Origin of the sequence: Imperialibacter sp., from assembly GCF_040222385.1 — a bacterium.
Taxonomy (GTDB): domain Bacteria; phylum Bacteroidota; class Bacteroidia; order Cytophagales; family Cyclobacteriaceae; genus Imperialibacter.
Genome location: NZ_JAVKDF010000014.1, coordinates 56,448 through 114,118, shown reverse-complemented (window position 1 = coordinate 114,118; position 57,671 = coordinate 56,448). Strand labels below are relative to the sequence as shown.

Here is a 57,671-nt window from a genome sequence, read left to right as displayed (position 1 = left end):
GTAACTATGAATATTCAAGAGAATATATATGGGGCATCAATAAAAACACAAACAGCGGACTCATCGGTGGCATCGTTCTGAAGTACTCTCAGGCCATGGATGAAAAGACCTTCCGAACTTTTGGAATGGAGCTGATCAACGTGAAGCACCCAAAAGAGTATAGGTATATTTCCCAATACGGCAATCCATTTGTCTGGGCTAAGAAAAACTACCTTTATGCTGTTCGCTTGCAGTATGGCAAGGACTATTTGATGTTTCGAAAAGCACCTCAGCAGGGCGTTCAGATCAATGCTAGCTGGGCCGCTGGCCCTACCTTGGGCATTGTTGCTCCTTACTACGTAAAATACGCCACCGGGCCCAGTACTTTTACAGTCGAGCAATTTGATCCAGCTCGGCATAGTTTTGGCGGTATTTTAGGAACCGGAAGACTTTTTCAGGGCCTTGGTCAGTCGAAAATACAGCCTGGTTTAAATGCCAAAGCAGCAATCAACTTCGAATTTGGCACTTTCAAGAGTAATGTCACTGGTTTTGAAATAGGTGTGCTGGCAGAAGCTTTCACAAAAGAGATTATTATCATACCGGCTGCCACAAACACTGCATTTTTCACTTCAGCCTTTTTCACACTCTATTACGGCGCCCGCCGGTAACCTTTCCATTTTCCATTTGTTTGTGAACCATGGAGGGTATTATTTTGTAATAATTCAATTGGAAGAAGAAAGCTAACAATGATAGAGTTACCAGTAATTTCTCAGGATGCCACACAGAGGGTGAAAAAGCCCAACTGGCTAAGAGTAAAGCTGCCAGTGGGAAAGGAATACGCCAAGGTTCGCCAGCTTGTCGACACACACAAACTGCATACGATTTGTGAGAGTGGCAACTGTCCAAATATGGGGGAATGCTGGGGAGCAGGTACCGCCACCTTCATGATCCTGGGTAATGTTTGCACACGTAGTTGCACTTTTTGTGCCGTGGCCACTGGCAGGCCGCCTGAATATGATGAAGACGAGCCCAGGAGAGTGGCCGAAGCCATTAAGTTGATGGGAGTGAAGCATGCTGTGATTACTTCAGTTAACCGTGACGAACTTAAAGATAAAGGCGCTGAGGTGTGGTACCAAACCGTAGTGCAAACCAAACTAGCCAGCCCCGAAACAACTATAGAAACGCTTATTCCCGACGTGAAGGCCAATTGGGATGCCCTTTATAGGATGGTGGAAGGCGGGCAGGAGGTGGTTTCCCATAACATGGAAACTGTGGAAAGCCTTTACCGCAGGGTACGCCCACAGGCTAAATACGAAAGAAGCCTGGAGCAGACCAGAAGAACCAAGGAGCTGGGAAAACGCACAAAGTCGGGTATTATGCTTGGCTTAGGAGAAACACAGGATCAGGTGTTCAAAGCCATCGATGACCTGGTGGCCAACGGGCTCGATATTCTGACGCTGGGTCAGTACCTCCAGCCGACCAAAATGCATATTGAGGTGGCTGAGTTTATCCACCCGGAAACCTTTGACATGTACAGAGAAGAGGGTTTGAAGAGGGGCTTGAAGTATGTGGAATCCGGCCCACTGGTCAGGTCAAGCTACCACGCCGAGAGGCATGTGAACGTGCCGATTTGACAAGAAGAAGCTTCAGAAAAAATGAAGGCATGGATTCCACAATCCATGCCTTCATTTTTTTAACTGATCCGTGAACTTATATAACAGATACAGATAGAGAAGCGTAGGTATTGGTAGCACAAGAGCCAGCACATAGATAATTGCCTTCTTCCCCTCGTATTTTCTCTTGTTGACCCAAATGACAATTCCAGCACCGGCTATCAGGTTAACGATGAGCAGCAGCTGGTATTCATTCATTTTTTCGGGAAGTCCACCTGAATGATCTCCTTTACATTCCTCTTGATATTCATTGAGATACGTTCCACGGGTAGGTCATTAATATCCTTTCCAAACGGATCTTCAATTTCCTCAGCGATGAGCTCAATACTCACTAAAATGTAGAAGATTAACCCAACGAGTACCACTGTCCAATAACCAAATTCAACAACGAAAGCCAATGGGAGGGTCATTGTGTAGATAAAGAGAAACTTCTTGATATACATGCTGTAGGAGTAGGGAATAGGGGTCGTTTTGATCCTTTCGCAGGCTCCCATGATGTCAGCAAAATTTTTAATTTCTTTGTCAAAAATAATGAGCTGTTCACCAGTGATTTCGCCCTTTTTAAAGATGGCGTTTATCCTTTGGAAAAGCATGGCGTTGATTTTGTTCGGTTTGTGGTCGCATGCCTTTACTTTCTGTTCATCATATTCGTTTTCAAACTCCAACTCTTCCATTTTCGTGCCGTGCCTGAGGTGCTCTTTCATGGCATATACAAAATTTGGAATCATGTGCTCAAAGTAAGAGCGGTCATCTCTGGATTTCTCAGGCAGATAGGCGTTGACCTTCATGGAAAGGCTCCGGGTATCATTCACGAGCTGTCCCCACAATTTTCGGCCTTCCCACCAGCGGTCGTAGGCTGTGTTGGTTCTCAGTACCAGGAAAAGACCGAGCACTACTCCTAATAGTGAGTGAAATACAATAGCTCCTTCGAAAAAAGTATGAATTTCAAATATATCAACGAGTACATAAGTCAAGAATGTGGAATACACCATCATAAATGCCAGCAGCGGGAAAAGCGATTTGATAACATATCGGCTGTAGACATCAAAAATTAGGGAAACCCAGGATTTGGGGTTGTACTCAATCATAGGATCAGAATTTAGGGTAGGTTTTGCTAAAAACAGCTCAAAAGATAGGTAACGAATAATAAACTCCCTAGCTCAAATGGCATCATTTTAAAGCCCTTGTGAAAAAAGCTTTCTAACTTACTGAGAATTCAGTCGCTATGAAAATTCTTTCTCCTCAACAAATCCGTGAAGCTGACGCCTATACTATAGAAAATGAGCCTATAGCCTCTATTGACCTAATGGAAAGGGCTAGTAATGCCTTTGTTGAAGAATTTGAGGAGCACTTTTTTAGTGACCACGTCGTATGGGTTTTTTGTGGAACAGGTAACAACGGAGGAGATGGTCTTGCCGTAGCTCGCCTGCTGAAAGATCTAAAATATGAGGTAAAGGTGTGGCTGGCGGGATCGGCAGAAAAAGGAACTGAAGACTTCAGGGTCAACCTTAACCGCCTTACAGGCGCTGTCAGCGTGGCCAAAGCGTCGGAGATATACGCTGCGGATATCCCAGACAAGCTGGTTATAGTTGATGCCTTGTTTGGCTCAGGTCTGAACAGGCCGGTTGATGGGGACTATGCGAAACTAATAGACTTTTTGAATGGCATTGAAGTCAGAAAAGTGGCCATTGACATCCCCTCGGGACTTTTTTGCGATCAACCCCAGAATGGCGCAATAGCGTTCCATTCGGATATTACAATCACATTTCAGGCACCTAAACTAGCCTTTCTTTTGCCTGAGAACTACCTGTATGTGGGTGAATGGAAATCTGTTGACATTGGCCTTTCAGCCCAGTTTATGATGGAATTGGAGTGTTCCTACTATTACCAACAGGTGGGGGATGAGGATCTGAGACTGCCCAACCGAGCCAGGTTTGCTCACAAAGGTGATGCAGGACGTACGCTGCTGATTGCCGGAAGCAAGGGTAAAGTAGGTGCTGCTATTCTTTCCTCAAAGGCTTGCATGCGGGCTGGTGCGGGTCTGCTAACGGTCCATGCGCCGGGCTGTGCCGTAACGCCCATGCACACCGCTGTGCCAGAGGCCATGGTCAGCGAGGATGCCAATAATGACCATATTGCCCGAATGCCGAACGATTTGTCAAACTTTGATTGTGTCGCTATAGGGCCAGGTCTTGGCACGCATAATGTGACCGTTAAGGCCTTTGAAAGCGTTCTGAAGATTGTTTCAAAACCTATGGTCATTGACGCCGACGGACTCAATATTTTGAGCCAAAATCCACAGCTTTTCAAGCAAGTTCCAGCCAATAGCATATTAACACCCCACCCCGGGGAGTTCAGGCGACTGGTAGGCGACTGGAGCAACGACTACGAAAGGTTGAACAAACAAATTGAGTTTTCAAAAAAACACCAGTTGATTGTGGTTCTAAAAGGAGCGTACAGCAGCATCAGCACTCCAGGCGGAGAGGCCTATTTTAACAGCACAGGAAACCCGGGCATGGCTACTGCGGGGAGCGGCGATGTACTTACTGGCATTGCGGGTGGACTACTATCCCAGGGATTTTCTCCGACGAAAAGTGCTCGTTTAGCGGTCTTACTCCACGGGATTTCAGGCGACTTGGCCGTTCAATCAAGGGGAGAATATGGTTTAATCGCCTCTGACATTATTGATTTTCTTCCAGCGGCGTTTACAAAATTGTAATATTCGAGCCGAATTTTGAGTCTGGTCTAATTTCACCGTTCATTTCACCTCCATTTTTGAGGAAACCGCATATAACGAAAAAGGCATTCAAAAATTTCAATTAGGCATTAGAACATTACTATTTTTTTTTCGTACTTTGTTACATAGCCATTTTGGCTCCAGATATGTAGATTATGCGCTTCATTAAATTTGTCATCGGATTGCTACTTGCCACCCTTCTCGGGGTGAATGGGTATGCACAATCTACGGAAGACAAGGAGCAAGTGACTGCTGAAAGTGCCTTCAGACAGACTCCCACACTGGAGTTGAAAAATCAAATTGAAGTATATCCTAACCCGGCCGTCGAGTTTATTGTGGTGGAGATAAAAGATTCGAACTTGAAGAAAGTGGAATTTGAGATGCACAGCATCATTGGGAACACTATTAGGATAGAACCTGAAGAAGTGGCGAAGGACACCTACAAGATTCCTGTGAAAACTTTCAATTCCGGGTATTACTTCCTGATCATCAAGGATGACTATACCAGGTACAAAAAGGCAATCAAGTTTCTTAAGAACTAACTATACAACCTTACTGTGAAATAAAAGAGGCAGCTCCAACTCGTTGGGGCTGCCTCTTTTGTGTGTACGGGATTAAAACTCTGCGTTCCCCGGCGTTCTTGGGAAGGGTATCACATCTCTGATGTTGCTCATGCCTGTAACAAACAGCATCAGCCTTTCGAACCCAAGGCCAAAGCCACTATGGGGCACGGTTCCAAACCTTCTGGTGTCCAGAAACCACCACATGCTTTCTGCATCCATATCAAGCTCCTTCATTCTGTTGGTGAGCTTGTCATAATTTTCCTCTCTTTGAGAGCCTCCCACAATTTCGCCGATGCCAGGAAACAGAATGTCCATGGCTGCGACAGTTTTTCCATCGTCGTTTTGCTTCATGTAGAACGACTTGATCTCTTTTGGGTAGTCGATCAAAATCACTGGCTTTTTGAAGTGTTTCTCAACCAGGTAGCGTTCATGCTCCGACTGTAAATCTGCTCCCCAGGCGTCAATCAGGTATTGGAACTTCTTTTTCTTGTTGTAGTTGCTATTTCTAAGGATATCGATGGCTTCCGTATAAGTGAGGCGCACAAACTCATTGTCAGCCACAAAGCGCAACCTTTCTAAAAGGCTGAGTTCGCTTCTTTCTTCCTGCTTTTTAGTGCTCTCTTCATCTTTGGCTCGCTGCTCAAGAAAGGCAAGGTCTTCCTGGCAGTTTTCGAGCGCATAAGTAACGAGATATTTGAGCATCTCCTCAGCCAGATCCATGTTGTCTTCCAGGTCATAAAATGCCATTTCAGGCTCTATCATCCAGAATTCCGCCAGGTGACGGGTGGTGTTGGAGTTTTCAGCCCTGAAAGTGGGCCCAAAAGTATAAATCTCGGAAAGAGCCAATGCGGTCAGCTCACCTTCGAGCTGCCCCGATACAGTGAGGTTTGCCTCTCTTTCAAAAAAGTCTTCTTTATAGTCCACCTTCCCGTCTTCCGTTTTTGGCAGCTTCTCGAGGTCAAGCGTGGTCACCCTAAACATTTCGCCCGCTCCTTCGGCATCGGAGGCGGTAATAATTGGGGTGTGAATATTGAAAAAGCCTTTTTCGTGGAAGAACTTATGCACGGCAAAAATCATGGAGTGCCTCACCCGCAGGATGGCGCTGAAAGTATTGGTGCGGGGCCGGAGGTGGGCAATTTCACGCAGAAACTCCAGGGAATGCTTTTTTGGCTGCAAAGGAAACTTCTCAGGGTCAGCCACACCGAGCACGTCGATCGTTTCAGCCTGCAGTTCGTACTTTTGTCCGGAACCTTGTGAAGCCACAAGCGAACCAGTAACAGACAAGGAGGCTCCTGTAGTTATTTTCTTGATAGTCGCCTCATCGAATCTGGAGGGATCGCCGACAATTTGAAGGTTATTGATAGTTGAGCCGTCGTTGAGGTTGATAAAGACAACATTCTTGTTTTCACGCTTTGTCCTTACCCAGCCTTTCACTGTCACTACAACATTCGCTTCAGCTAACTGAAGAATGTCCTTAATTTTAGTCCTTTTTTTCTGGCTCACCTTATTTCTCGTTAATTAAAAAAGTACTCGGTTCTCTTTTTTCGCAAGGTAGCAGTATTTTTACCAAACCTATTTGTTCATCTCGATTGAGAACTCTAAAATTGCCGCAAAAAAACTATATTGAGGACTTTTATCAAAGGTGAAAGGCATTAAAAATCAACCGGATGCAGCCTTTCCTCTGTTTCTACATTGTCGACTCAACCTATAGATTCGAATTGCGTAATGAAGTTGGCAGGAAGAATGGCCAAATACCTTATATTTCTTATTTTACAGCACTAAAAGGCTAAACTAATCGAAGTATGCAAAAGCTGGGCTTAACCCAATCTCTGAGTCAAAAGCTGTCGCCGCAGCAGATTCAGTTCATTAAGCTCCTGCAAGTACCGACGGCGGAACTGGAGACCAGGATCGAAGAGGAATTGGAGATCAATCCTGCCTTGGAGGAAGGTAAGGAGGAGGAGCCCAAAGAGGCAGATGATTTTGATGATATAGACAATTCGGCAAGCGACGAACTGAACATTGATGAGTACCTGCCAGATGATGACTACGCCGGGTATAAGATGCAAGGGGATGGCCCTGGAGGAGATGAAGAGGAGCGTGAAGTGCCATTTAGTGAAAGCTCCACGCTTTCAGAGCAGCTAATTTCTCAACTCGGGTTTCTCAAGCTGGACGAGCGTCAGTACGCCATTGGGCGGCAGCTGATAGGCAGTATTGAGGCGGATGGATATATTAGGAGAGACCTGGATGCCATAGTGAACGATATGGCCTTCTCTCAAAACATTGAATGTGAAGCCGACGAAGTGGAAGAAATTCTTCACCTTATCCAGGAATTTGATCCTGCTGGCATAGGAGCCCGCTCTTTGCAGGAGTGTCTGCAGTTGCAAATCGACCGGAAAATAGAAACTGGAGGGGAAGTAGCGCAGCTGGCACATCATGTAGTCACCGACTGTTTTGATGAGTTTACTAAAAAGCACTACGACAAAATTTCAAAGAAACTTGAACTTGAAGATGATGAACTGCTGAAGGAGGCGATCAAGCTCATTACCCACCTCAATCCAAAACCCGGTGGCGTAGGGTCTGGCCTTGTTAAAACGCAGTACCTTATTCCAGACTTTATGCTCTTTAACAATCATGGAAACCTGGAACTCTCTTTGAATTCCAGAAATGCTCCTGAGTTGAAGGTAAGCCGGGACTATTCGGAAATGCTTCAGGCCTACGATAAGAGCAACAAGAAGGACAAGAAACTCAAGGAGACCGTCACTTTTGTGAAGCAAAAGCTTGATTCGGCCAAGTGGTTCATCGACGCCATCAAGCAACGCCAGCAGACGTTGCTCAATACAATGAACTCAATCATTAAGTATCAGTACGACTTTTTCCTTGAAGGAGATGAGAGCAAGCTGCGGCCGATGATTTTGAAGGATATTGCAGAAGAGATAGGAATGGATATTTCCACGGTGTCGAGAGTGGCCAACTCCAAAACTATTCAAACGGAATTCGGGATATATCCATTGAAATATTTCTTTTCGGAGGGGATTTCTACTGACTCCGGCGACGATGTAAGTAGCAGAGAGGTGAAGCATTTCCTGAAAGAAATGATTGACGCCGAAGAAAAGCGCAAGCCGCTTTCGGACGATAAACTTGAAAAATTGCTTAAAAAGAAGGGGTATCAAATCGCCAGGCGAACTGTAGCCAAATACCGGGAACAACTAAATATTCCTGTGGCCAGATTAAGGAAGGAGCTCTAGTGCTAAGGTTTTTTATGCAGGCATTATCGGTGGTCTTTCACCCGCTTCTTCTGCCGACGATCATGTTTTTTGTTATTTTTCGGTACGTGCCACAGGCTTTCAGGCCACTGGCCGACGAAAATGTACCCTATATTCTGCTGGCGCTTTCCACTACCACTCTGATTATTCCAGTGCTGAGTCTTTTGGCCCTTCGCCTCACCTCTACCATAAGGAGCCTTCAAATGCACGACAAAAATGACAGGCTGGTTCCTTTTGTTTTTATCGCCACTTTTTATGGTGTAACCACCTATATGTTTTATAGTAAGCTTACCCTAAATCCTGTGTTGGTGCTACTAATGCTCACCACCACTTTGCTGATTGTGCTGCTTACAGGAATCACGTTCTTTTGGAAAATAAGTATTCATAGTGCCGGCATCGGAGGTGTAGTGGGCTTTATTTTGGCCCTGGTTCATATTTTTCCGGGAAGCGAGTTGCTTATGCCTTTTGTGGCAGCCATCGTTGTGCTGGGGTGGGTAATGACAGCCCGTTTGGTGTTACAAGCCCATAGTTTTTTGCAAGTGGCAGCTGGCGCTGTTCTCGGAGGAGGATTTTGTTACCTGATGATGATGGTATTTTCCTAACCTTAGAAGCCGTTAAACGAAATGCCAATTGTATTGGCAGTGACGTTGATTCCGTTTGGGCCTTTGCCACTTTGGAAAACGTCGCTCAATCCCATTTTGTAGTAGACAGAGAATCCGCCAATGCCCAGCCTGGCATGTACACTGTATCTTATTTTGTTAAGATTCCAGTCTTCTCTCTGCTTGGTCATTTTCTTGCCTCCATCGTCCTCGTATTTGAACTTGGTATGTGCCTCGAACAAATAACCTATGGAGCCACCGACGCCAACAAACACACTGCGTTCTTTGTTTTCCAAGTTTGGGACAAACCGCAGCTCCAATGGAACGTCTATGTAGTTAGTGATTAACTTACTCCTCAATACTTTTACATCGGCAATGGAATCAAGCACAAGGTTGGTTTCACCTCCCGTTGTTTCGTAGTCGAAGCCGACAGCTTTCTTAAAGCTATATCTATCAAAGCCAAAGCCGATGCCTGGCACGAAGGAAAGCTTCAAGCTGGGGATATCGAAGTGATAGGTATAATATAAATCCAACGGACGTGATTCAAATACTTTCGTTTTCATTCCTTCCGGAGCATCCACAAAATAGCTTGAGCCTAAATTGATCAGCAGCTTGCCAGGCAGGTCGGGCCTTGGCCCATGTACTTGTTGCGTTTCTTTGTTGTCGTTAGGCTCCGTGCCGGCATTGCCAGACGCAGTAAAAGTGAATGTTAATACCGATAGAGCTAATAAAATGAATCGCTGCATGAATAGAAACGTTGCTTTTTTGAATAATAGAGCGCAAAGATAACTTAAAATTACTAACTAAGAATGTCAAAGTCTTTTTTAATGAATCAAGATATATTAACTTTGCACCCCGTAATTAATGATGAGGTGTAAGTTCAGTGCCTGATCAGTAATTCAACCGGAAAGCCTTGCCTCTCGTTTAACATGACAAGAAAGCTGGTGGGATGGTTGGGGAATAGCCGAAAATAAATAACTGGACCTGTAGCTTAACTGGATAGAGCATTTGACTACGGATCAGAAGGTTGGGGGTTCGACTCCCTCCAGGTTCACGAATCGGCTTTAGGAAAGCTTCTCAGCAATGGGAAGCTTTCCTTTTTTTGTGCTGTTCCGGTCAAAGACTTGCTTCGCTATAACCGAAATTAACTGCCTCTGTCCCTTTGAACCCGCAATTTTCTACCACAAAAAGTGACCCCGCCAGTGGCTGCTCTTCGAGCTGTTCGTTAGTGAGCCCCACTCTGGCCGATGTGATATAGAGGTCTCGTAGGTCATCCCCTCCGAAAGTGCAGGAAGTAATGCGGGCAGCTGGCATAGGTATACTAAGCAGCTTTTGGCCTGTTGCCGGATTCCAGCGGGCAACTTGCCAGCCGTCCCAGTGGCCGATCCATAGCATGCCTTCGCTATCGATGGTCATGCCGTCGGGCGAGCCTTCTTCCTCTGGAATGGAAATAGCTACTCGCTGATTGGATATACCACCGGTTGCCTGGTTGTAATCATAAGCGACCACCTTTCGGGTGGGTGAATCAATATAGTACATTGTTTTTTGGTCGGAAGTCCACGCCAGGCCGTTGGAGATGCTGACACCGGGTATTTTTAACGTGCATGTGCCATCAGTGTCGAGCATGTAAAGATTACCGGCTCCTTCCGCTTCCGATAGTGCCATGGTGCCCGCCCAGAAGCGACCCGCCGGATCACATTTTCCTTCATTGAAGCGGTTGCCTGGCAGGTGACTTTCCGGATCAACCAGCGGCTTTACAGCTCCATTGTTCCGTTCAACTATGGCCAGTCCGCTTTTCATGGCGGCGATGAAGTCACCATTTTTACACAAAGCCATAGCGCCGATCATATCATTGACCGGTACCTGGCGATGGTTGTTTTTAGCGGGGCTAAACTCGTGGATGATCCCATTCAGGATATCGAGCCAATAGATTTCCCGTCGTTGGCTGTCCCACACAGGGCCTTCGCCCAGTAGGCAGCGGTTGGAAGTGACTACTTTGTAGGGTTGTGCCAGGGGTTTGGTCATGGTATCAGGGTTTCAACAATTTAGCCAGACTCTGCCAGAATGGGATCGTTTTGGTCAGCCATCTGCTCTTAAATATGTAAGAGTTAATTGGATTGTGCAATAGCGAACTTTTGAAATTACGCTGTCCATTTCAATTACATACCACGCAACAAGAACATCGGGTCGGCAGGTGCCTTGATCCTGATAAATAGGATTCTTTTTCCTATTTTTCGCAAAATATCCGTTCCCTTCTACTCGTTGAAGTGTCAATGGCAATAAAATATCAAATAACCTCCGTTTTTATATTGCTGCTTGTGGCCAGTGGGCCTCTCCAGGCGCAGGAGGAAGAATTTTCGTTTGAGCCCAAATATGATTCCCCCCTTACCATCGACCTGGATGCGCTTGACGAGGAGAATGAGAAAATTGACGTCAAGAAGAAAAAGCCGAAGAGGAACGTGTACTATGGAGTGAAGACGAAGAAGGGTTTCACCAGAACGGGCTTTGGAGAGAATACGGTACTGGAATTGTTTAGCTACCTGAAAGTGTATCAGGAGCCGGATGAATATGTGAGAGATATTTATTGGTACAATTTCAAAAGAAAGAAAATTGTAGCCAGCAGAAATATCGACAAGGAGTATGCCGGAATTTTGCACGGCCCCTACCGCAAAGTATTGGGGGATCAGGTGCTGGAAGAAGGGTTTTTCTACAAGGGTACGAAACACGGTCGATGGGTAGAACTCAATAAATCCGACATTCTCCTCAACAAGGAAAAGTACTACAAGGGTTGGCCAAGGGAGTCAAAAATTGCTTATTGGGACGTTGAACGAACCAAAATGAAGGAAGTAATTCCGATTGAGTATGGGGAGAAGGAAGGCTACTACTATGCTTTTCATGCCAACGGACAGATAGCCGTAATGGGCGAGTATAAGTTTGACCACAAAGTTGGCGTTTGGCGGGAGTATTACCCTATCAGGAACAGGAGAAAGCGTGAGGTCGAGTATTCAAAAGATCCTTTCGACGAAAGCTTTAGTCCAGTCATTCTGAGGGAATGGAATGACAAAGGAGAGTTGATATATGACAGGGAGCGCTTAATGGTGCAGCTAAAGTAAATCATTTAGTGAAAGGCATCTTCAAAGTGGGTTATTTCGGCACTGCGCTGCAAGTCGACGGAAATAATATCGAACCTAATGTTGCCCTCCCAGTTAACTTCTTCCATATACGCCTGGGCTGTTTCTATTAGTTTGTCAGCTTTTTTTTGAGTTACAGCTTCCTCCGGATAGCCAAATTTTCCATTGGATCGGGTTTTCACTTCAACAAATATCAGGGTGGCCGCAAGTTTTGCGATTATGTCAATTTCACCCCGACCAGCCCTGTAGTTTTTTGCAATTATTTCATAACCTGCTTTTCGCAAATGATCTGTGGCAATTATTTCTCCTTTTTTCCCTACGCTTTGGTTATGTGACTTGGCAGGCATTTATATATTTGCGGATTAGATTCGATAAACGTGATACAACTAAAATTATATCCTTTAAAGTTTAAAACCATCTTCAAAGACAAAATTTGGGGTGGACAGAAAATTAAGACCATACTTGGCAAAGACTTTGGCAAGTTGCCCAATTGCGGAGAAACCTGGGAAATCTCAGGCGTTGAGGGCAATATCTCCGAGGTGGCAGAGGGACATTTGGAGGGCATGAACCTCAAGGAGCTGATCCAGAAGTTTGAGGCTGCGCTGGTTGGTGAAAAAATCTATGAGAAGTTTGGCGACGAATTCCCTTTGCTGGTGAAGTTTATCGATGCCAATGATGATCTCAGCATACAGGTGCACCCAAATGATGAACTGGCCAAGGCTCGTCACAATGGACATGGTAAGACGGAGATGTGGTATATTTTCCAGGCCGACCATGGTGCGGAGCTCATCACGGGGTTTAACCGCAAAATGTCTAAGGAGAAATTCCTGGACTACTTCGAAAGAGGACGAATAATGGACGTATTGAACCATGAGAAAGTATTCAACGACGACGTGTTTTATTTGCCAGCTGGCCGGGTGCACACCATTGGCAAGGGGTTGTTGCTGGCCGAGATTCAGCAAACATCTGACACTACCTACCGCATTTACGACTTTGACAGAGTAGACGACAAAGGCAACAAGAGGGAGTTGCATGTGGATGAGTCGCTGGATGCGATTGACTACACCTACCATGAGCATTACAAGACAATGTATCAGAACAAGTTGAATGAGCCGGTGAAGCTTGTGAAGAGCCCATATTTCATCACAAATAAGCTTGAGTGCACCAAAGATATTGAGCGTGACTATCACTACCTGGATTCGTTCATTATTTACGTATGCATGAGCGGTGAGCTAAACATAGCTTATGACGGCGGAAGCATAGAGGTGAAAATGGGAGATTGTGTACTGCTACCTGCTGAGTTGAAGAAAGTAACGCTTGAAACTACTTCGGGATTCAAAATGTTGGAGTCCTATATCAGCTAAAAATGCAGGCTACAGCTGCCATCAAAAACACTAGTACTCAAGTTATCTCTCTTGGTTTGATTGACTACCAGGAAGCGTGGGACTACCAGGAGAAGCTATTTGCAGAGACTGTGACGCTGAAGATTAAAAACAGGGATGCGCCTGTTGAACTTCAGAAGCCCACTTCCAACTATCTTTTGTTCTGCCAACACCCACACGTGTTTACGCTGGGGAAAAGCGGGAAAGAGGAAAATCTGCTGGTAAGTGATGATGAGCTCAAGCAGATACACGCTACTTATTACAAGATCAACAGAGGCGGCGACATTACGTATCATGGACCGGGCCAGCTGGTGGTGTATCCAATAATCGACCTTGATAATTTCTTTACCGACATCCACAAATACCTTCGACTACTGGAGGAGGCTGTAATAATGACCTTAGCCGAATACGGGGTGAAGGCCGGAAGAATTGCCGGGCTTACGGGCGTATGGCTTGACTTTGAGGAACAGAAGGACCCACGAAAGATCTGTGCCCTTGGAGTGAAGTCAAGCAGGTGGGTCACCATGCATGGGCTGGCGTTCAATGTGAATACCAATCTCGATTATTTCAAGCACATCGTGCCATGTGGGATAGATGATAAAGCGGTGACTTCCCTACAGCAAGAGCTTGGGATTGAAGTGAGTATGGAAGAGGTACAACAGAGGCTTTTGAAGAACATTGCTTCTCTATTTGAAATGAACCTCGTCACTGCATGAAAAAAGACATTCCCTTTTTACCTGTAAAAGATGTTACCCTGGCTGTGGTTAAAAAGCCGACAGTTGACGAAGAAGCAGAATGGGTGGTGTACCTCATTAACAGAAATGATCGGCCTTTGGAAAATGTGATGGTTACCTCCAAGGGGTATGGCGAACTAGATGGCGAGAAGCAAAAGACTTCTACACTTCGGCACATGTTCCCACTAGTTGACGGAGGAGGAGCGACGCAGGTGGAGTCCATCCATCCCCAGGTTTTTGGCCTTAACAATGAATACTGGGTCAGTTTTTTTATTGGCAACCAGGTGTATGACAAGAAATATATTTTTGTCCCTGATACCATTTTAGAAGATAATTTGAGCTATATCGAAGAGATAGGGCTTGAAGGTGTCTTGCATCCGTAAATATTTTTCTATTTTAATAGAAAAAATATTGTGGCATGGCAGACAGCACTCCAAAGAAGATCCTTTTTATAGACATTGAAACCGTAGCAGGAAGCCAGAAATTTGACGAACTCGACCCAATTTGGCAAAAACTCTGGAGCAAAAAGGCTGTTAGCCTCTCAGGGGGAAATGATGAGGTCGATGCGGCTGAAATGTATGAAAACCGGGCAGCAATTTACTCTGAGTTTGGAAAGGTAATCGTTATTGGGCTGGGTTACTTTGCTTTCAATGAGGATAAAAGTGTGGAGTTGAGGGTGACATCGTTGAGCAACGACGATGAACATCAGTTGCTTACAAGCTTCCAAAAGCTGATGGAGCAAAAGTTTAATCAGGGCTACTTCCTCTGTGCCCACAACGGAAAGGAATTTGACTACCCCTATCTATGCAGAAGAATGACTATTCACGGAATCCCGTTGCCCGATATTCTACGACTTGAAGGCAAGAAACCATGGGAGGTGCCACACCTTGACACCATGGAAATGTGGAAGTACGGAGACAGAAAGAGCTTTACCTCCTTGCAACTTCTCACAGCTGTTTTGGGAATTCCATCTCCAAAGGATGATATTGATGGAAGCATGGTAAATGAAGTTTACTATGGCACCGGAGACATTGACAGAATTGCCCGCTACTGTAAAAACGATGTAGTAGCTACTGCCCAGGTTTTCCTTCGGCTGCATCAGCAACCGACTATTCCGAAGGATAAAATATTGTTTGTAGACGTTAACGAATGACTGCCGATCCACTTAGCCTGCTGAAAATTTCCGAACTCACTATTCGCTTTGGTCAGCAAAATTTGCTTGAGAATGTTTCACTGTCCCTGGCGCACGGCGAATCGCTAGGTATACTGGGGGAAAGTGGGGCAGGAAAGTCGTTGCTGGCACATAGCGTCCTACATTTGCTCGACGAAGGGCTTCACTCCTCTGGCAGCATCGGTTGGGAGGGTCAACCGCTCAAAGACCAAATCGCCAAACTGAGAGGCCATTCCATCGCTTACATTCCCCAGTCGCCGCTGGATGCGAGTTTTCCGGTAACTACTCTCCTCAGACAATGGCAGGATCAGTGCCAGGCTTTGGGAATCAAGTTTCAAATGGAAGAAGCGTACGCATTGGTTCAAAAAACAGGCATTGACGACCCCGAAAGATTGCTGGGTAGCCTGCCTCACCAGCTGTCTGGAGGGCAGTTGCAGCGTATTCTTATCGCTATGGCTATGATGGCCAAACCGAGCCTTATTATAGCCGACGAGCCTACAACGGCACTCGATACAGTGAACCAGGCGGCCATTTTGAAGCTCCTCAAAGATTTTTGCAAAAAGGAAAAGGCAGCGCTCATATTTATTACCCATGACTTGTCGATTGTGGCACCCATGTGCGACAAACTGATGGTGCTAAACACTGGAAGAGTGGTTGAGTATGGGCTCACCAAAGAAATAATGAACCAGCCCAGGGCAACCTACACCAGCAGTTTAATTCAAGCGCATAAGCGGCTATTGTCACGAAAAGAAAGACCTGAGAAGCATTCCGACAGGGGTGTACCCGTTTTAACTGTGCGGAACCTGGACTTTATTTACCAGCCAACTGGATTTTTCTGGCGCAGAAGTAAGGCCGTCAAGGCAGTTCAGTCTGTGACGTTGGAGCTTTACCAGGGAGCGATAAGTGGGTTGGCGGGTATTTCCGGGTCTGGGAAAACAACATTAATGCGGACGCTGGCAGGTATGTACCCGGCTCACTTCAATAAGTTGCACTACCAGGGCAAGCCTGTCGACAGCCTGACTGCCGAAGAGCTGGTAGCATTCCGAAGAGCGGTTCAGGTTATTTATCAAAACCCTTCCAGCGCTTTCGATCCTCGTCAAAACATGGAGCAAGTACTCAATGAAGCCATTGCTGAAAACCAAAATGAAACTAAAATCACCATAAATGAATTATTAGACTGGGTGAAGCTGCCGACTGGTCTTTTGAAAAGCAATACCAGACAGCTTTCTGGTGGCGAAAAACAACGCCTGGCTATTGCCAGGTCACTGGCGCTGCGACCCAAGATTTTGCTTTGCGACGAGCCCACCTCCTCGTTGGATCAATCCATACAGGCTGAAATTCTCGATCTTTTCCTTTACTTGAAAAAAGAGCGTAACTTGGGCGTTCTGCTGGTATCGCACAATCTTGCAGCTCTCCGCCACACGTGCGATTACCTGACAGTGATGGCAGACGGTGAAATAAAGGAAGCGGGAGAGATTGAAAAAGTGTTGGCAAACCCAACATCAGACTACACCCAACAGTTAATTGATGCAGAACCTGCATTGACCCATAATTTTTTGTAAGAAAACTCCTACATGAGTAAAAAGAATAATAAGAAGAAAAAAAACAGCGGAGAATCACCAGGAAGAAAGACAATATCTGCAGGACAGATCAAAGAATCAGTTCTACATCTGTTCAGACAACAATCGGGCAAGCCCTGGTCTATCAGGCAAATGATTCAAACGCTCGGTGTTCGTGATAAGAAATCTAAAAACCTTGTTTCTGAAGTTGCCTTTCGTCTGGAAGACGAAGGGATTATAAGCCGAAATAGAGACGGCCGGTTCGTTAGCCAGCAAATGCCATCGGCTTTGGTAGGCGTTGTTGACCACGTTAACTCACGGTTTGCCTATATTATTTGCGCCGAACTGGATGATGACGTGTATGTGAAAACGGATGATCTTGAGTTTGCCGTTGATGGTGATACGGTAAAATTCGAGCTTTCGGGCAAGTTCCATGGCAAGAAGCATAGAGAAGGACGGGTAACGGAAATCGTCCAGCGCAAAAAGGATGAATTTGTTGGAAAGCTTCAGCTATCCAAAAGGTTTGCCTTTGTCATCCCGGACAACAGAAAGATTCATAACGATATTTTTGTTTACCCAGAGCATATCAATAACGCAACGACCAATGACAAGGTCATTGTAAAAATAGACCGATGGCACGATAGAACTAACAAGAGCCCGGTAGGCAAAGTGGTACGTGTATTGGGTAAGGCCGGTGAAAATGAAGCCGAGATTCACTCAATTATGGCTGAGTTTGACCTGCCCTTTACATTCCCCGAGGAGGTGATTTCGGAGTCGGATAAGATTTCGGAGACTATTCCCGAGAAGGAAATAGCAGCCAGAAAGGACTTCAGAGGCGTAACTACCTTCACCATCGACCCGGAGGACGCCAAAGACTTTGATGACGCACTCTCCATCAAGTTTCTTGAAAATGGAAACTACGAAATTGGTGTGCACATTGCTGACGTCACACATTATGTGAAGGAAGAGACCATTCTTGAAAAAGAAGCCTACACCCGAGCAACGTCTGTTTATCTGGTCGATCGCACCGTGCCTATGCTACCTGAGAAGCTCTCCAATGCTCTTTGTTCACTGCGTCCCAATGAGGATAAGTTGACATTCTCAGCAGTTTTTGAGATGGAGAACAGCGGCAAAATTGTCAATGAGTGGTTTGGCAGAACAGTGATCCATTCAGATCGCCGCTTTAGCTACGAAGAGGCCCAGGCGGTCATCGAAGCCGGTGTTGGCGATTATTGCAAAGAGCTGAAAATTTTCAACGACCTGGCCAAGCTGCTTAAAAACAAGCGGTATAAAAATGGGGCGATCAACTTCGAAACCATTGAAGTAAAGTTCAAGCTCGATGAACAGGGGAAGCCGCTTGGTATTGTACCCAAAATCAGGAAAGATGCGCACAAGCTCATCGAAGAGTTCATGCTTTTGGCCAATAAGAGAGTCGCCGAATTCATATTCGGACAAAAAACTGAGAGCGTAAGAAAGACATTTGTGTATCGTACACACGATTCGCCTAACGAGGAGAAGCTTCACAACTTCACGTTGTTCGCCAAGAAGTTTGGCCATAGGATCGACCTGACAGATGAAAACCTTTCGTCAACGCTTAACAAACTGATTGACGAGATTGAAGGAAAACCTGAGCAAAATGTCCTGACATCGCTGGCCATTAGAAGTATGGCCAAAGCCAAGTATACGACTGCTGCCAATGGGCACTTTGGTCTGGCCTTTCCACACTATTCCCACTTCACCTCACCTATCAGGCGTTACCCCGACATGATGGTACACAGGCTGCTGGCCCATTACCTGAAAGGCGGCAAGTCGGTAGAGCAAGACAAATACGAGCCCATGTGCGTGCACAGTTCCGACATGGAGAAAAGGGCAGCCGATGCCGAGAGAGCTTCCATTAAATACAAGCAGGTGGAATTCATGTCAATGGCAGCCGACAAAGTGTTTGACGGCATTGTGGCCGGCGTTACTGAGTGGGGCATTTATGTTGAAATCATAGAAACCAAGTGTGAGGGCATGGTGAGACTAGCCGACCTTAACGACGATTATTACGAATTTGATGAACAAAATTACCGGATCATTGGTCGTAACAATAAGCGGATGATCACGCTGGGCGACGAGGTAAAAGTGAAGGTCACCAATACAGACATTGATCGCCGGACAATCGATTTGGAATTTGCTAACGAAAAATGACAGAGCTGCTGCGTCAGTACACAGAACTACTCAACAAGGAACTGACCAAATTTGAATTTGGTAAACACCCCAGAGAATTATACGAGCCGATCAGGTACATCATGGATTTGGGCGGCAAGAGAATGCGGCCGATTCTTGCCCTTCTTGCTTACAAGCTTTTCAGAGACGATGTAGAAACAATTCTTCGCCCCGCTTTGGCTGTGGAGGTGTTCCATAACTTTACGCTCATGCACGACGACATCATGGACAATGCGCCGTTGCGGAGAGGTCAGGCCACTGTTCACGAAAAATGGAACAACAATGTAGCCATCCTTTCGGGCGATACTATGCTGGTGAAGGCTTATGATCTGCTGCTGGAGGTGCCCGGTGAAAAACTACCAGGCATCATCCGTTCTTTTAATCAATGTGCGGTTGAGGTGTGTGAGGGCCAGCAAATCGACATGAATTTTGAAAAGGTGGACGCCGTGACTGAGGCTGATTACATCGAAATGATTCGGCTCAAAACGGCTGTACTTCTGGGCTTTAGCCTCGAGTTAGGTGCGGTACTAGGCAACGCCAGTGCCCATGACGCTCAACTTTTGAAGAGCTTTGGTGAGAACATAGGCATCGGGTTTCAACTGAAGGACGACCTGTTGGATGTATATGGCGATCAGGCGAAGTTCGGAAAACAGGTGGGTGGAGATATTATTGCCAACAAAAAAACGTTTTTGTTGATACAGGCCCTTCGGACGTCTACAGGAGATGACAAACGCCAGCTCGAAAATTGGCTGATGATCAAGGACTTTGATACGAACGAGAAGGTGGAGGCGGTTAGGGGAATATATGATCGAAATGGGATCAGGGAGCTGACGGATCAAAAAATGAATGATTATTTTGATCTTGCATTGAAGCAGCTTTCCGACCTTTCTTTGCCGGACAGTAGAAAACAAACAATGAAGGATTTCGCTGACTACCTCATTGCCCGAGAGAACTAAAAATTGATGTTCCAAAATAGCTATTTACCTGAACTATGAGCCCCACACTGATTATCCTGGTTGTTACAGTCGTTATTTCAATCATGGGGTTGAACAACCCAAATTTACTTTACAAGCTCACCATGAGTCCCTATGCCATTAGGGAGAAAAAAGAGTACTGGCGATTTCTGACGTCTGGCTTTGTGCACAACAGCTGGATGCACCTGGGCTTCAACATGTTCACCTTCTTTTTCTTTGGGCAGGCAGCTGAGCAGATTATTGGCTATTACTCTGGGGGAAGCAGCATTCAGTTCATTGTGTTTTATTTGGTAGCGATCGGCTTGTCGGATGTGCCGAGCTACTTCAAAAATAGAAATAGCATTCACTATCAATCACTGGGTGCCTCAGGGGGTGTGACTGCTGTAGTTTTTTGCAGCATTCTATTCAATCCTTTGAACAAAATCTACCTTTTTGGCTTGATTGGGTTGCCCGGCTTTATTTTGGGGGTTCTTTATCTGATCTACACGATCAATCAGTCACGTCAAATGAGCGATAATATCAATCACATGGCGCATTTGACAGGAGCTATTGTGGGCATCGTTTACAGCATTTTTATTCACCCTGGTGTGGTGGGTGACTTCTTCGAGAAGGTGGCGAGCTACAAATTATTCGGCTGACCTAGTTAGTGCCGTTGGCGTCGGGGTCAAGCAGAGAGTCGGCATTTTTGTTCCTGGTGCTTGCGGCAAATAAGAAAGCAAGGCCAACTACTGCAACAGCCGGCACTACCAGAAACAATACGTTTTGCCCTATACCGCTATTTTTCTTTTGTTTACCGAAGATGCCTTTTTGAGAAAGCTTCTCACCAAGATTTTGGTGTCCGCCCATTCTTTTCTTCTTCTCTTTATGTCTTTTCTTTTTTCTGTTGCCTGGACCAAAAAGTCCCAAAGCTTCTTCTTCCAGCTTTTCAGCCATCTCGGTTTCCATCGCAAGTCCATTTTCCGACAACGGGCTTGTTTCAAAAGTCCTGGAGACTTGTGCGTGCATTTGGCTGGCAACACTAGCGGAAAGATGCAGTGGCATACAGAAAAGCAGAAGATAGGCGCACCCTACAAAAGAAAATTTGCGCATCGAGCTAAATGGTTTGGTGCAAATTAACGATAAAAACGGAACTGTTGTATAAGTTAATCAATTTTAGCTTCTAAAAAATGTACAGTTTAATATTGGGAAAGTTATGAATGATAGACAACAAGCCATTATTTAAACCGGCGCCATATACCGAGTAGAGCTCTAGAATAACGAAAGCCCTGTCGATTACTCAACAGGGCTTCAATTTCAAATTTCTATTCTAATTACTTCACTGGCTCAACAGATACAAATGATCTGTCTTTGTAGCCTTTCTTGAAGTTAACAGTGCCTTCCACTAGTGCAAACAGGGTGTGGTCTTTGCCCAAACCTACATTTTCACCTGGGTGATGAGTAGTACCCCTCTGGCGAACAAGAATATTTCCTGCTTTTGCCAACTGGCCACCAAATATTTTCACGCCTAGTCTTTTGCTATGCGATTCACGGCCGTTTCTGGAACTACCTGCGCCTTTCTTGTGTGCCATGGTTTTTTCTTATTTAATGTTCTCGATTAAAACCTTTGTAAACTGCTGACGGTGACCGTTCTTCTTCTTGTAGCTCTTACGACGCTTCTTTTTGAAGACAATCACTTTGTCACCTTTAACGTGTCCAAGGATTTTACCTGACACTTTTACTCCTTTTACGGTAGGAGTACCAACCGCTACTTTGCCGTCATTGTCGACAAGTAGTACATTTTCAAATTCGACGGAAGCGCCTTCTTCGCCAGCCATTTTAGGGGCATAAACGAATTGGTCTTTTGTTACTTTGAACTGCTTTCCGGCGATGTCTACGATAGCGTACATATCCGTTGTTCTTAAAACTTTTGTTGTAAAAAGGACTGCAAAGGTATAACTATAATATATATTTTACAAGCGTCTTGTCAAGAGATACTACCCATTGTTGATGCTAAAATAATTTAACTTTTTTTCGACTGCGAATACAGCGAAAATGAAATGAAGTAGAAGTTTCGATATAAAGTCATAAGCTTTTAGTTTTCAGCGTGTTATGAATGTTTTTGTACTATTTTAATAACGTAACTTTGTGTGCCAAACCACTTTTGATTTTTTCAACCGTTTTCACATATTTGTACTGCTTGTTTTTTGAGGGGGTTTCACTCTCATCAGGCCAATCCAGTCGGGCCGTTCGTTTTTAAATACATTATAGCACTATTCCAAGATATCACCTGCTCAGTATGGAATGGTGGCTCTAAGTCATTGTATTTAACGAGACCGACGTACAGAAGGAAGAAAGTAAGACCAGGAGAAATAAGATTTTGAATTAGTAACAAGTAGTTAATATGTCGACAAAAGCAATTGAGGAGCCAATACTGAAGGAAGACAATAGCAGGTTCGTTCTATTCCCCATCAAGCACCACGATATCTGGGAGTTTTATAAAAAAGCGGAAGCGAGTTTTTGGACAGCGGAAGAAATTGACCTTAGCCATGACCTAAAGGACTGGGCCAATATGAACGAAGGGGAGCAGCACTTTATTAAACACGTCCTTGCTTTCTTTGCTGCCAGCGATGGTATAGTGAATGAGAACCTTGCAGAGAATTTTGTTTCGGAAGTGCAGTACACTGAAGCAAAGTTTTTTTACGGCTTTCAAATTGCGATTGAAAACATTCACTCCGAGACATATTCATTGTTGATTGACACCTATGTAAGAGATGCTAAAGAGAAGGATCTTCTTTTTAATGCAATCGATACCATGGATTGTGTGAAGAAAAAAGCAGACTGGGCGCTTCGCTGGATCGATGAGGGATCGTTTCAGGAAAGGCTTGTGGCTTTTGCTGCTGTTGAGGGCATTTTCTTTTCAGGAAGTTTCTGCTCAATCTTCTGGTTAAAAAAGCGTGGTTTGATGCCAGGCCTTAGCTTCTCTAATGAACTAATTTCCAGAGACGAAGGATTGCACTGTGATTTTGCTTGTTTGCTTTATAACAACCACGTAAAGAACAAACTGCCGGTTGAAACACTCCAGAAAATCATATCGGATGCTGTAGAGATTGAAAAAGAGTTTGTTACCGATGCACTTCCTGTGAAGCTTATTGGTATGAATTCAGACCTGATGTGCCAGTACATAGAGTTTGTAGCTGACAGATTGCTGGATGAGCTTCATTGCCCTAAGTTGTATAACTCAACCAATCCGTTCGACTTCATGGAAATGATCTCGCTTCAGGGAAAAACCAACTTTTTTGAGAAGAGAGTCGCTGAATACCAGAAAGCGGGCGTTATGAACAATAATGACAAGGACTCTCACAAGTTCTCACTAGACGAAGAATTTTAATCACCACCACCAATACCTGATAAACCATAGATATGTTAGTAATTAAAAGAGATGGTCACAGAGAGTCAGTGAAATTTGACAAAATCACTGCCAGAATCGAGAAACTCTGCTACGCACTCAATGCAGATTATATTAGCCCTGTTGAAGTTGCCATGAAGGTAATTAACGGTCTGTATGATGGGGTGTCGACCCAGCAGCTAGACAACCTTGCTGCTGAAACGGCAGCGAGCATGGCAACCAAGCACCCGGACTACGCCATTCTGGCCGCCCGTATTGCTGTGAGCAACCTGCACAAGGTTACCAGCAAGTCGTTCTCCAACACGATGAAGAGGCTCTACACCTACGTAGATCCTAAAACTGGCGAAAACGCTCCCTTGATCTCAAAGGAAGCATGGAAGGTAATAAAAGAGAACGCCGCTCACCTCGACTCTTCAATTATATATGACCGTGACTTTGGTTATGACTACTTCGGCTTTAAAACGCTGGAGCGCTCATACCTGATCAGACTTGATGGACAAGTGGTGGAACGTCCGCAGCATATGTTGATGAGAGTGGCAGTGGGTATTCACATGGATGACATCGATTCTGTGATTGAAACCTATAATCTGCTGTCAGAAAAATGGTTTACTCATGCGACGCCTACATTGTTTAATGCAGGAACGCCCAAGCCGCAGCTTTCGTCTTGTTTCCTTCTTCAAATGAAGGACGACAGCATCGACGGTATTTATGATACTTTAAAGCAATGTGCCAAAATTTCTCAGTCTGCTGGTGGTATCGGACTGAGCATTCACAATGTTAGGGCAACGGGTTCTTATATCAGGGGAACCAACGGTGTTTCTAACGGCATCATTCCAATGCTTCGCAATTTTGATATGACGGCTCGTTATGTTGACCAGGGCGGTGGAAAGCGCAAAGGAAGCTTTGCTATTTACATAGAACCATGGCATGCTGATATTTTCGATTTTCTTCAGTTGAAGAAAAACCATGGTAAAGAAGAGCTCCGTGCCCGTGACCTGTTTTATGCACTTTGGATTCCAGACCTTTTCATGAAAAGGGTAGAATCGAACAGTGAGTGGTCGTTGTTGGATCCTAACGAGTGCCCGGGCCTTTCCGACTGCTGGGGAGAGGAATTTGAGCGCCTTTACGAGAAATATGAAAAGGAAGGCAAAGGTCGTCGTTCTGTGAAGGCGCAGGAGCTTTGGTTCGAAATACTGGAAGCACAGATAGAGACTGGTGTGCCTTATATGCTTTTCAAAGATGCGGCCAACAGAAAGTCGAACCAGAAAAACCTTGGCACTATCAAGTCATCTAACTTGTGTACAGAGATCATCGAGTACACTGCGCCAGATGAGGTAGCTGTTTGTAACCTTGCCTCTTTGTCGCTGCCTAAATATGTGAGTGAGGACGGCACATTCGACCATCAGAAACTATATGAGATCACGAAAGTAGCCACCAAAAACCTCAACAAGGTGATTGATGTAAACTACTATCCGGTGCCTGAAGCCCGTAAGTCAAACATGCGTCACCGCCCTATTGGTCTAGGTGTGCAGGGGCTGGCCGATGCATTTATTTTGATGCGCTACCCATTTGAGTCGCCTGAAGCAAAGCAGCTAAACAAAGACATATTTGAGACGATGTACTTTGCTGCCATGGAAGCATCTATGGAAATAGCCAAAGTGGAAGGGCCTTATGAAACGTTCAAAGGTTCGCCTACCTCAAAAGGTATTTTCCAATTCGATATGTGGGGCGTTACGCCAGATAGTGGCCGCTGGGATTGGGAAAAACTGAAGCAGGATGTTAAGAAAAATGGTGTGCGTAACTCTCTATTGGTTGCCCCTATGCCAACTGCTTCTACCTCACAGATTTTGGGCAACAACGAATGTTTCGAACCATACACTTCAAATATCTATACCCGTCGTGTATTGTCAGGAGAGTTCATTGTGGTGAACAAGCATTTGCTGAAAGACCTGATTAAGCTGAACCTCTGGAGTGAGGACATGAAGAACCAGCTAATGGGCGAAAACGGCTCAATTCAGAATATTGCTGGAATTCCAGACGATATCAAAGAGTTGTATAAAACCGTTTGGGAGATTTCTCAGAAAACTATTCTGGAAATGGCAGGGGATCGTGGCCCATATATCTGCCAGAGCCAAAGCCTCAACATCCACATGCTGAACCCTAACTTTGGTAAGCTTACTTCGATGCACTTTACGGCATGGAAACTAGGTTTGAAGACAGGTATGTACTACCTGAGGACCAAGGCGGCCACTGATGCGATTAAGTTCACCGTGGAAAAACAAAAGAATAAAGTACCTACTGCCGCAGAGCTTGAGGAGATGGATGCGAAGAACCAAGCGGACATGTCGTGCTCACTGGACGATCCGGAGTCTTGCGAATCGTGCAGCGGATGATAAAATGATTATTAATTCTGCCTTTTAAATACACCCCTTCTCATTATTGAGTAGGGGTTATTTTTTTATGTTCTTTCAAAAGAAATCACGATCTGCAGAATTCCTCAATTCCTTCTTTGATCCTCTTAAAAATCTCGTCCCTGATCTCATCATTTTCTTCCAGCAAAGTCATTCGAAAGCCCATCAAATCGGAGCAGAAGGAAGAAATCGGTACCAGGCAGACCTGCTTAGCGGCTAGCAGATAGTAAACAAATCTTTTGTCCATTTCCATAGGGCCGTTGTTGGACTCGAACCAGCTGTCCAGCAACTGTTTCACTTTGGCGTCTTTGATAGGCATCGATTGGCCCGGCTTCAGAGCGTCGGGCTTGAAGATCATTGTATTGTAAAAGGCACCATTGGTTTCATTAAAGGTGATGTAAGGATTGTCTTTAAAGGTTTTTGACAGAAAGGCGCTTCTTTCACCTATCCGTTTGTTGGTTGCTTTGATAAAATCCGGGTACCGACTATCAGACATAATTCTTGGAATAGCCCTTTGAGGAAGCTTGGTAGAGCTTACCTCGATCATCTTGGCATTGTCGATGGTTTGGCAAAGCCTGGCAAACTCAGCGTCTTTGTCCCGGTTGTAATACTCAGCCCAGCCGCATCGGGCACCCGGCCATGGAAACTCTTTGGAAATCCCCTTTAAGGACATACCTGGCACATCTCCAATTACTTCTGCCAATGAGCAGGTGTCTGCATTGTTGTAGATGATATTCATGTAAATCTCGTCACAAACAAGGAAGAGATTAAATTCTTGAGCGATCGCCACCATCCGTTCCAGGATTGGCTTCGGATACACCATACCAGTGGGATTGTCTGGATTGATGATAAGTATTCCAACGATGTTTGGGTTGTACTTTACTTTATTGTATAAGTCGTCCAAATCCGGATACCAGGAGTTTTCAGGATCCAGTTTATAGGTCAGCGGGTGATTGTTTGCATGTGATGCCTCAGCTGAAGAATGAGTAGAATAGGCTGGCGACGGCCCTATGACCCTGGCAGAGGGAATCAGGTATTGATAGATCTTTGCAATAGCATCTCCCAGTCCGTTGAAAAAGGTGATGTCGTCGGCAGTGATTTGGGCGCCGCCCTTTTTGTTGTTCCTTTCCGCCAGAAACTGACGAGTCTCTAGCACACCTTTTGAATGACTATACCCGAACGTCTCGTCTTCAAAGAGGAGGCCGGCAATAATTTCTTTCATCCAATCGGGAAGCTTGCGGTTCTTTTGGATAGGGTCACCAATATTTTCCCATAGGATGTTGTAGCCAAGCTTTTCCAGCTGTTCCGCCTTTCTAACAATACCTCTTATTTCATAGGAGAGTTCATTGGCCCCTTCACGTAGTAACTTTTGTCGCATATCAACAATAGGATGCTGGGACTTCTCCCAATAGGTGTCTGAAAAATGTGCTTAAGTCGGGCTAATGAAAGCACAAAGAAAAAAGCTAAGAAGCTTCTTTAAAAGAAGTCTAAGCTTTTTAAATCTTTGGCAGAAAAGTGCTACTTCTTCGAGCCTGCGATAATTTGCTCCACCACCTCTGGATTAAGTAGCGTGGAGATATCCCCCAGATTAGAAACATCACCTTCCGCAGCCTTTCTTAGTATCCGTCTCATGATCTTTCCTGACCTGGTTTTTGGCAGGCCTGGCACAATCTGAATCTTGTCAGGCTTTGCAATCGGGCCAATGATCTTACTGACAGTCTCACGAATTTCGTTGATCAGGTTCTCTTCCGTTCTGTTCGACATGTCGGCAATGACGAAGGCATAAATGCCCTGACCTTTTATGTCATGCGGATAGCCCACCACTGCTGACTCTACCACCAATGGGTGCTCGTTGATGGCGTTTTCTACTTCAGCGGTGCCCATTCTATGCCCCGATACATTGATGACATCATCCACACGACCAAGGATGCGGTAATAGCCGTCCTCGTCTCTTTTTACACCGTCTCCTGTGAAATAGAGGCCGGGATAAGTGCCAAAATAAGTCTGGCGGCATCTTTCGTGGTCGCCGTAGGTGGTGCGCAGCATGCCCGGCCAGGGAAACTTAATGCAAAGGTTACCTTGCACACTTTTGCCAGTAAGTTCTTTGCCGTCAGGGTCAACTATGATGGGCTGGATGCCTGGAAGCGGAAGTGTGGCGTAAGAAGGCTTGGTGGGTGTAACGCCGGGAATCGGTGAAATCATAATGCCGCCTGTTTCAGTTTGCCACCAGGTATCGACAAGCGGGCATTGGTTTTTGCCCACATGGTCGTGGTACCAGTGCCAGGCCTCCTCGTTGATGGGCTCGCCTACGGAACCTATTACTTTCAATGAGTCAAGCTTGTAGGGAGCCAGTGGTTCCAATCCGTATGCCTGGAGCGCCCTGATGGCTGTTGGGGCGGTGTAGAACTGGTTCACATGGTATTTGTCGATTATTTCCCAGAAGCGGCCCGGATGCGGGTACGTGGGCACGCCTTCAAACATCAGTGTGGTGGCTCCTGCCAACAGCGGGCCGTACACGATGTAGGAGTGCCCTGTGATCCAGCCAACATCTGCAGTGCACCAGTATATATCTCCTGCACTGTACTGAAACACGTTCTGGAAGGTGTATTGCGAGTAGATCATGTAGCCACCGCAGGTATGCACAACGCCCTTTGGTTTGCCTGTAGATCCACTTGTGTATAGAATGAATAGCAGGTCTTCCGCATCCATTTCTTCTGCTTTGTTTTCTTTTGAAACGCCTTCAATAGCCTCATGCCACCAAAGGTCTCTTCCAGGCTTCATCGTGACATCTGACCCCGTTCTTTTGAAAACGATAACTTTTTCAATAGTCGTTGTTTTCTCTATGGCTTCGTCTACCACACCTTTTACGTCGATGGCCTTGTTACCCCGGAAATTGCCGTCAGAGGTCAGTACCATTTTTGCCTGGCAGTCGTTGATCCTGTCAGCAAGGGAGGTGGAGCTAAAGCCTGCAAAAACCACCGAATGCACGGCACCGATTCTGGCGCATGCCATCATGGCAACGGCTGCCTCGGGCACCATCGGCATATAGATGATCACCCTGTCACCCTTTTTCACACCATTCTTTTTCATGGTGTTGGCAAACTGGCAGGTCATTTCGTACAACTCCCGAAGGGTAATAATTCTATTCTTTTCTTTCGGATCGCTTGGCTCCCATATAATGGCAGGGTGGTCGCCCAGCGTGAAAAGGTGTCTTTCAAAAATATTTTCAGTAATGTTCAGCTTACCATTGCGGAACCATTTGATGGTAGGCTTGTGAAAGTCCCACTCTACCACTTTGTCCCATTTTTTTCGCCAGTAAAAGTTTTCTGCAATTCTCGACCAGAAGGCCTCCGGCTCATTCACGCTCTTTTGGTATTCGTGAATATACCCACTGAGGGTTTGTATTTTATCCGTCATCTCAATTCCCTTTCTGTATGGTATGTGTTATAAACGTCTGTCGGTTCAAGTTACCCAAAAGAAGAAACGTTCACAACCGCAACGCTCCAAATGGATTGGGAAATTGTTGGCGCACACATCAGCTGTGTGTAGCACCTCCGGCGCCTCTCGGGTAACGGATGCTTTCTACCATTTCTTGCACTTCCTCTGGCGGTGCCGGGGTAAATCTTGAGACGATGAGCGAAACAGCAAAGTTGACGAACATACCAGCCGTGCCAAATCCTTCTGGAGATATCCCAAACCACCAGTCGGCTGCGGTGGTCGGCCCGCCTATCCAGCCCAGTTTGTACCTCATCATGTAGAACAATGTGATGCCGAGTCCGGCGATCATGCCTGCAATGGCCCCTTCCTTGTTCATTCGTTTGTAGAAAATGCCCATAATGATGGCAGGGAAAAAGGAAGCGGCTGCCAAGCCGAAAGCGAGGGCCACAACTGCAGCGACAAAGCCGGGCGGATTGATGCCGAAGTAGCCAGCGACTATCACTGCCAACACTGCAGCGCCCCGGGCAAACCAAAGCTGGTTCTTGTCGGAGAGATCGGGGGCAATTTGTTTTTTGATGAGGTCGTGAGCGATGGATGTGGAGATTACGAGTAACAAACCTGCTGCCGTTGATAGTGCAGCAGCCAGCCCACCTGCTGCTACCAGAGCGATCACCCAGTTGGGAAGCTTGGCGATTTCAGGGTTGGCGAGCACCATAATATCAGGGTCAATGGTCAGCTCGTTCGTGCCCGCATCTGCAACATAGTTAACGATGCCGTCATTGTTCTTATCATCAAATTTGATTAGGCCCGTAGTTTCCCAATTGGCAAACCACTCCGGCAGACTGGAATATTCTTTGTTTTGAACTGTGGTGATCAGGTTTGTTCTGGCAAACGCTGCTATGGCCGGAGCCGTCGTATAAAGAATAGCTATAAAGATAAGTGCATAGCCAGCAGAAATTCTGGCGTCCTTTACTCTTGGAACGGTGAAGAACCTTACGATCACATGAGGAAGCCCAGCAGTGCCGACCATGAGAGCGGCCGTTATAAATGTCAGGTCAATCATGGTCTTTTTGCCGGTTGTGTAGGCAGCAAAGCCTAATTCCTGATGGAGGCCGTCTAGTTTGTCCAGCAAGTAGGTGCCGTCAGAAAGTTCGCTGCCGAAGCCCAGCTGCGGGATGGGGTTTCCTGTCATGATCAGGGAAATGAAAATGGCAGGCACCATGTAGGCAAAAATCAGGATACAATATTGAGCCACCTGGGTATAGGTAATTCCTTTCATCCCGCCCAGTACTGCATATATCAACACGATGCACATACCGATAATAACACCTGTGTTGATGTCTACTTCCAGAAAACGAGCAAAGACGATGCCGACGCCTCTCATTTGGCCAGCTACATAAGTAAAGGAAACGAATAGGGCGCAGATGACTGCGACGGTTCTGGCAAGGTTGGAGTAGTACCTGTCGCCGATAAAGTCAGGCACAGTAAACTTGCCAAACTTCCTCAGGTAAGGCGCAAGCAAGAGTGCAAGCAGCACGTAACCGCCTGTCCAGCCCATAAGGTAAACAGTGCCATCGTAGCCCATGAACGAAACCAGTCCGGCCATAGAAATGAAAGAGGCAGCTGACATCCAGTCGGCGGCAGTGGCCATGCCATTGGCCAGCGGTGAAACGCCCCCTCCGGCTACGTAGAATTCTTTGGTGCTGCCGGCCCTCGACCAAATGGCGATGCCGATGTAAATAGCGAAAGTGAAGCCTACGATAATGTAGGTCCAGGTTTGTACATCCATTGTTTAAGTAGGTTTAAGCAGGTTATTTTTCGTCAACGTCATACTTCTTGTCCAGCTTGTTCATCCAGCGAACATATAAAAAGATGAGTACGACAAATATGTAGATGGAGCCCTGTTGGGCAAACCAAAAGCCGAGTTTGAAGCCACCTAGTCTGACGGTGTTAAGGGTGTCTACAAAGAAAATCCCGAAGCCAAACGAAGAAAGGAACCAAATGATAAGAAGTATGGATAGATAGCGAAGGTTTCTCTGCCAGTATTGTTTGTGCCATTTGTCTTCCATCAGCGAACTTGTTTAGTATGTTAAGCTTGAGTCGAGCGCCTTGTTGGACACTCGAAACAGTAAGGTACTAAAACAAGTCAAATAATGTAATGGAAAGGGTATTAGTGGCTGCTTTTGTTGCAAGAGGCTGGGTTGAGCGCTACTCCTCATTCCCCTTGTCCATCAGCAGCTTCCTCAGCTCAATGGTGCTCACAATGTCGTCATCGGAGCCCCGGTTGCGCTTGATTTGATCAATGTACTGCTTTTCCTTTTCCTGCAGGGCGGTGACTAGTTCATACTCATTGGCATATTCCACGAAGGCTGTGTCGGGCGACCAGAACTTGATGAAGTCGTCAACTTCGGTGGTTAGCAGAGAGGTGTTGGTAGTTACATACCTCGGACTTAGGCGATTTTTTACAAAATACTCGTAGCGGGCCACCTGGTATTCTTGCTTCCTTATTTTGTCCAGTTTTTTTAGCTGCTGATACTCGCTATTGAATTGCGCTGCCAATAAAGTTAATGCACCCGTTAACCCAACCGACACGCCAGCCCCACCTGGGCTCATGCTTAACCCAGGTTTATAATAGCCAGGCTCCAGTTCTTTTTCTTTGAACTTGTCATAAGGAATGCGCTCGTGGTCATAGAATCCTTCCATGGGCATTTTGCCATAAATGGTGATGCCCTGTAGCTCCACAGGATCCTGCGACATATAAATAACATGCTCTATTTTTCGGCTGGCGGGAATGTCAGTAAAAAGGAAAAAGCGTGTGGCATACCCAATGGAAGATATAACGAGCGTATCGCCTCTTTGAAGCTGAATAGTGAATTTGCCCTTTTCGTCCGAAACCCTGAACCTTTTATAGTCCATCGAATAGGCATGTGCATAGGGAACGGGCACTGTGTCATTTTTGTCAAGCAGCGTGCCTTCTACAACAAATGTGTCGTTGAAGATGCCCTGCCCCAAGACAAACGAACTGCCTGCCAGGAAGAAAATGACCAGTATGAGGTGCTTTTTAATCAACCTTTTCTTTAATGAGCTTCAAAGATAAATAAAGTCTTGGGCATTGATGCCTATTCAAGACCAGGGATTTGAACGATTGGTTGGTTTACATCAGCGCTTCTGATATCATGGCAACGATGCCACCAATAATGATGGTCAAATTTTTCTTCCACCCATGATGGTGTTTGGGGCTGCTTTCAAAGAAGATGGTGGTGGAAATATGAAGGAAGTTGCCACTCACAATCGCAAACAAGGCTATCGACCCAGACTCGGAAAGTAAAAGCTGATCTTTGAGAATATTGCTGACAATCAAACCCAATGGAGATGCAAGAGCAAACAGAACTAGTAACAATATGGCCTTTTTGCTTTTACCCATGAAGTAGCCCAGGACCGACATAAGGGCAAAAGCGGCAGGTATTTTGTGCAAAAGAATGCCAACCAGCAAGGTCCAGGGCTCGTGTTCTCCATGTATTACTCCCGGGTGAGCCAGAACAGTTCCTTCCAAAAAGGCATGTACGCAAAGAGCGACCGTAATAGAATAGGGTGCTAATCCCGATTGGTTTTCCGGCGAGTGATCATGACTATGGCCATGCTCAACTCCAGTGGTGAAAAACTCCAGAAAGTGTTGCATGAGAAAGCCCGCCAGCACCAGCATGCCAATATGTTTGCCATCCGTGGATGACTGCATAATTTCAGGCAGAATATGTATGATGGTGATAGAAAAGAGGTAGGAACCTGCGAAAACCAATGCAAGCTTATAGCTGGCTCCTGCAGGTTTTGAAAAGAACAGAGAGGCAAGCCCACCCGCCAATGTCAAAATAAACAGAGAGAGAATGCTAATAACCATTGGGTGCGGGTAAGCTAAAAATGAAAGACTTGTCTATTTCTTTTAAGCACATTTGCCAGCAAAAATTTTGTCGGGTATCGTTACTAAATACCGAAAGTACGCAAAAGGTTCAATGCCCTAAAATTTTCCGTTACATGTAGCTGCTACTGGGATACAGAATTGCTTGCTTCAGGAAACAGCAGGTAGTGCACATTTGCCTTAATGCCGGAAGTCACAATTGTATGGATGTCGCCATCGGCTCCGCTATAGATGAGTATAGCGTCCAGCTCTTTGTGGGCTTCAAAAAGCGTGACTGCCTTCTCCACTCCCATTACCATACAGGCGGTTGCCAGGGCATCAGCAGTCATGCAATCTTTGGCAAAAACTGATGCACTTAGCAGGGAGTGCTGTACTGGCCTGCCGCTCACCGGGTCAATGGTGTGAGCGTATTTTTTTCCATCCACTTCATAGAAGTTTCGGTAGTTGCCAGAAGTTGCCATCGCCCTGTTGTCGAGGCTCACCGTCGCAGCAATATTTTCATTGGTAATATCCAGCTTTGGGTTGTCCACGCCAATGAGCCAGGCCTCACCGTTTTCATTTTTGCCATGGCAAGTCACTTCACCACCTATTTCCACCATGTAGTCGCTGACTGACTTAGAAGCCAGAAAATCTCCGACAAGGTCAACCGCATACCCTTTAGCAACAGCGCTAAAGTCGAGGTACATGCCCGAAACCTCCTTCACGGCATAGGCAGAAGTAAATCGTATCATATCAAACCCAACAAAGTTGAGCAGAGAATCCACTTTTGCCGTGTCGGCCGAAGGTTGTTTGTTAGGGCCAAAACCCCAGGCGTTGACCAGTGGCCCAACTGTTGGGTCAAAAGCTCCGCCTGTCATTTCATAAACCAATTTGCTGGTTTCCAGCACGGGTAACATCAGAGATGATTCAAAAGCAAGTGAGTCGGCCTTGTTGAATCTCGATATTTCTGAATCTGACACATAAGTAGAAAGAGATTGATTGAATGCCTGCAGCAATGAGTCTACCTGATTTTGGTACGACGCCCCATTAGCTGAAATATATTTCACATGGTAGGGGATCGGGCCCATGGTTGTTCCCTGAAGCATCATTACCTGTGTTGGCGAGCTGTTTCTCCTCACAAACACAACGATAAATAGAGCGATAACAAATAGTAGAGGTAGAACTCGCTTCCTGACAAAAAGATCCATTGACAATCAGTTTTTAGGCTCGCAAGTTACAGTTAAAAATTTTGATTGACTGAACAAAGGCCGGTGAACTATCCACTTAATAAGGCGATTCGTTAACTTAGCGCAAATCCTCAATTGAGTATGAGAGAAGACTACCTCCGTAGCGACGATGAACAAATGAGCTCCACCGAAAAGGAGATAGAGAAGGCATTACGTCCTTTGAACTTTGGTGATTTTACCGGGCAGGAGAAGGTGGTTGAAAATATCAAAATATTTGTGAGTGCCGCCAAGCAGCGCAACGAGCCCCTGGATCATGTTTTGCTTCATGGCCCTCCCGGTTTGGGTAAGACCACATTGTCGCACATCATAGCCAACGAACTTCAGTCCAATATCAAGATTACTTCTGGCCCGGTGCTCGATAAACCGGGCGACCTGGCGGGGCTGCTGACAAATCTGGAGCCTTACGATGTGCTCTTTATTGATGAGATTCACCGGCTCAACCCAGTGGTGGAGGAATATCTTTACTCTGCTATGGAGGATTATCGAATTGACATCATGCTCGATTCAGGGCCTAACGCCAGGAGTGTGCAAATTACCCTCAGCCCCTTTACGTTGATTGGTGCCACCACCAGGTCAGGGCTGCTCACATCACCGCTTCGGGCTCGCTTTGGCATCAACGCAAGGCTCGAATACTACGACGCCAAACTATTGACGCAAATTGTAAAGCGATCATCCGATATATTGAATACACCTCTTGAGGACGACGCAGCCTACGAAATTGCCAGACGGAGCCGTGGTACCCCCCGGATTTCCAACAACCTGCTGCGCCGGACCAGAGACTTTGCGCAGATAAAGGGGACAGGAACGATCACCATGCCCATTGCGGAAATGGCGTTAAGAGCACTCGATGTCGATCAGAACGGGCTGGACGAGATGGACAACAGGATACTTTCCACTATCATTCATAAATTCAGCGGTGGTCCCGTTGGCCTCAGTACTATTGCTACCGCTTGCGGCGAAGAGGCCGAAACCATCGAGGAAGTGTACGAGCCTTTTCTGATTCAGGAAGGGTATATTAAAAGAACGGCGAGGGGACGAGAGGCCACGCCTATGGCTTACAAGCATTTGAAAGTACCTCTTCCCGGAAGGTCAGGTACCCTGTTCGATGAATAAAAGCGGCGTTTAAGATGCCCATTCACTCAGTTTCAAAAAACACACAGATAATTAAAGCCATAGCCAGCGAGTTGGGTTTTTCCTTTTGTGGTATAGCAAAGGCTGAATTTCTTGCCGAAGAGGCCCCCAGGCTGGAGGAATGGCTGACGAGGGGCTACCAGGGCAAAATGGGTTACCTGGAGAATCATTTTGATATGCGGCTGGATCCAACGAAACTCGTTCCCGGTGCCAGAAGTGTGGTGTCGCTGGTCTACAATTATTACCCGAAGGCGAAGCACGAAAGTGAGAACAATTTCAAAATTGCCAAATATGCTTACGGCCAGGACTATCACCTGGTGGTGAAAGAAAAGCTCAAGGAATTCTTTTCATCCATACAAAAGCAGATCGGTGCAGTGGAAGGCAGGGTGTTTGTAGACTCCGCTCCCGTGCACGAACGTGCCTGGGCTGCCAAAAGCGGACTTGGCTGGGTGGGCAAAAACAGCTTGCTGCTGAATAAGCAAATGGGTAGCTTTTTCTTTTTGGCAGAGCTTATCATTGACCTGGAGCTCGAAGCTGACGGCCCCATGAAGGACTATTGTGGTACCTGCACCGCCTGCCAGGATGCCTGCCCCACTAAGGCCATCCCTGAACCCTATGTTGTTGATGGGAGCAGGTGTATTTCTTACCTAACCATTGAGTTGAAGGAGAGCATACCGGATGAGTTTAGCGGGAAAATGGAAAACTGGGCTTTTGGATGCGATATCTGCCAGGACGTTTGTCCATGGAACCGATTTTCGAAGCCCCATCGTGAGGCTGCCTTTAGTCCACAAGGTTGGGAGGGTTTTTCAAAAAGCGAGTGGGAGGAAATGACCGAAGAGACGTTCGGTAGGGTATTCAAGAAGTCGGCGGTGAAGCGAGCTAAGTTTGCAGGGCTAAAGAGAAATATACAATTTGCGGGAAAAAAGTAAGGGACAAATTCTTGTCCCTTCGGTGGTTAATGTTACAATTTGACTTTACTGAATTGTTTGTTTAGGATTAACTGATACATCTTTCCAAATTGCTCGTAGCACCAATCCCGGAAAACGAGTAGCTCATCCGGTACCAACGCCTTAATAGCTTTTTTCAATTCCTTTTCGAAAAGAAATTTGTCAAAGCTAACTTTGCTTAAGATTGTTTTAAAGTACTCTAACATGGGCATTCTTGTTCTTAACATAACATACAGTCGTTTTCAATCGTTTAGACTTTACGTCGGTTTTAAGTACGTCGAACTTAAAAAAATGTTGGGTAATTGGCAAAGATTTGTCCTACTTTTAATGAAATCTTAATCTGGAAATAGATTTAACATAAAATACAATTTTATGCGTTTGAAATCGTTTGCAAAGACCAGTTTTTTGATAGCTGCTGCGGCGCTCTTGATATTGGAAAAATCCTATTCTCAGGAAATTTCTGTTGACCTGGGGCCTTCAGAAATGGCTCTCAATCAATATTTTACAATTACGGTTACTGTTCAAAATGACCGACTGAGAAGCTATGATGAATTTCCTGAAATTTCGGGATTTGTAAAAAGAGGCACGTCTTCTTCCACATCTACTAATTTCATTAACGGGAAAATGAGCTCTACCCAGAGTATTACTCAAAATTATGCCCCACAGAGGGAGGGCAGTTTCCGCCTTCAGCCGTTTACCATCACCGTTAACGGAGAAAAGTTCAAATCTGAGGGGCAAATCATCAAAGTGGGCCCCCCGGTTAACGCCAGAAGGCAGCAGGCAGATCCGTTCGGGGCTGACCCATTTGAAGACTTCTTCGGTCGGAAAAGCACACCAAATGAGTTTGTTGATATTAAGGACGAAGCTTTTTTGGCCCTTACCACCGACAAGGATGAGGTGTTTGTTGGGGAGGGCTTTACAACCACCCTGGCCTTTTATGTGGCGGAGGAGAACAAGGCACCGCTTCAGTTTTATGAGCTGGGCAAGCAGCTGACCGACATCGTGAAGAAAGTGAAGCCAGCCAACACCTGGGAGGAAAACTACAACATTGAAAATGTGCAGAAGGAGCCCGTAACTATCAATGGAAAGCGGTATTCGCAGTATAAACTTTATCAGGCTACCTACTACCCCCTCAATCTCGACGACATCAAATTTCCCTCTGTGGGTTTGGAGCTGATTAAATACAAGGTCGCAAAGAACCCAACATTTTTTGGACAGAATAGAATGGAGGACTACAAGACCTTTAGTTCCAAGGAAAAGGTGGTGGCCGTCAAAGACCTTCCGCCGCATCCTTTGAAGCAAACTGTGCCGGTGGGTAAATATAGACTGCAAGAAGAAATCAGCAGTACAGAGTTGAACACTGGCGACAGTTTTAATTACTCATTTATTGTAGCTGGGGAAGGAAATATCTCTGCCATTAACAAGCCTCAGGTGGCGCAAAGCAAGGCTTTCGACTTTTACGACCCCAACGTAAAACAAAGTGTGAACAGAAATAACGGCAAGGTGAGAGGCACAAAGACTTTCAATTACTTTGGTATTCCCAATGAGCCTGGGGGGTACAAACTGTCGGACTACTTCCAAATGGTGTTCTTTAACCCCGAAGAGGCCAAATACGACACACTTAAATCGAGAGTGGAATTGGTAGTGAAAGGAGAGAGCCGTAGAAATGAATATATTTCATCAAGCGACCTCGGCTCTTTTTATGACAGAATTGGCCTGGAAGAAAATACCCTTGTAAAACTTTCAAGTGCCGGCTCATCACGTATTTTTGCCAACGTTTTTATTTTAATTATGTTAGCGCTTACCGCTGCATTGTACGTGAAAAGAAAATAGATGGGAAGCTCATTCGGGAAGCTCTTTAAAATATCCACCTTTGGTGAGTCGCATGGAAAAGGTATTGGCGCAGTGCTGGAAGGCTGCCCGGCCGGGCTCGAAATCAGCGAAGACTTTATTCAGGCAGAACTAGACCGGAGAAAGCCAGGTCAGTCAAAAATCACAACGCAGCGCCAGGAAGGTGACAAGGTGGAGCTTCTTTCAGGAATTTTTGAAGGGAAGGCAACCGGAACACCTATTGGTATGGTGATTTACAATGAAGATCAGCGCAGCAAAGACTATTCCCACATTGCTGAAAAATTTCGGCCATCCCACGCAGACTACACTTATCAGGTTAAATACGGCGTAAGAGACTACCGGGGTGGCGGGCGAAGCTCTGCAAGAGAAACTGCCGCCAGGGTGGCTTCCGGCTCGATAGCGAAAATGTTTTTGAAAACCCTCGGCATTGAGTGCTACGCTTATGTGTCACAGGTGGGTGGTTTAAAGCTTGAAAAATCTTATCAGGAGCTAGACCTCGGAAAAATCGACGACAATATTGTGCGTTGCCCTGATGGGCCAATGGCAGAGAAGATGATTGACCTGATCGATGAGGTTAGAAAGAGCAGAGACACGATTGGGGGCATTGTGACCGGGGTGATCAAAGGTGTGCCTCCGGGGCTTGGTGAGCCTGTTTTTGAAAAACTACATGCGGAACTCGGCAAAGCCATGCTGAGCATCAATGCCGTGAAGGGATTTGAGTTTGGAAGCGGGTTCGAAGGAATTACTATGAGGGGCTCGGAACACAATGACGTTTTTTATAAGGATGGCGATACCGTTAAAACGAAAACAAATCACTCAGGTGGAATTCAGGGTGGTATTTCTAATGGAGAAGATATATATTTCAGGATAGCCTTTAAACCTGTAGCCACTATTATGACAGATCAGGAGAGTGTTGATTTGCATGGTGATGCCACTACAGTAACTGGAAAAGGCCGCCACGACCCCTGCGTAGTGCCAAGGGCAGTGCCAATTGTAGAGGCAATGTCAGCACTTGTTATAGCCGACTACTATTTGATCAACAAAACCGTTAAACTGTGACAAGCCAAAAGAAAAAAATTCCCTTACACCTCTGGATAGTAATTGCAATGCTGGCTGGAGTGGTGTGGGGGATGATCGCTATTTTCGGCGGCCTTGGTGAATTTACAACAGACTGGGTGAAGCCATTCGGCACCATCTTCATCAAAATGCTGAAGCTGATAGCGGTTCCTTTGGTGCTTGTGTCCCTAATTGACGGCATTTCTAATCTGAGCGACCTCACCAAGCTCTCGAGAATAGGCGGAAAAACTATTGGTTTTTATTTATTCACAACGGTAGTTGCCATTACCATTGGGTTGCTATTGGTGAATACGATTCAACCTGGCAAGTTTCTTCCTGGCGACAAAAGGGAAGAGCTTCGTATGAAATACGCTTCAGATGCGAACCTGAAAATGACCAGTGCCAAGGGCGTGGAAGAGTCGGGGCCTCTTCAAATGCTTGAAGATATTGTGCCTGACAACTTTTTTAAGGCTGCGACTGACAATGGAGCGATGTTGCAGGTGATTTTCTTTGCTTTTATGCTGGGTATAGCCATGGTGATGTCACCTAAAGACAAGCTTGTCCCGGTGAAGGGCTTTTTTGAAGGCATTAACATCACTCTCTTGAATGTTGTGCACATTATAATGAAATATGCCCCCATCGGCGTTTTTGCGCTTATTGCAGGGCTGCTCGTTGACATCGCAGGAGATGACCCGTCAGGTGCTCTTGACTTGTTTAAAGCACTGGGGGTTTATGCCCTCACAGTTCTTGGAGGGCTGGGCACGATGATTTTTCTTATATACCCGCTCTTTATTAGAATTTTCACAAAAATAAAGTACGTACAATTCATCAAGGGCATTTTCCCGGCTCAGATGCTGGCATTTACAACAAGCTCGAGTGCCGCCACCCTGCCTGTAACGATGGATTGTGTGGAGAAAAACCTTGGTGTGTCGGAAGAAGTCACCAGCTTTGTGCTTCCACTTGGCGCCACTATTAATATGGACGGCACCAGCATTCACCAGGCAGTTTCGGCTGTATTCATCGCTCAGGCCTTTGGCCACGACCTTACGCTCGCCGACCAGCTGATTATCGTGCTCACCGCCACCCTGTCTTCTATTGGTGCGGCGGCTGTTCCAAGTGCAGGGCTAATTATGCTGGTGATAGTGTTGGGTGCAATAGGTGTGGAGCCTGAAGGGCTTGCATTGATAATCGCCATTGACAGACCTCTCGACATGGTTCGCACCATTGTAAATGTTACCGGTGATGCAACGGTGGCTGTGATTGTGGCTGCCTCAGAGGGCGACCTTGCCAGCAAATTCGACAAAGGACTCCTCAATTCTGAGGCGAGTTCCTGATTGAATGTTTGTCGGTAACTGGTTGTATCTTTGGTTCATCAAAACCCAGACCTCCGTTGCTGAACTTATTTGGCAATCGGTTGTTCATAAATAGGCTAAACTTCTGAAACCAATGGAATCGACTATAAAAAAATCTCAAAGGCTTGTTACCCTATACCTGGAGAACAACCCCAACCCCAATTCACTAAAGTTTGTTGCCAACTTTATGCTGGTAGGCGAAGGTGAAAACTATGACTTCCCCGACGAGGCGAGCGCAGAGCATGCCCCCCTGGCAAAAGAGCTTTTCAACTACGCCTTTGTCAAGAGGGTATTCTATATGAATAACTTTGTGACGATCACAAAGGACGAAAATGTAGAGTGGATGGATATTCAGGATCAGCTGAAAACCCACATCAGGGAATATCTGGAAGCTGAAAAGCCTGTTTTGATAAAGGCCGATCCCCTTCAAAACGACATACTCGACAGCGATCCAGACGTGGTAAAGAACATTAAGAGCGTGTTGGAAGAATACATCAAGCCTGCTGTTGAGTCGGACGGCGGAGCCATTGTGTTCCAGGATTTTGAAGATGGTATTGTAAAAGTGGCATTGCAGGGCTCCTGCAGTGGCTGTCCTTCCAGCATGGTGACCTTAAAGGCAGGTATTGAGAATTTGCTCAAAAGAATGGTGCCAGAAGTGCAGTCTGTAGAGGCAGTCAGCCTGTAAGCGCAATAGCTACAAAGATACTTAGCCTCGGAGGGGTTCACTTCGGGGCTTTTTTTTAATCTTTTGTTAACACGTAGGAAAAGCTTCATAAATGAAATCGCCTGTATTTTCATTTATGAAAAACAGTAATGCATCTCACGAACAAGGCGATTCTAACCTGACCGAAACCAGAAAGGCATATCAACAAGCGCTGACACACCCACCCACTCTGGGTCTTTTGGCAGCCGATGAAAAATATTTTTTGCATCAGGCACTCTCAACTCCAGTGATGAATAGCCTGTCAAAAACTGAAGGTGCTTACATCTATGATTTGGAAGGAAGAAAATACCTGGACTGCCATGGAAACGGTGTACACAATGCCGGTTTTTCTAATCCCGAAGTCATCCAGGCAGTAAAACAACAATTGGATGCACAACTGGCATTCACGCCCCGAAGATACACCAGTCAACCTGCGGTTGACCTTGCGGCTAAACTAATAGAAGTAACGCCGGAAGACCTTGATCGTGTGCTGTTTTGCCCCGGGGGCTCCCAGGCAATAGAAATGGCTATTATGCTAGCAAAACAAGTCACCGGCAAATGGAAAACCATTTCCTTTTGGGATTCTTATCATGGTACGGGCTTCCAGTCGGCTAGTGTGGGGGGTGAGGAGCATTTTAATACAGGCAATGGCCCAATGGTTCCCGGAGCCTTTCATGTAGAGTTTCCCAATTACTATCGTAATCCCTGGGGCTTCACAAACCAGGAGCAGGTAGACGATGAGTATCTCAGGCAGATGAAAATTATTCTCAACAGAAATCCTGACCTGGCAGCCGTTGTCGGAGAACCAATTTCGGCTACACCTGTGGTGCCGAGTAGAAGATACTGGGAGGAGGTGAAAGTGCTTTGTCGCCGACATGATGCACTTTTGATTTTTGATGAAATTATTGAGGGGTTCGGCCGAACAGGCAAAATGTTTGCTTCGGAGCACTTTGTAACACCGGATGTGCTGGTACTAGGTAAGACGCTTGGTGGCGGTTTGATGCCTTTTGCGGGAGTTGTGACAAAGGGAGAATATAATGTGTTGCAGCACCGGTCGATTGGGCATTTTACGCATGAGAAAAATCCGCTGTGTTGCGCCGCAGGATTGGCTACTATCAACTATATCGAAAGGCATCGGTTAGTAGACAATGCCAGAGAAATGGGTAAACTGTTAAAGGACGGGCTTGAGCAGCTTCGGCAAGAATTTGCTCTTATCGGAAATGTGGCTGGGGAAGGCCTTCATTTGGGGATAGACCTGGTGAAGGACAGAGCCACTAAAGAAAGGGCCAACGACCAAGCTGAAAAAATTATGTATCTGTGCATGAAAGAGGGGCTCGCTTTTAAAATTATTGAAGGAAACATTATTACGCTAAGACCTTCACTCATCATTGATAAAGACGAGGTGAATTTTATTGTGGAAACGATAAAGAACGCCTTGAGAAAAGTGCAGTAAGCAATTCGCCACCAATAAAAATACCTTTCAGGTTGTCCCTTTTTGTTAGTAAATCGCAGGACTAACCTAAACTTCAATCGATGAAAAGACATTTGACCGTTTTATTTGCTGCCACACTTGCCATAGCTGGCTGTGAGCAAAAGCCGCCAGTGAACATGCTGGAGGAAATCAACAAAGAGACGCTGGCTAACTCAAAAGTGTATCCCACGCTGGCAGATTGCATGGCTACAGTAGGGCACAGACTTACTGGGTCTGAGAATGGCGCTAAGGCCGAGGAATACACCTACAACCTCTTCAAGTCGTATGGCATCGACGTTGAGTATGACCCCTTCGAGGTTGAGTCGTGGAGCCGTGGAGAAGTAAAAACGCAGTTTAGCAGTGGATCCGATTGGGAAGAGGTAAGCTCTGTCAGCCTGGCTCACTCACCTGTTAGTGTAAACCTTGAAGGCGAAATTATTGACATGGGCAACGGAATAGAGGAAGACTACGAGGCCAATCCAGGCTCTGTAGAGGGAAAGATTGTATTTGTATACATCAGTATTTTGCCTGGGACAGTTGATCCTTCCAAAAACCTGCATAGGTCTGAAAAAACAAAACTGGCTATCGACAATGGTGCTGCCGGAATTATTTTCTTCAATCAGGTAGAAGGTGGGGTTTTATTGACCGGAACAGCCTCGGTTACAGGAAGCCTTATTCCAATTCCTGCGGTGTGCATTGGCTATGAGGATGGCCTTGCATTAAAAGACAAGCTGACTGCCGGAGCGGTGAAAGCCAAGCTTGAAATGACAAACTTCAGCGAAGTGATCAAAGCAAGAAATGTGGTAGCCACTATCCCTGGAACAGACAAGGCTAGCGAAGTTATTCTTACCGGCGGCCATCTCGACTCGTGGGATTTGGCAACGGGTGCTATCGACAACGGCATCGGTTCTTTCTCTGTTATCGACATAGCCCGAACCTTTAAGGCGCTGGACATCAAGCCACGCAGAACACTTAAGTTTGTGATGTGGATGGGGGAAGAAGAAGGACTGCTGGGTTCGAAACACTATGTTAATGCCCTCAAAGAATCAGGCGAAATTGAGAATCTGAAATATGTTTTCAATCTGGACGCTTCCTCTAATGCTGTTGGATTTAATGCTGGTGGCAGGTTGGAGGCCGAAAAGTTTTTTGTAGACGCAGGCGACAGGATAAAGGCAGTGGATAGCACATTCACTAATAAATTTGCGAACAGGGCTGGTCTTCATAGCGACCATCAGTCGTTTATGCTGGAAGGCGTCCCCTTCTTTGCACCGGTAAGTAACCTGGATCGTTCGGTGTACGACTGCTATCATGCCGACTGCGATGACATCGGCCTTGTTAACGAAGAGCACCTGGTCAACAATGTTCGTTTTTCCAGCATGATGCTTTACGAACTGGACAGGGCTCAGGAGCTCCCAGCAGCTAAGCTGGATGACGAAAGCACCCGCAAGTTGCTGGAAGATCAGGGCTTGAAGCTTAAGCTGAGGATACAGGGCGACTGGAGATGGTCGGCTGACGATTGATAGTTAATCCACATAATTATAGAAAGGGGCAACTGCCCCTTTTTTATTTCTCTGGGGAGTATGTGGTGTGTATCTTGCTGTAAGGCCAAATGTCACATAATGAGGGCGCTTTTTACATTAATTCTGTTTTTGATCACTTTTTGGGCCAAAGCTCAAACTTCTAATGACCTGTCAACGGGCGTTAGCCAACTAGTTCTTAATACGCTTACACGATCTTCTACCGACAACAATACTGTGGAGAGAGCCTGCATTGACGAAAAGCTTACAGGCCAATGCATACAGTACCATAACGACCAGTGGTTTTCCTATATCCCCACTGATGAGAGTTCATTTTACGTCAACGTAAGGCATGAGCGTTGCAAGGATGATAGGGGTGTGCAGTTGGTTGTTTTCAAAGGTGAGCTTTGTCAAACTGAGAGTTATGAAATTGTTTCGTGCAATTCACCAGCCTCCGCCGCCGACTTTTATTACAAGGTAAATAGCCCAGAACCTAACTTCAGACATTTTATGATCATTGACGGATACCTGGGAGACTTCTGCGATTTTACTATCGAGGTGTCGGACAAAGCCAATGGACTTCCGGTGCTGATCGAAGACCCTTTGGCGGAAGGAATATTGGAAGCTAATGAGAAGACAGTCGAGTTGCGCTGGGAATACCAGCCCGACACATCGGAGGTAAGCCATTTTTCCGTTATAAGAACAAGTAAGGCTTCCAATAAACGTTGGCAATTGCCATTGGCTTTCAATAGCCGTGGTGGCGTGGGGTTTGAATACCTGTTGAAAGATACCCTGACGGGATATGGCAAGTATTCGTATGATGTCTTTCTCGTTGATGCCAATAATGAGCACCGGCTCTATCTTCATGAGGAGGCAGTACTAACAGAGGCGACGCCAGCAAGGGAGAACACGACAGCTTTTTTCCCATTTGCCGTGAGGAAGGGTACCAACCTGCAGGTAACTATTACGGACGCAGTTACCAAGCGAACGCTTTCCAACAAATTTGTGAAGGACTTTAAACTTGAAGGGCTTCAGTACGATTTTCGGGAACTGATCGATAGAGGACATCATTTTTTCGAGGTCAGGATTTATGATTATAAAACCAAACGAACAGAGGTATTCAGCAAACGATTCTAGTTTAGTTGAAGGCAGGCTGCGTGGCACTATTGCATGTGCTTAACCTCTTCCAGCTTCCAGTCGATCACTAAGCCGCCACCTATGCCTCGGGCTACCTTTTTACCATACAGATATTCCACCAAATACATGGCAGGGTCGTATGATTTGGCGCCGCCTGAGGAAGTAATGGCTTTTCCGTCGTGAACGAAACTGTATCCCTCCTGAATATTGAGGTGAGGGAACATTTTTTTGAACTTCCCGATATCGGAAGGGAAGGTTGTGCATTTCACATTGTCGAGAAGGCCGGCCTGGGCGAGTATGAAGGCTCCATCGCATAACGACATAATAAATTTGGCCTTTGCGCCCTTATCTTTCACAAATTCGATCAGAACCGAATCCTGCAAGTCGGTGTCCATGTTGTGCTCAGCACTGGGCACCACCAGTACATCAATGGACGGAGTATCGTCAAAACTAAAATCAGGTATGATTTTGATTCCTTCAAATGTTATGATGGGCTCATGGGTGGGAGACACGATGAATGTTTTCATGCCTGGAGAGGTGTGAAATACAGTATGCTGAAATACGTCAAAAGGAGCCATCAACTCAGAATTGTAGACGCCATTGATGGCGAGGAAGCCAACATTCAGTGTGTCAGTTGGCAGGTGAGAAGAATCAAACGGGGAGTCAGCCACTGCTGATTCCCCGTTTTGTTGACATGCTTGCAAAGAAAATAGGAGTGCGGTTCCCAGGACAACAGCAGCATGTATCCTCCTACTATCCATAATGTGCTTACTTCAAAGAAAGCTTGCCCAGATTTCTGAACAGGATAACCGTACCGGCGGCGGCTATGCCCAAAAGACCGAATCCAAGACCGATGTTTCCGTAGATAAAGCTTCCAATACCAAACAGCGAACAGTAGATGCTTACACAACCTACAAATACCATCATTACTTGCAAGGGCATTTGCCAGTTTGCGCCTTTGGAAGCATCCAGCACAATGCCTTCGCTCATGGCTTCATCAACGACTTTTTTCCAGCCAGGCCCGCCAGGTTGGGTTCTCAGGTAGAAGCTTCTTAGTGTCTCTTTATCTTCAGGCTTGGTGAGCAGAGTAGTAGAAATCCAGGCAGCACTAACGCCAAATAGAGATATTAAAAGGCGGGTTGAGAAAACGTCCAGATAGGCGTTGTCAAGTGCTTCAGGACTTATCACCAGCACCAGCAGAAAGGCCAGAACAGTAGCTACTACCATGGCAACAATCTCAGTAAGTGCGTTGATTCTCCACCAAAACCACCTGAGGATGTAAATGGCACCTGTGCCGGCTCCGGAGAGAAGCAGGATATCAAATGCCTGCGTAGCATTCTTAAGGATAGTAAGCGAGAAGGTTGCAGCGAAAATCATTAACCCGACGGTAGTGAAACGGGCGATAGACACCTGCTGTTTTTCAGTGGCGTCTGGCTTTACGAAGCGTTTGTAAAAATCGTTGACCACGTAGGATGAGCCCCAGTTGAGGTGTGTTCCGATGGTGGACATGTAGGCAGCAATAATTGAAGCAACAACAAGTCCCTTCCAGCCAGTGCCTAAAAGTGTTAGCATAGCAGGATACGCTATGTCGTGACCCAGATAGTTGTCACTAATACCGGGGAATTCAGCTTTTATTGAAGCCAGGTCAGGGAAGATAACCAGTGAGGCTAGCGCCACCAGGATCCAGGGCCAAGGGCGGAGTGCATAGTGTGCGAAATTAAAAAGTAAGGTAGCACCTATTGCATTCTTTTCATCTTTGGCTGACAACATTCGCTGCGCAATATAACCTCCACCTCCCGGTTCTGCGCCCGGGTACCATACCGACCACCACTGCACTGCGATGGGGATAATAAGTAATGGCAAGAACTGCTTTGGATCGTCAAAACTTGGGAAAATATCCAGTTTTGGCATCACATTCGGGTGAGCCAGCAGCTTGGTCAGGCCACCCACTCTCTCATCGCTAACTGCAACCACGGCTGCTATTACTGCACCAAGCATAGCAATTGAATACTGAAAGAAGTCTGCCCAAATCACTCCCTTTATTCCGCCAATTGTCGCATAAATAACAACCCCTATTGAGGCACCCACCACAATGTAAACTGGGTTTTCGATACCAAGCATGATCTGCCCAATTTTGATAGCGGCCAGCGTAACTGTTCCCATGATCAGGCAGTTGAAGAAAATGCCAAGATACAGGGACCTGAATCCCCGCAGGAAGGAAGCATATTTTCCGCTGTACCTCAACTCGTAGAACTCCAGGTCGGTCATTACGTTGGAGCGTCTCCAGAGTCTGGCATAGATGAAGACCGTCACCATACCAGTGATGAGAAACGCCCACCAGGCCCAGTTTTTTGCCACACCGTTTTCACGCACCATTCCTGTTACCAGGTTGGGGGTGTCTGCCGAAAAAGTACAGGCCACCATGGAAATACCGAGCAACCACCAGGGCATTCCTCTACCGCCCAGAAAGTATTCAGAGGTGCTTTTCCCGGCGGTGAGCGAGGCAACCCATCCAATTCCTACTACAATAGCAAAAAAAACCGCTATTATTACCCAGTCGAGTGTGCTTAAGACCATTTTGGAGTATAGTTTTTGTTTCGAACCCGTAAAATATAAAATTTGCATGCCGAAACAGACCCCATTAAAAAAAGAATTACAGATAATATGACGCAATCAACAAGTTTGGTAATACTGGCCGCCGGAATAGGAAGTCGATACGGTGGAATAAAGCAGGCCGACTCTTTTGGGCCCTCTGGTGAGTGGCTGATGGACTATGGGATTTATGACTCAATTCAAGCAGGGTTTACCAAGGTGGTTATTATCACCCGTAAAGATTTGCGGAATGTTTTGTACGAGCACCTGAACAAGTGGTGGGGTGACAAGATTGAGATTGAGTTCGTATTTCAGACACCTCCTGCGCAACACCCTGACAGGGTGAAGCCGTGGGGAACTGGCCAAGCTGTGCTATCAACAAAAGACGTGGTTAAGGAGCCGTTCGCTATTATCAATGCCGACGATTTTTACGGAAGAAAAGCCTACCTGGCAATGGGCAAGTTTCTCCAGTCCGTTGACCCAAAGGCGCTCCATTTTAGCATGGTAGGCTATCCGCTGGTGGAGACGCTCTCAGATGCCGGATCGGTTGCGAGAGGGATATGCAATGTGGACGCCGACGGTAAATTGATATCTGTGGTAGAGAAAACCAAAATACTTCAGTCAGGTGCTAATATTGTCAATGAAGAAAATGAAGCCAACCCGGAAATTTTGGATCCTAAGGGCTTCGTTTCAATGAATTTTTGGGGCTTCACACCTGCTTTGTTTCCTGAGCTTGTCGGCATTTGGGACGAGTTCTATGCTGCAAACAAAAATGAGCTAAAGGTAGAATTTTATATCCCCTCTGCAGTTACAAACCTGATGCAGAAGAAAAACGCCATTGTCGACGTTCTACCTGACGGCAATGATTGGATGGGTGTAACCTACAGCCAGGAGAAAGATATGGTCATGCAAAAACTGCATCAGCTAGTTAGCAGTGGAGAGTATCCTTCCGGGCTCAGCTGAAAAAGACATAGATGAGTAGCATCAGAAGAAAAGGTATTCCATACATCAGGAGTACCTTTTTTCTGTTTTGGCGGGGCATCCACCATAGCACCCACCAGGGACGGTAAAGACCTGCTAGTGTTAGCATAAAAAAAATGACCATTGTTGCCTGGAGTAGCTTCATAATCCCAGAAACAAAAAATCCGGCCAACTGGCCGGATTTACTTTTATTTATCAGCTCTGTTAAAGAGAGCGTTTTACTTCACGTTGTTCAAAGCCTTCAATGATATCCCCTTCTTCGAGATTATTGAAGTTTTTGATGCTTATACCGCACTCATAGCCTTGTTTTACTTCAGCTACGTCGTCTTTGAATCTGCGGAGCTGTTGTATTTCGCCGGTGTAAACCACAATACCGTCACGTATTATTCTGATCTGATTGTTTCTCTTAATGAAACCATCGGTCACCATACAACCTGCCACTGTACCAACTTTCGAGATCTTAAACACCTCACGAATCTCCACGTTACCAGTAATAACCTCCTGGAACTCCGGCGCAAGCATGCCTTCCATGGCATCTTTGATTTCGTTGATAGCGTCGTAGATGATCGAGTAAAGTCTGATCTCGATTTCTTCCTGTTCGGCCAAGCGGCGTGCACTTGAAGAAGGCCTCACCTGGAAACCAACGATGATCGCATCGGAAGCGGAGGCTAGCAAGACGTCTGATTCTGAAATCTGGCCTACTGCTTTATGTATGATGTTGACTTGAACTTCCGGCGTTGAAAGCTTAAGCAATGAGTCGGCAAGTGCCTCAATAGAACCGTCAACATCACCTTTCACAATCACGTTAAGTTCTCTAAATGAGCCAATGGCCAAACGTCGCCCAATTTCATCAAGCGTAATATGCTTCTTGGTTCGCAGGTTCTGCTCACGCTGAATTTGCTGACGCTTGTAGGCAATGTCCCGTGCCTCACGGTCACTTTCCATTACGTTCAGCTTTTCACCAGCTTGAGGAGCTCCATCAAGACCAAGCAAAAGCACCGGCGTTGAAGGCCCGGCTTGTTTCAGCCTGGTGCCTCTGTGGTCAAACATCGCTTTCACTTTACCGAAGTGAGAGCCAGCCAATACCACATCACCAATATTCAGGGTTCCGTTTTGTACCATCACGGTGGCTACGTAACCTCTGCCTTTGTCAAGAGAAGCTTCGATAACGCTTCCTACGGCTTTTTTAGAAGCCTTCGCTTTCAGTTCAAGGATTTCAGCTTCCAAAAGTACTTTTTCAAGCAGGTCGTCGATGCCCTGGCCTGTTTTCGCTGAAATCTCCTGGCATTGGTATTTTCCACCCCAATCTTCCACAAGAATGTTGATTTGGGATAACTCCTCTTTGATCTTGTTTGGGTTGGCGTTTGCCTTGTCAACTTTGTTGATAGCAATTACTATCGGAACACCAGCTACTTTCGCATGGTTTATGGCTTCCTTGGTTTGAGGCATGACGTTGTCGTCTGCTGCCACCACAATGATTGCAATATCGGTAAGCGCCGCACCTCTGGCACGCATGGCAGTAAATGCTTCGTGACCTGGTGTGTCGAGAAAGGCAATTTTGTTGCCGCCCGTGGTTTCTACATCGTATGCACCGATGTGCTGCGTGATGCCACCGGCCTCGCCCGCTGTAACTTTGGTCTTCCTTATATAGTCGAGAAGCGAAGTTTTACCGTGGTCAACGTGGCCCATGATGGTAACAATAGGTGCTCTGGGCTCATCGTCCTCAATATCATCCTCAGTATTAATAGCTTCTGACTCTTCTTCTGACGTTGAGAATTCAATATCAAAACCGAATTCGTCCGCAATTACGGTAATCGTTTCTGCATCGAGACGCTGATTAATAGAAACGAAGATTCCCATGCTTAAACAAGCAGAAATTACGTCGTTAACAGAAACCCCCATTAATGAGGCAAGGTCATTGGCAGAAATAAACTCAGTCACCTTTAGGGTCTTCGAATCCTCCTGCTGCTGGAGCATCTTCTCTTCTTCCGCCTCAGCTTTGGCCGATCTCTTATCTCTCCTGTATTTTGACCTGTTGGCTCCTTGCCCGGGCTTACTACCCTTGCTCAACCTGGCGAGAGTAGCTTTTATTTTATCCTGAATCTCCTTGTCGGAGACCTCTTCTTTTTTCTCGAATCGTCCTTTGCCGGGTGTGCTGGCAGGCCTGTCGCCTTCTGGTTTTTTGAACCTCGGGGCGTCGCCGCTGTCCTTCCCTTCAACAACTATGCGTTTGCGTGGACGTTTCTTTTTCTTCTTGTCTCTGTCGTCAGAGCTGGCAACTGGTTGCTTTTTCTTTGCCTCTGGCAGTTCTATTTTCCCAAGAACAGTCAGACCCTTGAGAGCGTCAGCCTTAGCCTCAATTACCCGATCCTCTTTTTTGATAATTGGCTCCTGTTTGGCCAGCATTGGCGGTTCCTCGGCTATTTTTTCAGAGACTTCTTTGGGTTCTTCTTTTGGAGCCTTGGGCTCTTCAGCGACTTCGGCGGGAGGTTCAGGTGTTTCTACTTTGGCCACCACTTTAGGGGCCTCTTCTACTACCTTCTTTTCCTCTTTAGGAGGCTCAGGAGTAGCAGCTTTGGGAGCATCTTCCGCTTCTTTTTTAGAAGCCTTTTTGGGCTCAAGATCTATTTTGCCTACAACTTTAATTCCCTGAAGTTTCGGGGTTTGAGTTTTTGGCTCCTCCACCTCTTCAGCAGCTTCTTCCTTAGGCTGCTCTTTGCTGGAAAGGTTCTTTATTAAGATTTCTTCTTCTTCATCAGACGATCCGCTCTCCTGTGGAGAGTTCGTATTGATAACCACATTGTCAGAATGCTTCTTACCAATAGTAATGCCGGAAGCCTCTTCTTTCTCGTGGGCAGAAGTAGCAAATTCTCTTGCCAAAAGATCGTACTGCTCCTGAGTGAGCTTGGCATTCGGGCTGCTATCGATTGAAAAGCCCTTCTTCTCCAGAGCCTGAATGACAGTATTTGTACCAACATTCAACTTTCTGGCGACCTGGCTTAGTCTCCACATTCTGTCTTCACTCATACGCAAATATGACTCTTTAAAGCGTGTTATTAAAATTATTATTCAAATTCCTGACGTAGGATAGAGAGCACATCCTGTACTGTTTCCTCCTCCAAATCGGTCCTTCGGATGAGTTCTTCCTTAGTCAAATTAAGAACGCTACGGGCAGTGTCGAGGCCGATTTTCTTGAGCTCGTCAATTACCCAGCCTTCAATTTCATCAGAAAATTCATCCAGTGATACGTCCTCTACTTCATGACCTTCAAGCTCACGGAACACATCGATTTCAAGATCCACCAAACGGCTGGCCAGTTTGATATTCTGCCCACCTTTTCCGATAGCCAACGACACCTGGTCAGGCTTGAGGTACACAGACACTCTTCCATTTTCAGGCTCCACTTTCATGCTGGATATTTTTGCGGGACTCAACGCCCTTGATATATACAGCTCAGTGTTTTCAGTAAAGTTGATAACGTCTATATTTTCATTTTCAAGCTCTCTCACGATACTGTGAATCCTTGAGCCTTTCATACCTACGCAGGCACCAACCGGGTCAATCCTGTCGTCGTAAGATTCTACAGCCACCTTGGCTCTTTCTCCAGGCTCACGAACTACCTTTTTAATGGTGATCAAGCCATCATAAACCTCTGGCACTTCGCTTTCGAAAAGCCTTTCAAGGAAAACGGTCGAAGTTCTGGAAAGAATAATCTTTGGGTTTCCATTGACCATTTCCACTCTATGAACAATCGCACGTACATTTTCCCCCTTCTTAAAGCGATCCTTAGGAATCTGCTCAAATTTTGGCAGGATCAACTCATTCCCCTCAGCATCAACCAATAGTATCTCTCTTCCAAGCACCTGGTAAACTTCACCAAGGATGATCTCGCCCACGAGTTCCTTATACTTCTGGAAAAGGATGTCCTTCTCAAGGTCTTTGATTTTCTGAATAAGCGTTTGGCGAGCCATTTGTACCGCTCTTCTACCAAAGTCTTCAAGCTTAACTTCTTCTGCAACTTCTTCTCCAATCTCAAAGTCAGGCTCAATTTTTCTTGCTTCTGTAAGGCTTACTTTATCGTGATCCCAAATGTCTTCCGAGTTATCGTCTACGATTTCTCTGAACCGCCAAATCTCAAGGTCTCCTTTGTCCGCATTGATAATGATGTCAAAGTTCTCATCAGTTTCAAATCTCTTCCTGATCATAGTCCTGAATACATCCTCCAGGATACGGATCATTGTTGGGCGGTCAATGTTTTTTCTCTTTGCAAAATCCGCAAAGGATTCTATAAGAAATACGCTATCCATAGTAAACTGCCTAAAAGGTGACTAAAACTTTTGTATGATGAATGTCCTGAAATAGTATTGTGCTCATTTCGGTGACTTTTTTATTTTTTACTTCTATTTGAATCTCCTGCTCACTCACAGCTAGCAACTTGCCCTTTTCCTCTTTTCCGTCGGCTTTAAATACCTTCACAGACCTGCCTATGTTCTTATAGTACTGCCTCAACAACTTCAGGGGCTGATCAATGCCTGCTGAAGACACCTCCAGCTGATACGCATCTTTGATCAAGTCTTCTTCATCTAGTTTGGCAGCTAACTTTCGGCTAATCTTCGCACACTGCTCGATGGTGATTCCACTGTCCCCATCCAGAAACACTCTCAGCTTTTGAGCGTTCTTTGGGCCGGTTAGTGATACTTCAACCACAAACAGGTCACTGTCTATTATTTCGTCAAGCCAACCTTTTATAATCGATTCCTCAGCCATACCAAACCAAACTATATAAAGAAAGGGGACGCTCGTCCCCTTTTTTCTTAATCCAGCCGCAAATTTATATTAATTTTTCTTGTTAACAAAGGGCCCCTCTCAAACTTCTCCCAAACAAAGTGTTCTTGTGATCGTTTGAAAGCAAATATGTTGAGCGGAGGACTCCTTAAATAAAGAATGTTGCCTTCTGCTTACAATTGTTAAATTTGCCGCATGATCCCGAAACTAAGATTATTCAATTCTTTAACTAAGCAAAAGGAAGAGTTTGTGCCCATCAATGCGCCCTATGTGGGCATGTATGTCTGCGGGCCTACGGTTTACAATGATGTGCATTTGGGTAATGTCCGTACGTTTATCAGTTTCGATATTATTTACAGATACCTTTTGCATCTGGGATACAAGGTTCGCTACGTCAGAAATATTACTGATGTGGGGCACTTGACCGGTGATACGGACGACGGAGAAGATAAAATCGGAAAAAGAGCAAAGCTCATGAACCTGGAACCGATGGAGGTGGTGCAGAAATACACCAATGGGTTCCACCAGGTGATGGATATTTTCAACGTGTTGCCTCCCAGCATAGAACCGACAGCAACTGGTCATATTCTCGAGCAAATAGAGATGATTAAGACCATTATAGATCATGGATATGCTTACGAGTCTAAAGGGTCTGTTTATTTTGATATCGGCAAGTTCAATGAGAAATATCAATATGGTAAACTGTCAGGTAGGGTTGTAGATGATTTGATGGCTAACACCCGGGAGCTGGATGGACAGGACGAGAAGAGAAACCCGCTGGATTTTGCTATCTGGAAGAACGCCTCTAGCGAACATATCATGCGGTGGAATTCTCCCTGGGGAATTGGTTTCCCTGGCTGGCACCTCGAGTGCTCTGTGATGAGCACGAAGTACCTTGGAGAGTCGTTTGATATACATGGCGGCGGTATGGATCTGAAGTTTCCCCACCATGAATGTGAAATAGCGCAGTCTGTTGGTGCCTCCGGGAAAGAGCCGGTAAAATATTGGCTGCATACGAACATGCTGACTGTGAATGGCCAGAAGATGAGTAAGTCGCTGGGTAATTCTTTTCTGCCTTCAGAGCTGATTACTGGCACACACGAATTGCTCGACAGGCCCTATAGCCCGATGACAGTGCGTTTCTTTATGCTGCAAAGCCACTATGCCAGCACGCTTGATTTTTCCAACGAAGCTTTATCTGCTGCCAACAAAGGATACAAGAAGCTAATGAATGGACTGAAGCTGATTAAAGAAATGAGTTTTGTTCCGGAGGAAGGAGTGGCCCTGAATCAGCAGGCTGTTGACCAAATCAATGGTTTGGCAGACAATTGTTACCGGGCAATGAACGATGATTTCAACACTGCCTTGACTATCGGGCACTTGTTCAATCTTTTGAAAAAGATTAATTCCCTGCAAACAGGCGGACTTAAGTATGGGGAAATCGGACAAGAGGGCTTTGATAAGCTAAAAACTACTTATCTTTCTTTTGTTGAAGAAATTCTTGGGCTAAAAGAAGAGCTTATTGTAGAGCCTAAGAACCTCATAGGTATTTTGCTTACGCTTTATAAAGAAGCAAAAGAGGCAAAAAACTATGATAAGGTAGATGAAATAAGAAGCCTGCTAAAGAATGAGGGTATCACCTTAAAAGACATGAAACAAGGAATTGATTGGGCTTACGAAGAATAAGCCCAATCAATTTAATCACCTCTTTTCGTATTGATCACTGTAGTACTTCATATAATCGCCTGAAGTAACATTGCTTAACCAGGCGTCATTGGCCAGGTACCACTCGACTGTTTTTTCCAGGCCTTCTTCAAACTGCAACGAAGGCTCCCAGCCCAGCTCTTTCATGATCTTGTTGGCGTCAATGGCATACCTCATGTCGTGACCGGCTCGGTCTTTTACATAGGTAATTAGCTTTTCAGAAGTGCCTTCGGACCTACCAAGTTTTTTGTCCATGATTTTGCAAAGAAGCTTCACCACATCAATGTTCGTCCACTCATTAAACCCACCAATATTGTAGGTTTCGCCAACTGTGCCCTTGTGGAACACAGTATCTATGGCTCTCGCATGATCCACCACGTACAGCCAGTCCCTGATGTTCTCGCCTTTTCCATAAACTGGTAAAGGTTTGCTGTTTTTGATGTTATGAATACAAAGTGGAATAAGCTTCTCCGGAAAATGATAGGGCCCGTAGTTGTTCGAACAGTTTGTAACTACCACAGGGAGCCCGTAAGTGTTGGCATAAGCCCGCACAAAATGGTCTGAGCTTGCTTTTGAAGCAGAATATGGGGATTGCGGGTCATAGGAAGTGGTTTCTGTGAAGAAGCCTTCATTTCCAAGTGAGCCATACACCTCATCGGTGGAAATGTGGTAGAATCTCTTCCCTTCGAATGAATCTTTCCAAATGTCCTTTGCGGCATTTAGCAAGGTAACTGTGCCAATAACGTTAGTTTTTATAAACGCCATTGGGTTGGATATAGACCTGTCTACGTGCGACTCAGCTGCAAGGTGCAGCACGCCATCAAATTGTTCTTTTTTGAAAAGATCAAAAATAAACTTGTCGTCGGTGATGTCCCCCTTTACAAAAGTATAGTTAGGCAGACTTTCAATATCCCGTAAGTTTTCCAGGTTGCCGGCGTACGTAAGATTGTCAAGATTGAAAATCTTATAATCAGGATATTTATTAACAAACAGCCTCACCACATGGGAGCCAATAAAGCCAGCTCCTCCGGTAATTAATATTTTTTTCATTGTTTCAGTTTTGCCTGTGCTATTTCCCAGTCCCAGGCTGATTTTAAGGCTTCCTCAATGCCGAATTGGGTTTTCCAATTCAACTTTTTGTTGGCAAGAGATGTATCCGCATAAACTGCCTCGACATCGCCCCCCCTTCGGTCAACAATTTTATAAGGGATGTTAATACCCGTGGCTCTTTCGAATGCCTGAATCATTTGTATCACCGACATGCCCACTCCCATGCCCAGATTGTATACTTCGTATGAAGATTCCATGGCACCATTTGCAAATCGCTGCACAGCATTCACGTGTGCTTTGGCCACATCCATTACATAAATATAGTCCCTGACACAAGATCCGTCAACTGTGTTGTAGTCGTCGCCAAAAACTCTGAGAAACTCCCTTTTCCCGTGCGCTGTTTCTGTAATGAAAGGCACCAGGTGATGTGGCATCCCATGCTGAACCTCGCCGATTAATGACGTAGGATGTGCTCCAATGGGGTTGAAGTATCTCAAAGCTATCGCCTTTACGTCGGAGGCAACAGTTGTGTCTCTGATGATGTCCTCGCACATTTTTTTGGTGTTGCCATAGGGAGAAACAGCCTCCTGGATTGGGGCGTTTTCAGCGACAGGCAATACTTCCGGATTTCCGTACACAGTGCAGGAAGAAGAGAAAATGATCCCTTTGGTCCCAAACTTTGACTGACACTTCAGAAGATTGATAGTCGACAATAAGTTGTTCTCATAATACTTAAGCGGATTGTCGACAGATTCGTTGACCAAAAGGAAGGCAGCAAAATGGATTGCTGCCTTCATTTCAGGGTATTTTATAAAAATTGATTCCAACTCATTATAGTTGCACATTTCAACCTGATGAAACAGGCAACGCTTACCAGTGATCTTCTCAATGGCATCTAATACCTTGACCTCCGAATTAGACAGATTGTCGATAATGATTGGCTCGAAACCGGCATTGATCAGCTCCACAACCGTATGGGAGCCGATATAGCCAAGTCCGCCTGTGACGAGAATTTGATTATTTGCCATCAACGTCTTTTCTACCGATG

Annotated in this window: 52 protein-coding genes and 1 tRNA gene (2 of these 53 cut by a window edge); 29 read left to right on the top strand and 24 right to left on the bottom strand. The window is 45.7% G+C overall.

Annotated elements, in window-relative coordinates:
* On the top strand, positions 1-647 hold the 3' portion of the coding sequence (locus RIG68_RS03435) for a hypothetical protein (protein ID WP_350088546.1). Its footprint begins 79 nt before the window's first position; only the last 647 of its 726 coding nucleotides appear in the window; its start codon lies off the left edge, out of view; it ends in the stop codon at positions 645-647.
* 78 nt (positions 648-725) lie between these two features.
* Positions 726-1,613 carry a lipoyl synthase gene (gene lipA / locus RIG68_RS03430; RefSeq protein ID WP_151997612.1) on the top strand — a complete coding sequence of 296 codons (888 nt, stop codon included), beginning with the start codon at positions 726-728 and terminating at the stop codon, positions 1,611-1,613.
* Between the two features lie 51 nt (positions 1,614-1,664).
* On the opposite strand, the gene RIG68_RS03425 is transcribed toward lipA, so the two are convergent.
* Together RIG68_RS03425 and RIG68_RS03420 are read right to left on the bottom strand one after the other, a co-directional pair.
* Entirely contained in the window at positions 1,665-1,850 is a 186-nt protein-coding gene (locus RIG68_RS03425; protein WP_151997611.1) for a hypothetical protein, read from the bottom strand.
* The gene (locus tag RIG68_RS03420) at positions 1,847-2,740 is read right to left on the bottom strand and encodes a bestrophin family protein (RefSeq protein WP_151997610.1); all 894 of its coding nucleotides are present in this window, start codon (positions 2,738-2,740) and stop codon (positions 1,847-1,849) included. The genes RIG68_RS03425 and RIG68_RS03420 overlap by 4 nt, the downstream gene beginning before the upstream one ends.
* Positions 2,741-2,877: 137 nt before the next feature.
* Here RIG68_RS03420 and RIG68_RS03415 point away from each other — a divergent pair, with 137 nt between their 5' ends.
* On the top strand, positions 2,878-4,371 hold the full coding sequence (locus RIG68_RS03415; RefSeq protein WP_350118572.1) for an NAD(P)H-hydrate dehydratase: 1,494 nt from the start codon (positions 2,878-2,880) through the stop codon (positions 4,369-4,371).
* Between the two features lie 173 nt (positions 4,372-4,544).
* Positions 4,545-4,931 (top strand): T9SS type A sorting domain-containing protein, encoded by a 387-nt coding sequence (locus RIG68_RS03410; RefSeq protein WP_350118569.1) that lies wholly within the window; start codon positions 4,545-4,547, stop codon positions 4,929-4,931.
* 72 nt (positions 4,932-5,003) lie between these two features.
* Here RIG68_RS03410 and asnS read toward each other — a convergent pair whose 3' ends face one another.
* A complete protein-coding gene (gene asnS / locus RIG68_RS03405) occupies positions 5,004-6,455 on the bottom strand; it encodes an asparagine--tRNA ligase (protein ID WP_350118566.1) in 1,452 nt (483 codons plus the stop codon).
* Between the two features lie 299 nt (positions 6,456-6,754).
* On the opposite strand from asnS, the gene rpoN reads away from it, so the two are divergent.
* Positions 6,755-8,197: an RNA polymerase factor sigma-54 gene (rpoN, locus tag RIG68_RS03400; protein ID WP_151997606.1), complete on the top strand. Its 1,443-nt coding sequence runs from the start codon at positions 6,755-6,757 to the stop codon at positions 8,195-8,197.
* Positions 8,198-8,211: 14 nt separating this feature from the next.
* Positions 8,212-8,817, top strand: coding sequence for a PA-phosphatase (locus tag RIG68_RS03395; protein ID WP_350118563.1), 606 nt, complete (start codon positions 8,212-8,214; stop codon positions 8,815-8,817).
* A 2-nt stretch (positions 8,818-8,819) separates the two neighbouring features.
* Here the strand turns inward: RIG68_RS03395 and RIG68_RS03390 are convergent, their stop codons facing one another.
* Positions 8,820-9,560: an outer membrane beta-barrel protein gene (locus tag RIG68_RS03390; RefSeq protein ID WP_350118560.1), complete on the bottom strand. Its 741-nt coding sequence runs from the start codon at positions 9,558-9,560 to the stop codon at positions 8,820-8,822.
* 234 nt (positions 9,561-9,794) lie between these two features.
* On the opposite strand from RIG68_RS03390, the gene RIG68_RS03385 reads away from it, so the two are divergent.
* Positions 9,795-9,868, top strand: a tRNA-Arg gene (locus RIG68_RS03385).
* Between the two features lie 62 nt (positions 9,869-9,930).
* Here the strand turns inward: RIG68_RS03385 and RIG68_RS03380 are convergent.
* Positions 9,931-10,839: an SMP-30/gluconolactonase/LRE family protein gene (locus RIG68_RS03380; RefSeq protein WP_350118557.1), complete on the bottom strand. Its 909-nt coding sequence runs from the start codon at positions 10,837-10,839 to the stop codon at positions 9,931-9,933.
* Between the two features lie 248 nt (positions 10,840-11,087).
* On the opposite strand from RIG68_RS03380, the gene RIG68_RS03375 reads away from it, so the two are divergent.
* Positions 11,088-11,927, top strand: a complete 840-nt coding sequence (locus RIG68_RS03375; protein ID WP_350118554.1) for a toxin-antitoxin system YwqK family antitoxin — start codon at positions 11,088-11,090, stop codon at positions 11,925-11,927.
* A gap of 5 nt (positions 11,928-11,932) precedes the next feature.
* Here the strand turns inward: RIG68_RS03375 and RIG68_RS03370 are convergent, their stop codons facing one another.
* Positions 11,933-12,292, bottom strand: a complete 360-nt coding sequence (locus RIG68_RS03370) for a YraN family protein (protein ID WP_151997602.1) — start codon at positions 12,290-12,292, stop codon at positions 11,933-11,935.
* A gap of 33 nt (positions 12,293-12,325) precedes the next feature.
* Between RIG68_RS03370 and RIG68_RS03365 the strand changes: the two genes are divergently transcribed.
* The 8 genes from RIG68_RS03365 to RIG68_RS03330 are packed head-to-tail and all read left to right on the top strand — an operon-like array spanning position 12,326 to position 20,611.
* The gene (locus RIG68_RS03365) at positions 12,326-13,309 is read left to right on the top strand and encodes a type I phosphomannose isomerase catalytic subunit (RefSeq protein WP_151997795.1); all 984 of its coding nucleotides are present in this window, start codon (positions 12,326-12,328) and stop codon (positions 13,307-13,309) included.
* 2 nt (positions 13,310-13,311) lie between these two features.
* Positions 13,312-14,043: a lipoyl(octanoyl) transferase LipB gene (lipB, locus tag RIG68_RS03360; RefSeq protein WP_350118551.1), complete on the top strand. Its 732-nt coding sequence runs from the start codon at positions 13,312-13,314 to the stop codon at positions 14,041-14,043.
* Entirely contained in the window at positions 14,040-14,444 is a 405-nt protein-coding gene (locus RIG68_RS03355; RefSeq protein WP_350118548.1) for a hypothetical protein, read from the top strand. Before lipB ends, RIG68_RS03355 begins: the two co-directional genes overlap by 4 nt.
* 35 nt (positions 14,445-14,479) lie before the next feature.
* Complete coding sequence (locus RIG68_RS03350; protein WP_350073234.1) at positions 14,480-15,214, top strand: 3'-5' exonuclease; 735 nt, start codon at positions 14,480-14,482, stop codon at positions 15,212-15,214.
* Positions 15,211-16,794 carry an ABC transporter ATP-binding protein gene (locus RIG68_RS03345; protein ID WP_350118545.1) on the top strand — a complete coding sequence of 528 codons (1,584 nt, stop codon included), beginning with the start codon at positions 15,211-15,213 and terminating at the stop codon, positions 16,792-16,794. Before RIG68_RS03350 ends, RIG68_RS03345 begins: the two co-directional genes overlap by 4 nt.
* Positions 16,795-16,806: 12 nt before the next feature.
* Complete coding sequence (gene rnr / locus RIG68_RS03340) at positions 16,807-18,981, top strand: ribonuclease R (RefSeq protein WP_350118542.1); 2,175 nt, start codon at positions 16,807-16,809, stop codon at positions 18,979-18,981.
* Entirely contained in the window at positions 18,978-19,955 is a 978-nt protein-coding gene (locus RIG68_RS03335) for a polyprenyl synthetase family protein (RefSeq protein WP_350118539.1), read from the top strand. The genes rnr and RIG68_RS03335 overlap by 4 nt, the downstream gene beginning before the upstream one ends.
* A gap of 35 nt (positions 19,956-19,990) precedes the next feature.
* Positions 19,991-20,611 carry a rhomboid family intramembrane serine protease gene (locus RIG68_RS03330; RefSeq protein WP_350118536.1) on the top strand — a complete coding sequence of 207 codons (621 nt, stop codon included), beginning with the start codon at positions 19,991-19,993 and terminating at the stop codon, positions 20,609-20,611.
* 1 nt (position 20,612) lies between these two features.
* Here the strand turns inward: RIG68_RS03330 and RIG68_RS03325 are convergent, their stop codons facing one another.
* The 3 genes from RIG68_RS03325 to rplU all read right to left on the bottom strand — a co-directional run bounded on the left by RIG68_RS03325 (position 20,613) and on the right by rplU (position 21,859).
* Entirely contained in the window at positions 20,613-21,062 is a 450-nt protein-coding gene (locus tag RIG68_RS03325) for a hypothetical protein (protein WP_350118533.1), read from the bottom strand.
* Positions 21,063-21,283: 221 nt separating this feature from the next.
* Positions 21,284-21,541 carry a 50S ribosomal protein L27 gene (gene rpmA, locus RIG68_RS03320; protein WP_151997593.1) on the bottom strand — a complete coding sequence of 86 codons (258 nt, stop codon included), beginning with the start codon at positions 21,539-21,541 and terminating at the stop codon, positions 21,284-21,286.
* Positions 21,542-21,550: 9 nt separating this feature from the next.
* Positions 21,551-21,859 carry a 50S ribosomal protein L21 gene (rplU, locus tag RIG68_RS03315; RefSeq protein ID WP_151997592.1) on the bottom strand — a complete coding sequence of 103 codons (309 nt, stop codon included), beginning with the start codon at positions 21,857-21,859 and terminating at the stop codon, positions 21,551-21,553.
* Positions 21,860-22,353: 494 nt separating this feature from the next.
* On the opposite strand from rplU, the gene RIG68_RS03310 reads away from it, so the two are divergent.
* Positions 22,354-23,340 (top strand): ribonucleoside-diphosphate reductase small subunit, encoded by a 987-nt coding sequence (locus RIG68_RS03310; protein ID WP_350073247.1) that lies wholly within the window; start codon positions 22,354-22,356, stop codon positions 23,338-23,340.
* Between the two features lie 32 nt (positions 23,341-23,372).
* Positions 23,373-25,751, top strand: coding sequence for a ribonucleoside-diphosphate reductase subunit alpha (locus RIG68_RS03305; RefSeq protein WP_350118530.1), 2,379 nt, complete (start codon positions 23,373-23,375; stop codon positions 25,749-25,751).
* 85 nt (positions 25,752-25,836) lie between these two features.
* Here the strand turns inward: RIG68_RS03305 and RIG68_RS03300 are convergent, their stop codons facing one another.
* The 7 genes from RIG68_RS03300 to RIG68_RS03270 form a co-directional block, all read right to left on the bottom strand.
* Positions 25,837-27,147 carry a pyridoxal phosphate-dependent aminotransferase gene (locus RIG68_RS03300; RefSeq protein WP_350118527.1) on the bottom strand — a complete coding sequence of 437 codons (1,311 nt, stop codon included), beginning with the start codon at positions 27,145-27,147 and terminating at the stop codon, positions 25,837-25,839.
* A gap of 140 nt (positions 27,148-27,287) precedes the next feature.
* Entirely contained in the window at positions 27,288-29,186 is a 1,899-nt protein-coding gene (gene acs, locus RIG68_RS03295) for an acetate--CoA ligase (protein ID WP_350118524.1), read from the bottom strand.
* A 118-nt stretch (positions 29,187-29,304) separates the two neighbouring features.
* Positions 29,305-30,996 (bottom strand): sodium:solute symporter family protein, encoded by a 1,692-nt coding sequence (locus tag RIG68_RS03290; protein ID WP_350118521.1) that lies wholly within the window; start codon positions 30,994-30,996, stop codon positions 29,305-29,307.
* 22 nt (positions 30,997-31,018) lie between these two features.
* Positions 31,019-31,276 carry a DUF4212 domain-containing protein gene (locus RIG68_RS03285; protein ID WP_151997586.1) on the bottom strand — a complete coding sequence of 86 codons (258 nt, stop codon included), beginning with the start codon at positions 31,274-31,276 and terminating at the stop codon, positions 31,019-31,021.
* A 139-nt stretch (positions 31,277-31,415) separates the two neighbouring features.
* Positions 31,416-32,276, bottom strand: coding sequence for a carboxypeptidase-like regulatory domain-containing protein (locus RIG68_RS03280; RefSeq protein WP_350118518.1), 861 nt, complete (start codon positions 32,274-32,276; stop codon positions 31,416-31,418).
* Positions 32,277-32,361: 85 nt separating this feature from the next.
* Positions 32,362-33,102, bottom strand: coding sequence for a ZIP family metal transporter (locus RIG68_RS03275; RefSeq protein WP_350118515.1), 741 nt, complete (start codon positions 33,100-33,102; stop codon positions 32,362-32,364).
* A gap of 143 nt (positions 33,103-33,245) precedes the next feature.
* Positions 33,246-34,307 carry an FAD:protein FMN transferase gene (locus RIG68_RS03270; RefSeq protein WP_350118512.1) on the bottom strand — a complete coding sequence of 354 codons (1,062 nt, stop codon included), beginning with the start codon at positions 34,305-34,307 and terminating at the stop codon, positions 33,246-33,248.
* A gap of 120 nt (positions 34,308-34,427) precedes the next feature.
* Between RIG68_RS03270 and ruvB the strand changes: the two genes are divergently transcribed.
* From ruvB to RIG68_RS03225, 9 genes are all read left to right on the top strand, one after another.
* Positions 34,428-35,459 (top strand): Holliday junction branch migration DNA helicase RuvB, encoded by a 1,032-nt coding sequence (gene ruvB, locus RIG68_RS03265; RefSeq protein ID WP_151997582.1) that lies wholly within the window; start codon positions 34,428-34,430, stop codon positions 35,457-35,459.
* Between the two features lie 14 nt (positions 35,460-35,473).
* Positions 35,474-36,406 (top strand): tRNA epoxyqueuosine(34) reductase QueG, encoded by a 933-nt coding sequence (gene queG, locus RIG68_RS03260; protein ID WP_350118510.1) that lies wholly within the window; start codon positions 35,474-35,476, stop codon positions 36,404-36,406.
* Positions 36,407-36,796: 390 nt separating this feature from the next.
* Complete coding sequence (locus RIG68_RS03255; RefSeq protein WP_350118509.1) at positions 36,797-38,257, top strand: BatD family protein; 1,461 nt, start codon at positions 36,797-36,799, stop codon at positions 38,255-38,257.
* On the top strand, positions 38,258-39,334 hold the full coding sequence (aroC, locus tag RIG68_RS03250) for a chorismate synthase (protein ID WP_350118507.1): 1,077 nt from the start codon (positions 38,258-38,260) through the stop codon (positions 39,332-39,334). It begins immediately after the preceding gene.
* A complete protein-coding gene (locus tag RIG68_RS03245) occupies positions 39,331-40,665 on the top strand; it encodes a dicarboxylate/amino acid:cation symporter (protein ID WP_350118505.1) in 1,335 nt (444 codons plus the stop codon). Before aroC ends, RIG68_RS03245 begins: the two co-directional genes overlap by 4 nt.
* 112 nt (positions 40,666-40,777) lie before the next feature.
* Positions 40,778-41,368, top strand: a complete 591-nt coding sequence (locus RIG68_RS03240) for a NifU family protein (protein WP_350118504.1) — start codon at positions 40,778-40,780, stop codon at positions 41,366-41,368.
* A 91-nt stretch (positions 41,369-41,459) separates the two neighbouring features.
* The gene (pbfA, locus tag RIG68_RS03235) at positions 41,460-42,839 is read left to right on the top strand and encodes a (R)-1-hydroxy-2-aminoethylphosphonate ammonia-lyase (protein WP_350118502.1); all 1,380 of its coding nucleotides are present in this window, start codon (positions 41,460-41,462) and stop codon (positions 42,837-42,839) included.
* 80 nt (positions 42,840-42,919) lie between these two features.
* Positions 42,920-44,377: a M20/M25/M40 family metallo-hydrolase gene (locus RIG68_RS03230; RefSeq protein WP_350118500.1), complete on the top strand. Its 1,458-nt coding sequence runs from the start codon at positions 42,920-42,922 to the stop codon at positions 44,375-44,377.
* 99 nt (positions 44,378-44,476) lie between these two features.
* Positions 44,477-45,511: a hypothetical protein gene (locus RIG68_RS03225; protein ID WP_350118498.1), complete on the top strand. Its 1,035-nt coding sequence runs from the start codon at positions 44,477-44,479 to the stop codon at positions 45,509-45,511.
* A 26-nt stretch (positions 45,512-45,537) separates the two neighbouring features.
* Here the strand turns inward: RIG68_RS03225 and RIG68_RS03220 are convergent, their stop codons facing one another.
* Together RIG68_RS03220 and RIG68_RS03215 are read right to left on the bottom strand one after the other, a co-directional pair.
* A complete protein-coding gene (locus tag RIG68_RS03220) occupies positions 45,538-46,182 on the bottom strand; it encodes a DJ-1/PfpI family protein (RefSeq protein ID WP_350118496.1) in 645 nt (214 codons plus the stop codon).
* Between the two features lie 97 nt (positions 46,183-46,279).
* Complete coding sequence (locus RIG68_RS03215; RefSeq protein WP_151997574.1) at positions 46,280-48,088, bottom strand: sodium:solute symporter family protein; 1,809 nt, start codon at positions 48,086-48,088, stop codon at positions 46,280-46,282.
* Positions 48,089-48,175: 87 nt separating this feature from the next.
* Here RIG68_RS03215 and RIG68_RS03210 point away from each other — a divergent pair, with 87 nt between their 5' ends.
* Positions 48,176-49,066, top strand: a complete 891-nt coding sequence (locus tag RIG68_RS03210) for a sugar phosphate nucleotidyltransferase (protein WP_350118494.1) — start codon at positions 48,176-48,178, stop codon at positions 49,064-49,066.
* 222 nt (positions 49,067-49,288) lie between these two features.
* Here the strand turns inward: RIG68_RS03210 and infB are convergent, their stop codons facing one another.
* From infB to rimP, 3 genes are read right to left on the bottom strand one after another with little or no spacing between them, the layout of a single operon-like run.
* On the bottom strand, positions 49,289-52,111 hold the full coding sequence (gene infB / locus RIG68_RS03205; RefSeq protein WP_350118492.1) for a translation initiation factor IF-2: 2,823 nt from the start codon (positions 52,109-52,111) through the stop codon (positions 49,289-49,291).
* Between the two features lie 38 nt (positions 52,112-52,149).
* Positions 52,150-53,391: a transcription termination factor NusA gene (nusA, locus tag RIG68_RS03200; RefSeq protein WP_151997571.1), complete on the bottom strand. Its 1,242-nt coding sequence runs from the start codon at positions 53,389-53,391 to the stop codon at positions 52,150-52,152.
* A 10-nt stretch (positions 53,392-53,401) separates the two neighbouring features.
* Positions 53,402-53,851 carry a ribosome maturation factor RimP gene (rimP, locus tag RIG68_RS03195; RefSeq protein ID WP_350073285.1) on the bottom strand — a complete coding sequence of 150 codons (450 nt, stop codon included), beginning with the start codon at positions 53,849-53,851 and terminating at the stop codon, positions 53,402-53,404.
* A gap of 213 nt (positions 53,852-54,064) precedes the next feature.
* Between rimP and cysS the strand changes: the two genes are divergently transcribed.
* Positions 54,065-55,555 carry a cysteine--tRNA ligase gene (cysS, locus tag RIG68_RS03190; protein ID WP_350118490.1) on the top strand — a complete coding sequence of 497 codons (1,491 nt, stop codon included), beginning with the start codon at positions 54,065-54,067 and terminating at the stop codon, positions 55,553-55,555.
* A gap of 15 nt (positions 55,556-55,570) precedes the next feature.
* Here the strand turns inward: cysS and rfbB are convergent, their stop codons facing one another.
* The 3 genes in view from rfbB to RIG68_RS03175 are tightly spaced (each overlapping or abutting the next) and all read right to left on the bottom strand, a layout consistent with a single transcriptional unit that may run on beyond the window.
* Positions 55,571-56,623 carry a dTDP-glucose 4,6-dehydratase gene (gene rfbB / locus RIG68_RS03185; RefSeq protein WP_350118488.1) on the bottom strand — a complete coding sequence of 351 codons (1,053 nt, stop codon included), beginning with the start codon at positions 56,621-56,623 and terminating at the stop codon, positions 55,571-55,573.
* Positions 56,620-57,651, bottom strand: coding sequence for a UDP-glucose 4-epimerase GalE (gene galE, locus RIG68_RS03180; protein ID WP_350118487.1), 1,032 nt, complete (start codon positions 57,649-57,651; stop codon positions 56,620-56,622). The genes rfbB and galE overlap by 4 nt, the downstream gene beginning before the upstream one ends.
* On the bottom strand, positions 57,641-57,671 hold the 3' end of the coding sequence (locus RIG68_RS03175; protein WP_350118485.1) for a UDP-glucose dehydrogenase family protein. Its footprint extends 1,286 nt past the window's final position; the window shows 31 of its 1,317 coding nt (coding positions 1,287-1,317); its start codon lies beyond the right edge, outside the window; the stop codon is at positions 57,641-57,643. Before RIG68_RS03175 ends, galE begins: the two co-directional genes overlap by 11 nt.

Coding starts and splice junctions, on each gene's coding strand:
- lipA (WP_151997612.1), top strand. CDS start 726: ATGATAGAGTTACCAGTAATTTCTCAGGATGCCACACAGAGGGTGAAA.
- RIG68_RS03425 (WP_151997611.1), bottom strand. CDS start 1,850: ATGAATGAATACCAGCTGCTGCTCATCGTTAACCTGATAGCCGGTGCT.
- RIG68_RS03420 (WP_151997610.1), bottom strand. CDS start 2,740: ATGATTGAGTACAACCCCAAATCCTGGGTTTCCCTAATTTTTGATGTC.
- RIG68_RS03415 (WP_350118572.1), top strand. CDS start 2,878: ATGAAAATTCTTTCTCCTCAACAAATCCGTGAAGCTGACGCCTATACT.
- RIG68_RS03410 (WP_350118569.1), top strand. CDS start 4,545: ATGCGCTTCATTAAATTTGTCATCGGATTGCTACTTGCCACCCTTCTC.
- rpoN (WP_151997606.1), top strand. CDS start 6,755: ATGCAAAAGCTGGGCTTAACCCAATCTCTGAGTCAAAAGCTGTCGCCG.
- RIG68_RS03395 (WP_350118563.1), top strand. CDS start 8,212: ATGCAGGCATTATCGGTGGTCTTTCACCCGCTTCTTCTGCCGACGATC.
- RIG68_RS03390 (WP_350118560.1), bottom strand. CDS start 9,560: ATGCAGCGATTCATTTTATTAGCTCTATCGGTATTAACATTCACTTTT.
- RIG68_RS03380 (WP_350118557.1), bottom strand. CDS start 10,839: ATGACCAAACCCCTGGCACAACCCTACAAAGTAGTCACTTCCAACCGC.
- RIG68_RS03375 (WP_350118554.1), top strand. CDS start 11,088: ATGGCAATAAAATATCAAATAACCTCCGTTTTTATATTGCTGCTTGTG.
- RIG68_RS03370 (WP_151997602.1), bottom strand. CDS start 12,292: ATGCCTGCCAAGTCACATAACCAAAGCGTAGGGAAAAAAGGAGAAATA.
- lipB (WP_350118551.1), top strand. CDS start 13,312: ATGCAGGCTACAGCTGCCATCAAAAACACTAGTACTCAAGTTATCTCT.
- RIG68_RS03355 (WP_350118548.1), top strand. CDS start 14,040: ATGAAAAAAGACATTCCCTTTTTACCTGTAAAAGATGTTACCCTGGCT.
- RIG68_RS03350 (WP_350073234.1), top strand. CDS start 14,480: ATGGCAGACAGCACTCCAAAGAAGATCCTTTTTATAGACATTGAAACC.
- RIG68_RS03345 (WP_350118545.1), top strand. CDS start 15,211: ATGACTGCCGATCCACTTAGCCTGCTGAAAATTTCCGAACTCACTATT.
- rnr (WP_350118542.1), top strand. CDS start 16,807: ATGAGTAAAAAGAATAATAAGAAGAAAAAAAACAGCGGAGAATCACCA.
- RIG68_RS03335 (WP_350118539.1), top strand. CDS start 18,978: ATGACAGAGCTGCTGCGTCAGTACACAGAACTACTCAACAAGGAACTG.
- RIG68_RS03330 (WP_350118536.1), top strand. CDS start 19,991: ATGAGCCCCACACTGATTATCCTGGTTGTTACAGTCGTTATTTCAATC.
- RIG68_RS03325 (WP_350118533.1), bottom strand. CDS start 21,062: ATGCGCAAATTTTCTTTTGTAGGGTGCGCCTATCTTCTGCTTTTCTGT.
- rpmA (WP_151997593.1), bottom strand. CDS start 21,541: ATGGCACACAAGAAAGGCGCAGGTAGTTCCAGAAACGGCCGTGAATCG.
- rplU (WP_151997592.1), bottom strand. CDS start 21,859: ATGTACGCTATCGTAGACATCGCCGGAAAGCAGTTCAAAGTAACAAAA.
- RIG68_RS03310 (WP_350073247.1), top strand. CDS start 22,354: ATGTCGACAAAAGCAATTGAGGAGCCAATACTGAAGGAAGACAATAGC.
- RIG68_RS03305 (WP_350118530.1), top strand. CDS start 23,373: ATGTTAGTAATTAAAAGAGATGGTCACAGAGAGTCAGTGAAATTTGAC.
- RIG68_RS03300 (WP_350118527.1), bottom strand. CDS start 27,147: ATGCGACAAAAGTTACTACGTGAAGGGGCCAATGAACTCTCCTATGAA.
- acs (WP_350118524.1), bottom strand. CDS start 29,186: ATGACGGATAAAATACAAACCCTCAGTGGGTATATTCACGAATACCAA.
- RIG68_RS03290 (WP_350118521.1), bottom strand. CDS start 30,996: ATGGATGTACAAACCTGGACCTACATTATCGTAGGCTTCACTTTCGCT.
- RIG68_RS03285 (WP_151997586.1), bottom strand. CDS start 31,276: ATGGAAGACAAATGGCACAAACAATACTGGCAGAGAAACCTTCGCTAT.
- RIG68_RS03275 (WP_350118515.1), bottom strand. CDS start 33,102: ATGGTTATTAGCATTCTCTCTCTGTTTATTTTGACATTGGCGGGTGGG.
- RIG68_RS03270 (WP_350118512.1), bottom strand. CDS start 34,307: ATGGATCTTTTTGTCAGGAAGCGAGTTCTACCTCTACTATTTGTTATC.
- ruvB (WP_151997582.1), top strand. CDS start 34,428: ATGAGAGAAGACTACCTCCGTAGCGACGATGAACAAATGAGCTCCACC.
- queG (WP_350118510.1), top strand. CDS start 35,474: ATGCCCATTCACTCAGTTTCAAAAAACACACAGATAATTAAAGCCATA.
- RIG68_RS03255 (WP_350118509.1), top strand. CDS start 36,797: ATGCGTTTGAAATCGTTTGCAAAGACCAGTTTTTTGATAGCTGCTGCG.
- aroC (WP_350118507.1), top strand. CDS start 38,258: ATGGGAAGCTCATTCGGGAAGCTCTTTAAAATATCCACCTTTGGTGAG.
- RIG68_RS03240 (WP_350118504.1), top strand. CDS start 40,778: ATGGAATCGACTATAAAAAAATCTCAAAGGCTTGTTACCCTATACCTG.
- pbfA (WP_350118502.1), top strand. CDS start 41,460: ATGAAATCGCCTGTATTTTCATTTATGAAAAACAGTAATGCATCTCAC.
- RIG68_RS03230 (WP_350118500.1), top strand. CDS start 42,920: ATGAAAAGACATTTGACCGTTTTATTTGCTGCCACACTTGCCATAGCT.
- RIG68_RS03225 (WP_350118498.1), top strand. CDS start 44,477: ATGAGGGCGCTTTTTACATTAATTCTGTTTTTGATCACTTTTTGGGCC.
- RIG68_RS03215 (WP_151997574.1), bottom strand. CDS start 48,088: ATGGTCTTAAGCACACTCGACTGGGTAATAATAGCGGTTTTTTTTGCT.
- RIG68_RS03210 (WP_350118494.1), top strand. CDS start 48,176: ATGACGCAATCAACAAGTTTGGTAATACTGGCCGCCGGAATAGGAAGT.
- infB (WP_350118492.1), bottom strand. CDS start 52,111: ATGAGTGAAGACAGAATGTGGAGACTAAGCCAGGTCGCCAGAAAGTTG.
- nusA (WP_151997571.1), bottom strand. CDS start 53,391: ATGGATAGCGTATTTCTTATAGAATCCTTTGCGGATTTTGCAAAGAGA.
- rimP (WP_350073285.1), bottom strand. CDS start 53,851: ATGGCTGAGGAATCGATTATAAAAGGTTGGCTTGACGAAATAATAGAC.
- cysS (WP_350118490.1), top strand. CDS start 54,065: ATGATCCCGAAACTAAGATTATTCAATTCTTTAACTAAGCAAAAGGAA.
- rfbB (WP_350118488.1), bottom strand. CDS start 56,623: ATGAAAAAAATATTAATTACCGGAGGAGCTGGCTTTATTGGCTCCCAT.
- galE (WP_350118487.1), bottom strand. CDS start 57,651: ATGGCAAATAATCAAATTCTCGTCACAGGCGGACTTGGCTATATCGGC.